This window comes from Shewanella sp. ZOR0012 (assembly GCF_000798835.1).
GTDB classification, from domain to species: domain Bacteria; phylum Pseudomonadota; class Gammaproteobacteria; order Enterobacterales; family Shewanellaceae; genus Shewanella; species Shewanella xiamenensis.
Genome location: NZ_JTLE01000094.1, coordinates 2,427,321 through 2,484,991, shown reverse-complemented (window position 1 = coordinate 2,484,991; position 57,671 = coordinate 2,427,321). Strand labels below are relative to the sequence as shown.

Annotated in this window: 52 protein-coding genes and 1 pseudogene (1 of these 53 only partly in view); 16 read left to right on the top strand and 37 right to left on the bottom strand. The window is 42.1% G+C overall.

Going from position 1 to position 57,671, the window contains the following annotated elements; genetic code table 11:
• The 11 genes from L976_RS12545 to L976_RS12495 all read left to right on the top strand — a co-directional run.
• Window positions 1–2,050, top strand: the 3' portion of a protein-coding gene (locus tag L976_RS12545; RefSeq protein WP_047537179.1) for an amidohydrolase family protein. 1,025 nt of this gene lie to the left of the window's left edge; only the last 2,050 of its 3,075 coding nucleotides appear in the window; the start codon falls outside the window, past its left edge; it ends in the stop codon at window positions 2,048–2,050.
• A complete protein-coding gene (locus L976_RS12540; RefSeq protein ID WP_047537176.1) occupies window positions 2,050–3,339 on the top strand; it encodes an amidohydrolase in 1,290 nt (429 codons plus the stop codon). Before L976_RS12545 ends, L976_RS12540 begins: the two co-directional genes overlap by 1 nt.
• 77 nt (window positions 3,340–3,416) lie before the next feature.
• Complete coding sequence (gene rcsF / locus L976_RS12535; RefSeq protein ID WP_037420516.1) at window positions 3,417–3,797, top strand: Rcs stress response system protein RcsF; 381 nt, start codon at window positions 3,417–3,419, stop codon at window positions 3,795–3,797.
• Window positions 3,798–3,892: 95 nt separating this feature from the next.
• Window positions 3,893–4,627: a tRNA (N6-threonylcarbamoyladenosine(37)-N6)-methyltransferase TrmO gene (gene tsaA, locus L976_RS12530; protein WP_047537173.1), complete on the top strand. Its 735-nt coding sequence runs from the start codon at window positions 3,893–3,895 to the stop codon at window positions 4,625–4,627.
• Window positions 4,628–5,257 (top strand): acyltransferase, encoded by a 630-nt coding sequence (locus L976_RS12525; RefSeq protein WP_011716467.1) that lies wholly within the window; start codon window positions 4,628–4,630, stop codon window positions 5,255–5,257.
• Between the two features lie 198 nt (window positions 5,258–5,455).
• Window positions 5,456–7,168 (top strand): proline--tRNA ligase, encoded by a 1,713-nt coding sequence (locus L976_RS12520; protein ID WP_047537170.1) that lies wholly within the window; start codon window positions 5,456–5,458, stop codon window positions 7,166–7,168.
• Window positions 7,169–7,442: 274 nt separating this feature from the next.
• Window positions 7,443–8,567, top strand: coding sequence for a patatin-like phospholipase family protein (locus L976_RS12515; RefSeq protein WP_047537167.1), 1,125 nt, complete (start codon window positions 7,443–7,445; stop codon window positions 8,565–8,567).
• Between the two features lie 268 nt (window positions 8,568–8,835).
• Window positions 8,836–9,090 (top strand): hypothetical protein, encoded by a 255-nt coding sequence (locus L976_RS12510; RefSeq protein WP_047537164.1) that lies wholly within the window; start codon window positions 8,836–8,838, stop codon window positions 9,088–9,090.
• A 151-nt stretch (window positions 9,091–9,241) separates the two neighbouring features.
• Window positions 9,242–9,952 carry a YjbF family lipoprotein gene (locus L976_RS12505; RefSeq protein WP_047537161.1) on the top strand — a complete coding sequence of 237 codons (711 nt, stop codon included), beginning with the start codon at window positions 9,242–9,244 and terminating at the stop codon, window positions 9,950–9,952.
• Between the two features lie 10 nt (window positions 9,953–9,962).
• Complete coding sequence (locus tag L976_RS12500; RefSeq protein WP_047537158.1) at window positions 9,963–10,748, top strand: capsule biosynthesis GfcC family protein; 786 nt, start codon at window positions 9,963–9,965, stop codon at window positions 10,746–10,748.
• Complete coding sequence (locus tag L976_RS12495; RefSeq protein WP_047537155.1) at window positions 10,748–13,126, top strand: YjbH domain-containing protein; 2,379 nt, start codon at window positions 10,748–10,750, stop codon at window positions 13,124–13,126. Before L976_RS12500 ends, L976_RS12495 begins: the two co-directional genes overlap by 1 nt.
• Window positions 13,127–13,145: 19 nt before the next feature.
• On the opposite strand, the gene rfbC is transcribed toward L976_RS12495, so the two are convergent.
• From rfbC to L976_RS12485, 3 genes and pseudogenes are all read right to left on the bottom strand, one after another.
• Window positions 13,146–13,688 carry a dTDP-4-dehydrorhamnose 3,5-epimerase gene (gene rfbC / locus L976_RS12490; RefSeq protein WP_047537152.1) on the bottom strand — a complete coding sequence of 181 codons (543 nt, stop codon included), beginning with the start codon at window positions 13,686–13,688 and terminating at the stop codon, window positions 13,146–13,148.
• Window positions 13,675–13,857, bottom strand: a pseudogene (locus tag L976_RS23650) (glucose-1-phosphate thymidylyltransferase RfbA); the annotation flags it as partial. The pseudogene L976_RS23650 and the gene rfbC, both read right to left, overlap by 14 nt.
• 173 nt (window positions 13,858–14,030) lie before the next feature.
• Window positions 14,031–15,392, bottom strand: coding sequence for a sensor histidine kinase (locus L976_RS12485; RefSeq protein WP_047537149.1), 1,362 nt, complete (start codon window positions 15,390–15,392; stop codon window positions 14,031–14,033).
• Between the two features lie 389 nt (window positions 15,393–15,781).
• Between L976_RS12485 and L976_RS12480 the strand changes: the two genes are divergently transcribed.
• Both L976_RS12480 and L976_RS12475 read left to right on the top strand, forming a co-directional pair.
• Window positions 15,782–16,228, top strand: coding sequence for a copper resistance protein NlpE (locus L976_RS12480; protein WP_047540474.1), 447 nt, complete (start codon window positions 15,782–15,784; stop codon window positions 16,226–16,228).
• A gap of 134 nt (window positions 16,229–16,362) precedes the next feature.
• Window positions 16,363–17,130: a HutD/Ves family protein gene (locus L976_RS12475; protein WP_047537146.1), complete on the top strand. Its 768-nt coding sequence runs from the start codon at window positions 16,363–16,365 to the stop codon at window positions 17,128–17,130.
• A 77-nt stretch (window positions 17,131–17,207) separates the two neighbouring features.
• Here L976_RS12475 and glmM read toward each other — a convergent pair whose 3' ends face one another.
• The 25 genes from glmM to rfaH all read right to left on the bottom strand — a co-directional run bounded on the left by glmM (window position 17,208) and on the right by rfaH (window position 45,277).
• Window positions 17,208–18,560, bottom strand: a complete 1,353-nt coding sequence (gene glmM / locus L976_RS12470) for a phosphoglucosamine mutase (RefSeq protein ID WP_047537143.1) — start codon at window positions 18,558–18,560, stop codon at window positions 17,208–17,210.
• A gap of 105 nt (window positions 18,561–18,665) precedes the next feature.
• Entirely contained in the window at window positions 18,666–20,606 is a 1,941-nt protein-coding gene (locus tag L976_RS12465; protein WP_047537140.1) for a polysaccharide biosynthesis protein, read from the bottom strand.
• An 86-nt stretch (window positions 20,607–20,692) separates the two neighbouring features.
• Window positions 20,693–21,871: a DegT/DnrJ/EryC1/StrS family aminotransferase gene (locus tag L976_RS12460; protein WP_047540471.1), complete on the bottom strand. Its 1,179-nt coding sequence runs from the start codon at window positions 21,869–21,871 to the stop codon at window positions 20,693–20,695.
• Between the two features lie 5 nt (window positions 21,872–21,876).
• On the bottom strand, window positions 21,877–22,521 hold the full coding sequence (locus L976_RS12455) for an acetyltransferase (protein ID WP_047537137.1): 645 nt from the start codon (window positions 22,519–22,521) through the stop codon (window positions 21,877–21,879).
• Window positions 22,514–23,140 (bottom strand): sugar transferase, encoded by a 627-nt coding sequence (locus L976_RS12450; protein ID WP_047537134.1) that lies wholly within the window; start codon window positions 23,138–23,140, stop codon window positions 22,514–22,516. The genes L976_RS12455 and L976_RS12450 overlap by 8 nt, the downstream gene beginning before the upstream one ends.
• Window positions 23,137–24,345: a glycosyltransferase family 4 protein gene (locus L976_RS12445; RefSeq protein WP_047537131.1), complete on the bottom strand. Its 1,209-nt coding sequence runs from the start codon at window positions 24,343–24,345 to the stop codon at window positions 23,137–23,139. Before L976_RS12445 ends, L976_RS12450 begins: the two co-directional genes overlap by 4 nt.
• A gap of 68 nt (window positions 24,346–24,413) precedes the next feature.
• Complete coding sequence (gene wecB / locus L976_RS12440) at window positions 24,414–25,544, bottom strand: non-hydrolyzing UDP-N-acetylglucosamine 2-epimerase (RefSeq protein ID WP_047537129.1); 1,131 nt, start codon at window positions 25,542–25,544, stop codon at window positions 24,414–24,416.
• A gap of 37 nt (window positions 25,545–25,581) precedes the next feature.
• Complete coding sequence (gene wbjC, locus L976_RS12435) at window positions 25,582–26,685, bottom strand: UDP-2-acetamido-2,6-beta-L-arabino-hexul-4-ose reductase (protein WP_047537128.1); 1,104 nt, start codon at window positions 26,683–26,685, stop codon at window positions 25,582–25,584.
• Window positions 26,686–27,729 (bottom strand): polysaccharide biosynthesis protein, encoded by a 1,044-nt coding sequence (locus tag L976_RS12430; RefSeq protein WP_047537126.1) that lies wholly within the window; start codon window positions 27,727–27,729, stop codon window positions 26,686–26,688.
• A complete protein-coding gene (locus L976_RS12425) occupies window positions 27,722–29,029 on the bottom strand; it encodes a hypothetical protein (RefSeq protein ID WP_047537125.1) in 1,308 nt (435 codons plus the stop codon). Before L976_RS12425 ends, L976_RS12430 begins: the two co-directional genes overlap by 8 nt.
• Window positions 29,030–29,038: 9 nt before the next feature.
• Window positions 29,039–30,328 (bottom strand): hypothetical protein, encoded by a 1,290-nt coding sequence (locus L976_RS12420; protein ID WP_047537123.1) that lies wholly within the window; start codon window positions 30,326–30,328, stop codon window positions 29,039–29,041.
• A 4-nt stretch (window positions 30,329–30,332) separates the two neighbouring features.
• Window positions 30,333–31,229 (bottom strand): glycosyltransferase, encoded by an 897-nt coding sequence (locus L976_RS12415; RefSeq protein WP_081990917.1) that lies wholly within the window; start codon window positions 31,227–31,229, stop codon window positions 30,333–30,335.
• 149 nt (window positions 31,230–31,378) lie between these two features.
• Window positions 31,379–32,116 carry an acyltransferase gene (locus tag L976_RS12410; RefSeq protein WP_047537118.1) on the bottom strand — a complete coding sequence of 246 codons (738 nt, stop codon included), beginning with the start codon at window positions 32,114–32,116 and terminating at the stop codon, window positions 31,379–31,381.
• Complete coding sequence (locus L976_RS12405; RefSeq protein WP_047537115.1) at window positions 32,113–33,363, bottom strand: O-antigen translocase; 1,251 nt, start codon at window positions 33,361–33,363, stop codon at window positions 32,113–32,115. Before L976_RS12405 ends, L976_RS12410 begins: the two co-directional genes overlap by 4 nt.
• A complete protein-coding gene (locus L976_RS12400) occupies window positions 33,360–34,466 on the bottom strand; it encodes a DegT/DnrJ/EryC1/StrS family aminotransferase (RefSeq protein ID WP_047540468.1) in 1,107 nt (368 codons plus the stop codon). Before L976_RS12400 ends, L976_RS12405 begins: the two co-directional genes overlap by 4 nt.
• 4 nt (window positions 34,467–34,470) lie before the next feature.
• Window positions 34,471–35,226 (bottom strand): acyltransferase, encoded by a 756-nt coding sequence (locus L976_RS12395; RefSeq protein ID WP_231570497.1) that lies wholly within the window; start codon window positions 35,224–35,226, stop codon window positions 34,471–34,473.
• Entirely contained in the window at window positions 35,226–35,945 is a 720-nt protein-coding gene (locus tag L976_RS12390) for an SDR family NAD(P)-dependent oxidoreductase (RefSeq protein WP_047537112.1), read from the bottom strand. Before L976_RS12390 ends, L976_RS12395 begins: the two co-directional genes overlap by 1 nt.
• A complete protein-coding gene (locus L976_RS12385; protein WP_047537109.1) occupies window positions 35,942–37,306 on the bottom strand; it encodes an AMP-binding enzyme in 1,365 nt (454 codons plus the stop codon). Before L976_RS12385 ends, L976_RS12390 begins: the two co-directional genes overlap by 4 nt.
• On the bottom strand, window positions 37,287–37,535 hold the full coding sequence (locus L976_RS12380; RefSeq protein WP_047537106.1) for a hypothetical protein: 249 nt from the start codon (window positions 37,533–37,535) through the stop codon (window positions 37,287–37,289). Before L976_RS12380 ends, L976_RS12385 begins: the two co-directional genes overlap by 20 nt.
• On the bottom strand, window positions 37,529–37,933 hold the full coding sequence (locus L976_RS12375; RefSeq protein ID WP_047540463.1) for a sugar 3,4-ketoisomerase: 405 nt from the start codon (window positions 37,931–37,933) through the stop codon (window positions 37,529–37,531). The genes L976_RS12380 and L976_RS12375 overlap by 7 nt, the downstream gene beginning before the upstream one ends.
• A gap of 11 nt (window positions 37,934–37,944) precedes the next feature.
• A complete protein-coding gene (rfbA, locus tag L976_RS12370) occupies window positions 37,945–38,808 on the bottom strand; it encodes a glucose-1-phosphate thymidylyltransferase RfbA (protein WP_047537103.1) in 864 nt (287 codons plus the stop codon).
• A gap of 77 nt (window positions 38,809–38,885) precedes the next feature.
• Entirely contained in the window at window positions 38,886–39,956 is a 1,071-nt protein-coding gene (gene rfbB / locus L976_RS12365) for a dTDP-glucose 4,6-dehydratase (protein WP_047537100.1), read from the bottom strand.
• Window positions 39,957–40,032: 76 nt separating this feature from the next.
• Window positions 40,033–41,022: a Wzz/FepE/Etk N-terminal domain-containing protein gene (locus tag L976_RS12360; RefSeq protein ID WP_047537097.1), complete on the bottom strand. Its 990-nt coding sequence runs from the start codon at window positions 41,020–41,022 to the stop codon at window positions 40,033–40,035.
• A gap of 95 nt (window positions 41,023–41,117) precedes the next feature.
• On the bottom strand, window positions 41,118–43,883 hold the full coding sequence (locus L976_RS12355; RefSeq protein WP_047537094.1) for an SLBB domain-containing protein: 2,766 nt from the start codon (window positions 43,881–43,883) through the stop codon (window positions 41,118–41,120).
• 893 nt (window positions 43,884–44,776) lie between these two features.
• A complete protein-coding gene (gene rfaH, locus L976_RS12350) occupies window positions 44,777–45,277 on the bottom strand; it encodes a transcription/translation regulatory transformer protein RfaH (protein ID WP_037420418.1) in 501 nt (166 codons plus the stop codon).
• A 475-nt stretch (window positions 45,278–45,752) separates the two neighbouring features.
• On the opposite strand from rfaH, the gene L976_RS12345 reads away from it, so the two are divergent.
• A complete protein-coding gene (locus L976_RS12345; protein ID WP_037420415.1) occupies window positions 45,753–47,222 on the top strand; it encodes a peptide MFS transporter in 1,470 nt (489 codons plus the stop codon).
• A gap of 319 nt (window positions 47,223–47,541) precedes the next feature.
• On the opposite strand, the gene L976_RS12340 is transcribed toward L976_RS12345, so the two are convergent.
• Window positions 47,542–48,645 (bottom strand): response regulator, encoded by a 1,104-nt coding sequence (locus tag L976_RS12340; protein ID WP_047537089.1) that lies wholly within the window; start codon window positions 48,643–48,645, stop codon window positions 47,542–47,544.
• A 120-nt stretch (window positions 48,646–48,765) separates the two neighbouring features.
• Window positions 48,766–49,551, bottom strand: coding sequence for an MlaA family lipoprotein (locus L976_RS12335; protein WP_037424736.1), 786 nt, complete (start codon window positions 49,549–49,551; stop codon window positions 48,766–48,768).
• Window positions 49,552–49,771: 220 nt separating this feature from the next.
• Here L976_RS12335 and L976_RS12330 point away from each other — a divergent pair, with 220 nt between their 5' ends.
• Both L976_RS12330 and L976_RS12325 read left to right on the top strand, forming a co-directional pair.
• Entirely contained in the window at window positions 49,772–51,772 is a 2,001-nt protein-coding gene (locus L976_RS12330) for a flagellar hook-length control protein FliK (RefSeq protein WP_047537084.1), read from the top strand.
• A gap of 15 nt (window positions 51,773–51,787) precedes the next feature.
• Complete coding sequence (locus tag L976_RS12325; protein WP_037420403.1) at window positions 51,788–52,096, top strand: EscU/YscU/HrcU family type III secretion system export apparatus switch protein; 309 nt, start codon at window positions 51,788–51,790, stop codon at window positions 52,094–52,096.
• Window positions 52,097–52,191: 95 nt separating this feature from the next.
• Here the strand turns inward: L976_RS12325 and L976_RS12320 are convergent, their stop codons facing one another.
• The 7 genes from L976_RS12320 to L976_RS12290 form a co-directional block, all read right to left on the bottom strand.
• Window positions 52,192–52,590 carry a DUF2802 domain-containing protein gene (locus L976_RS12320; protein WP_037420401.1) on the bottom strand — a complete coding sequence of 133 codons (399 nt, stop codon included), beginning with the start codon at window positions 52,588–52,590 and terminating at the stop codon, window positions 52,192–52,194.
• 147 nt (window positions 52,591–52,737) lie between these two features.
• Window positions 52,738–53,232: a chemotaxis protein CheW gene (locus tag L976_RS12315; protein WP_011073088.1), complete on the bottom strand. Its 495-nt coding sequence runs from the start codon at window positions 53,230–53,232 to the stop codon at window positions 52,738–52,740.
• Between the two features lie 7 nt (window positions 53,233–53,239).
• Window positions 53,240–54,220, bottom strand: a complete 981-nt coding sequence (locus tag L976_RS12310; protein WP_047537081.1) for a chemotaxis protein CheW — start codon at window positions 54,218–54,220, stop codon at window positions 53,240–53,242.
• Window positions 54,204–54,995, bottom strand: coding sequence for a ParA family protein (locus L976_RS12305; RefSeq protein ID WP_037420395.1), 792 nt, complete (start codon window positions 54,993–54,995; stop codon window positions 54,204–54,206). Before L976_RS12305 ends, L976_RS12310 begins: the two co-directional genes overlap by 17 nt.
• A gap of 64 nt (window positions 54,996–55,059) precedes the next feature.
• Window positions 55,060–55,578: a hypothetical protein gene (locus L976_RS12300; protein ID WP_047540461.1), complete on the bottom strand. Its 519-nt coding sequence runs from the start codon at window positions 55,576–55,578 to the stop codon at window positions 55,060–55,062.
• Window positions 55,579–55,591: 13 nt separating this feature from the next.
• Entirely contained in the window at window positions 55,592–56,716 is a 1,125-nt protein-coding gene (locus L976_RS12295; protein ID WP_047537078.1) for a protein-glutamate methylesterase/protein-glutamine glutaminase, read from the bottom strand.
• A 20-nt stretch (window positions 56,717–56,736) separates the two neighbouring features.
• A partial coding sequence (locus tag L976_RS12290) for a chemotaxis protein CheA (RefSeq protein ID WP_047540458.1) occupies window positions 56,737–57,671 on the bottom strand: 935 nt, incomplete at its 5' end.

Genomic DNA, 57,671 nt, shown 5'->3' with positions numbered 1-57,671 from the left:
AAATGCAGGTATCCCCTTTGCGTTTACCCAATTTGGCATTAAGACCGAGGCGTTTTGGCCACGCCTTCGTCAAGCGATTGCGCAAGGACTCAGCGAAGATAAAGCCCTCGCGGCCCTCACCACTCAAGCTGCTGAAATGGCAGGAACCGCTGACTTGACCGGAAAACTTGCCCCGGGCTATATGGCGGACTTTGTCATTACTAAGGGCAATATTTTTAAAGACGGACAGATTTACAGTGTCTGGCTACAGGGACAAGAACAAGCCATCCGCTCACTTTCACAAGCCAAGATGTTGGGTGACTATCAGCTGACGTTGAATAATTTAACTTTAGATTTGAGCCTTGAAGAAGCAGACAAAGCAGGCAAAACCACTTTGCAAGGAAATCTGAGCAGTGGCGAGAAGAGTATTCCACTCACCAAGCTCAAGCTTGAAAACGATGGCCGCGTCAGCTTTAACGTCAATTTAACTGATGCGGGCATTCATGGGATCAGCCGTTTTACCCTCTGGTTTGCCAAAGACGGCATTCAAGGCCGGATGGTCGACGCCCAAAGTCGTAGCATCAATGTTGCTGGTATTACCCTTACGCCTCCGCCAAAGACGGAGCAAGTAAGCACGCCTAAAGCCGATGCATCGCAAACTTTAGTGAGTCAACTTACCTACCCTAACGTCGCCTATGGTTTAAGTGAGGCGCCCAAAGCAGAGAAACTCCATATTAAAAATGCCACCCTGTGGACCTCAGATAAACAAGGTATCTTGGAACATGCGGATCTGCTAATGGCCAATGGCAAGATTGAAAAAATCGGCCAGCAACTCAACACGCCTTCTGGATATCAAGTCCTCGATGCAACGGGCAAGCACTTAACAGCGGGTATTGTCGATGAGCATTCCCATATTGCCATCAACGGCGGCACCAACGAAGGCACAGACGCAGTCACCTCTGAAGTGCGGATTGGCGATGTGATTAATCCTGAAGACGTCTCCATCTATCGCGCACTCGCGGGCGGCGTGACCAGCGCACAATTACTCCATGGCAGCGCTAATCCTATTGGTGGCCAATCCCAGTTAATAAAAATGAAGTGGGGAGAAAGCGCAGAACAGCTAAAGTTTGCCAATGCACCTGCCAGTATCAAATTCGCCCTTGGCGAAAACGTTAAACAGAGTAACTGGGGCGAAAAGTTTGTGCAGCGCTTCCCGCAGACGCGCATGGGGGTAAAAGCCTTATTTGAAGAAACCTTCGATGCAGCACTCGCCTATGAGAATGCGCTGAAGGATTATGATGATTTACGCAGCAGTGAGAAGAAGAAAACCCTCGCACCGCGCCCAAGTTATCGCTTGCAGGCGGTGGCCGAAGTGCTTAAGCAACAGCGCGATGTGCATATTCACTCTTATGTACAGTCGGAAATCTTAATGTTCCTGCGCTTAGCCGAAGCCTACCACTTTAAAGTGCAAACCTTTACCCATGTGCTTGAAGGTTACAAGGTTGCCAGTGAACTGGCTGCCCATGGTGCGGGCGCCTCGACCTTTGCTGATTGGTGGGCCTATAAATTCGAAGTCTATGATGCGATCCCGCAAAACGCGTGCCTAATGCAAAAACAAGGTGTGCTGACGAGTATCAATTCCGATGACTACGAAATGCAGCGCAGACTCAACCAAGAAGCAGCTAAGTCAATGATGTATTGCGGTATGTCAAAGGAAGATGCCTGGAATATGGTGACCATCAACCCAGCGAAACAGCTCAGAGTCGATGAGTATGTTGGCTCACTCACCCCAGGCAAAATGGCCGATATTGTGCTTTGGAACGCCGAGCCGCTGTCGATTTATGCCAAAGTGACCCAGGCTTGGGTTGAAGGCAAACGCTACTTCGATCGCGACCAAGACCAGCTTGCCCAGCAGCAAGTGGTGGCTGAGCGTGCCGCTCTTATCCAAAAAATTCTCAGTAGTGATGATAACGCTAAGGCGGGTGAAAAAGTTACACCGCTTAACGAGCCACAATGGCACTGCGATACCCATTATCAGGCTTGGGGCCAACATCATCAGGGAGCAAAATAATGAAGCACTTACCCACGACCTTGCTGCTGTCGACACTGGCCATCACCTTGTCCGTGCAGGCACATGATCTCATCCCTACGCCTAAACAAACTCACGGTGTGTTGATTAAAAACGCCACTGTGCATACGGTCAGCCAAGGGGTTTTAACCAATACCGATGTCTTGATTGAAAACGGCAAAATCAGTGCGCTAGGACCACAGTTACACGTCAACGGGGCTGATGGTAAAGCACAGGTTATCGATGCCACGGGTAAACACTTATATCCAGGCCTTATTGCACTGGATACCAGTCTTGGCTTAGTGGAAATCGAGATGGTTCGCCCGACCGTAGATAACGCTGAAGTCGGTGACTTTAACCCGCAAATTAGTGCAGCAACGGCTTACAACCCGGATTCGGAGCTGCTGCCAACCATTCGCTATAATGGCATCACTCACGCACAAATCGTCCCTAGTGGTGACGGACTCGCGGGCCAATCGGTGGTCGTCGATCTCGATGCGTGGACCATTGAAGATGCATTGCACCCCAGTGAAGGCCAATTTCATGTTTACTGGCCACAGATAAAACGCATGCCAGAGGATGAAAAAGGAAAAGCCAAAGCGATTGAAAAAAATCAGCAGGCAATCAATCAACTCATCACTGCCTTTGAAGATGGTTACCGCTACTTTTTGAGCCAAAATACACCGGATGCCGACCACAAGCCTAATCTGCGTTGGCAGGCCATGTTGCCACTGTACCAAGGTAAAGCGACGCTATTTGCCCACGCAGACAGTGTTAACCAAATCGAGCAAGTAATTGCACTGACTAAAAAATATCAATTTAAATTGGTCATTGTCGGCGGTTATGACGCGTGGCGATTAGCTTCAAGTTTAAGGGAAGTGAATGCCAGTGTGATTTATCCGCACACTTTAAGCCTGCCTAAACGTAAAGATGAACCCGTGGATTTGCCGTTTAAAATCCCTTCGTTGCTAGCAAATGCCGGCATTCCCTATGCGCTTGGCTTTTCATCGGATTGGAACAGTCGTAACCTACCCTATGCCGCAGGTTACAGCGCAGCTTATGGCGTTACGGCAGAGCAAGCGTTGAAATCTGTCACGTTAGATGCTGCAAAGCTGTTAGGGATTAACGATTTAGGCGCTATCGAAGTAGGCTATCAGGGCAGCGTTGTGCTGAGTGACGGAGATATCCTCGACCCCATGAGCAACAAAATTGATGCGATCTGGATTGAAGGAAGACAAATAGATCTGAATAATCGCCACCAGCAGCTTTATCAAAAGTATCTTAAGCGATAGAATTTACTGAGATAAATCGCACAGCACCGCGCAGTCCATGGGACTGCGCTTCTTTACCCTTAATCTCAGGTCAAACCATGAAAATCATCCTCTCAAGTGCATTAGTGCTCCTGCTTAGCGCCTGTGCCAGCGACTACAGTTTTAATAGCAATTTAGACGGTGAGGCGATTAGTGACTACTTCAAGGCAGGCGATGTTACGCTATTTGAAGGTGATAGTTTGCCTAAAGGCCACTACGAGTTGAAAGGCTTAGTGCAAGGAGAATCTTGCCAAGCGGATGTAAATGGCGTGCCAGCATCCTTAAGCGAAGCCAGAACCGAAGCCCGCCGCGCTGCGGCTGATAAAGGTGCTAACGGTATCATCATCAAACAATGTGTGATGATGGAAGAAGCTGCGCAAGGCTGTATCAGCCGGGCGTTATGTGTCGGTCAAGCGATTAAAATGGCCACCGCCGACTAGTTCATCGCGTGTATACTGCACGCCATTCTTGTTGTACTTTACAACCTAAGCCATCAGAGTTTGGGTTGTTGCTCCTTCCTTTAGGTGTTTTTTGCATGACATTTACCAACCAAATTACCGCTGTGGCCACCTGCCGTACCCCCTATAAACAAAAATTTGGCATTCCAAGGCAACCTGGTTTGGTGGAGGCACGCGGTTATGTTGAGCTGGAAGGCCATATCAATCATCTCGACGCCGTGCGCGGTATCGAGCAATATTCGCACCTTTGGCTGCTGTTTTGTTTCCATGAAAATCTCGCCCAAGGCTGGAAAACCACAGTTCGCCCACCGCGTTTAGGTGGTAATGAAAAACTCGGTGTATTCGCAACCCGCTCGACGTTTCGCCCAAACGGCATTGGCCAATCCGTGGTAAAACTCCACCGAGTGGTGCAACGTAAAGGCAAAGTATGCCTGGAGATTTCAGGTATGGATCTTGTCGATGGCACGCCCATTATCGATATTAAGCCCTATATTCCCTTCTCAGATTCGATTGAAGGTGCCGTCGGCGGTATCGCTCAAGAAGCGCCTAAGCTGATTAGCGTGGTGTTTTCCGAGCTCGCGGCAACGCAGATTAACACCTACAGCAAACAGGACGCTTATACTGATTTGGCCGAACTTATCCGCGGCGTACTCGGACAAGACCCTCGCCCTGCCTATAAAAAAGCCAAGGATGATCCCAAGCTATATCAAGTGGCTTTGTATGATTTGGATATCTTTTGGCGGATGGCGGTTGATGAGGATGATCGGGAATATATTCAAGTGCTCGAACTCAAACCGGGGAAATGTGGCTAAATGCAGACGCTAAACACAACCGCATTGCCTGATTATCAGAGCCAACACAAAAAGCGTCTGTCTTGGATGCCCTGGCTGTATTTTTCACTCAAAGAAAAACACTTAGTCTGGGCTAAACCTTGGCAGGATGAAATTCAAACCAACCTTTGCGCCCTCGAAACCGTCACCATTGGTGATAACTGTTTTATCGCTCCCGAGGCACAGTTATTTGCCGAGCCCAATCGCGATATCAAGATAGGTAATCACTGCATGATTGCCGCCGAATGTTTTTTACATGGCCCTATCACCCTTGGTAATGAAGTTGCCATCAATCATGGCTGCTCCTTCGATGGCGGTCGAGTGGGGATTCAAATTGGCTCCCAAACTCGCATTGCTAACCATGTGACTATCTACGCCTTTAATCATGGCATGGCGCCCGATACGCCCATTTATCAACAAGCCTCCCACTCTAAAGGAGTCGTGATAGGTAAAGATGTCTGGATTGGCGCACAGGCCGGGATAGTTGATGGTGTCACCATTGGCGACCATGCGGTGATTGGCATGGGCTGTATTGTCACCAAAGATGTCCCCGCATGGGCTATCGTCGCCGGTAATCCTGCACGGGTGATTGGCGATCGGCGAAATAAGTAAGCGGCGACGAGAATCTAGATACGAGCAATGACGAAGTCGCCCCCTAACGGCGTAGTGCTTATCTTTGCTTTATCCGTTATCCAGCATCAAAAATGCTATTTGTCTCCCAGCTAGTTGAATTTAACCTAAATCCATAGGTGACATCATCAAAGCAGGTGATAAAATGGCGCCCATTCAACTCAAATTTGGACATCGGTAATGCGCGTTAGCAAATACCTACTTTCTACTCAAAAAGAAACACCTGCGAATGCAGAAGTCATCAGCCATCAATTAATGCTACGTGCGGGTATGATCCGCCGTAACGCTTCAGGCCTATACAGCTATCTGCCCACGGGCCTGCGTGTATTACGTAAAGTCGAAGCGATTGTTCGTGAAGAAATGAACAAAGCGGGCGCGATTGAAATCCTAATGCCTATGGTGCAACCGGCTGATTTATGGGTAGAAACGGGTCGCTGGGACAAGTTTGGTCCTGAACTACTGCGTTTTAAAGACCGTCATAGCCGTGACTTCGTTCTGGGACCAACCCACGAAGAAGTGATCACCGACTTAATCCGCAAAGAAGTCAGCTCTTACAAACAATTACCGCTGAATCTTTATCAAATTCAAACTAAATTCCGCGACGAAGTTCGCCCACGTTTTGGCGTGATGCGTTCTCGCGAGTTCCTGATGAAAGATGCGTATTCTTTCCATCTTGATGTGGATACCATGAATGAAACCTATGAGGCGATGTATCAAGCCTATAGCAACATTCTGTCGCGTATGGACTTAGCCTTCCGTCCGGTTTTAGCGGACACGGGTTCTATCGGTGGCAGCATGTCACACGAGTTCCATGTATTAGCGCAAAGCGGTGAAGACTTAATCGCCTACTCTACGGGTAGCGATTATGCCGCTAACATCGAGAAAGCCGAATCACCAATGCCAACCGAAACGCGCGGCGCGGCGACTGAAGCATTACGTTTAGTCGATACCCCAAATGCGAAAACCATTGCCGAGTTAGTTGAGCAATTCGGTTTAGATATCACTAAAACAGTGAAAACCTTGATTGTTAAGGGTGCGACTGAAGCGGCGCCACTGGTTGCGCTGATTGTACGTGGTGACCACGAGCTAAATGAAATCAAAGCAGATAAATTAGATTTAGTGGCATCACCATTAGAATTTGCCCCAGAAGCCCTGATCCGTGACGCCATTGGCGCAGGTCCAGGCTCATTAGGCCCTGTCGGCCTGAATATGCCGATCATCATCGACCATAGCGTAAGCGTGATGAGCGATTTTGCTGCCGGCGCAAACGTGGATGATAAACACTACTTTGGTATCAACTGGGAGCGCGATCTGCCACTGGCACAAGCAGCCGACATCCGTAACGTGGTTGAAGGTGAACCAACACCTGATGGTTTAGGTACTTACGCTATGGCTCGTGGTATCGAAGTAGGTCATATCTTCCAACTCGGTACTAACTACTCTAAATCCATGAACGCGACTGTTCTTGATGAGAACGGTAAGTCACAAGTGCTGCTGATGGGTTGTTACGGTGTTGGCGTAAGCCGAATCGTTGCTGCTGCGATTGAGCAAAACTTTGATGACCGTGGCATTGTATGGCCAGAAGCGATTGCACCATTTAGTGTGGGCATTCTGCCAATGAATATGCACAAGTCGCACCGCGTCACCGATATCGCCGAGCAGTTATACAAAGACTTAAGTGCTGCGGGTATCGATGTCCTGTTGGATGACCGTAAAGAGCGTCCAGGCGTGATGTTCGCCGATATGGAGCTGATTGGTATTCCTCACACTGTGGTGATTGGTGATCGCAATATCGATGCAGGCGTATTCGAATACAAAAACCGCCGCACTGGTGAAAAGCAAGATGTGCCATTTGACCAAATCGTCGATTTCTTAAAGAATCTGCAAGCTTAAGCCCTGTCTTTTGCGCTGAATGCGCATTCAGCCAGTTTGAGCTAATGGCAAGCCATTAACCTCTAAAAACATAAACGCACTTAAGTCCGACTTAAGTGCGTTTTTATATCTATCTTCTCAAGTAATCATTTAAGTTTGACACTTCAGCCTATCACCAGCGGTTCGCTTTTCTACCAGCACTAAATAAACTTCATCCAACTAACTGCTCCGACTTGCTTTTTTAGAGTAGTGATTGCTTTAATAAACTCATAATAACAATTCAAGAGTCTGAAGATTGCCAACATCAACAGCATTAGTTCTCGGTGGCGGTGGCGCTCGTGCCGCCTATCAAGTGGGAGTGTTAAAAGCACTGGTCCAGCTTTATCCTCGCAACCATGGCATTCCCTTCAAAATCATATGTGGCACTTCCGCTGGAGCCATTAATGGTACTTCAATCGCCACCCATGCCTCATGTTTTCATTTAGGTGTCAAAAAACTCGAATGGGTATGGCGTCATTTTGAAACTAGAAAAGTGTACCGAGCCACTCTTCCTGGCGTGTTAAAGCACCTCTCAAAAATGGCCCTAAAAGGCTTACAGGACGATAAGGTCAATACAGATGCTGGCAGCCTGCTCGATAATGAACCTTTACGGCACTTATTGAATGAACTTATCGATTTTAAAAGAATTGATCGCAATATCCGCAACGGCGCTTTAACCGCTCTGAGTATCGATACCTCCTGCTATAACAACTCGCGTTCGGTGACGTTTTTTCAAGCGGCACGGGATATTGAAAACTGGACCCGCGCCAGACGCAGCGGTGAGCGGCGGATGTTAAATACCGAGCACTTGTTAGCAAGCTCAGCCATTCCCATGGTGTTCCCGTCAATTAAACTTAATCAAGCTTATTATGGTGACGGCTCAGTCCACCAGCTCGCGCCGCTTTCAAGTCCAATCCATTTGGGGGCTAATAAGCTATTGGTGATAAACCTAGACAGTCCCCATAAGCATTTTCCGATGGAGCTAGAATATCATCCGAAGACAGCGACCATCGCGGGTCATCTGCTGGATACTATCTTTTCTGATACCTTAAATAGCGATTTAGAGCGCCTAGAGCGCATAAATCATACGCTTTCCCTTATTCCAGAAGAAAGCCGTGCGCAACTAGCATTACACCCCATAAAAACCTTAGTGATAAAACCCAGCGAAGATTTAAGTAAAATCGCCGCCCGCTTCTATGACGATATGCCCTGGGCAATTAAAACCTTACTGGGATTTTTTGGTATCGATAGGCAGTCTGACTCAAGTATTGTGTCTTATCTCTTGTTTGAAAAATCCTATACCAGCGCATTGATCGATTTAGGTTATCAAGACGGTATGGCGCACCTTGACGAATTGAAAGCATTTTTCAATTTAGCCTAATGCGATGACTCACAATAAAAAGGCTGAGTAAAATCGAATTGAAGCCCGCATCTTGACGTGTTATAAATTAAACGATGACATAATTCCTTAACCACAATGTGCGAAACTCATTCAAAATTAAGGATTATTCAGTAGCAGCTAAGCTGTAAATCAGTCTAAAGTCTGAGTGACGGAATAGATTTAACATTGATCATTTAAGTTGAATCACCTATCATGCTGTACTAGATTAGCTAAAAATTAGGTTAATTTTTTCTAAAAGGGAATCACGATGAAAAAAACTTCATTAGCACTTATTGCTGCTATTTCAATGTTAGGTTCAGTTGCTGCTAACGCTAACACAACTGGTGTAGCAACTGGTGGTACTGGTGTTGGTGGCGCTACTGGTGCTATCGTTGCTGGTGGTATTGCAGCTGGTGCAGTTGTAACTGGTGTTTTAGTTGCAGCTAACAGTTCTGATGGTAGCCCAGCAGCAACTGGTACTGGTACTGGTACTGGTACTGGCACAACTACTGGCACTAACTAATCTTTTAGTCAGTGTATTTAAACAACCGCCTTATTGGCGGTTGTTTTTTTTAGGCTTTTTGTAAACAAAATGTGTACTTAATCTAGCTTGAAATCACGCCATCATATATTTACATTGGTTAACAACTTACTATTGAGAATAAGCAACTCGGATGCGTATATATAAAAAAATCTTTTCCTTTATTGCTGTTTCGACAGTATGTCTAGGCTTATCGGGCTGTAGCCAACGAATTAGCGCACTAAACGATACCGCAAAGCTCGCCTTTTTTGGGAGTGACGATGTGGTTCTCTCCCCTGAGCAAGTATCGGCTAATCCTTATGCCAGCATCTATGTAAAAATGGAAGATACGGCCCAGGCATTTGTGGTTTTAGCCTTTGCAGAGCCTAAAATCAGCCTATCTTCAGTAAAAAACTCACCCGCAGCACTCGAACTTAAGTGGTTATCAGCAGATAAGGGCATGTTAGTGACAGTTAACGGCCGCCTAGTCAAAACCCATAATTTGCTCACTGGTAATTTAAGTGCTGTTGAAAGTGATGAGCCAGATCCACTGTTATTAGGATTACACTTAAGCTCCACCCCCAAAACTTGGGCTCGAACCCTCGATTGGCAACCTGGTTATCATTATGGCTACCGAGCAACATCAGAATTTGAATTGATTGGTGACGAAAATATTCTAATCAATGGCGCTCCTACACAAGCTTTGCATTTTAGTGAACACGTCTCTGTGGATGCACTCAATATCCAATATCAAAATGAGTTTTGGCTAGATCCACAAACAGGCAACGTTATTAAAAGCCATCAGAAAATTGCGCCCAATCTGCCGTTTATTGATATCACCTTACTGAAGCCTTTTGCTGCTTAGTGGAGCCATAATGAGATCCTATATTACCCCGTTGGCGCTACTAGTAAGTTCAGTGTTTTTGCAATCCGTAGAAGCCAATACCCAACTTTCTGTCAGTACCTCAGCGTCTCACACGCCGCAGCTACACATTACCTATCCCGCAGCTATTCGAGTAGGACAAGCGGTACAAGATGGGTTAACACAACTTCCCCTTTATAATCAAACGATAAAAAATGAGCCAGTCTCAATTTATTGGCTAGGTGCGGCACTTTTAGATATAAAAAATACTGCAGCATTAGAGGCCACTCGTCAGCAAGTATTGCAACAATTAGCCAACATGGGAGAGCAGGTCGATAATAGTCAATATATTGCTAAACTGGCCAAATTTGCCCAGTTTTTACGCAACATCAAACTAGGCCAGCGAGTTAATCAGCCGTTAGATCTCGACGTAGTCCGGATTACCGACGCTTATAATCCGGTTATCGATGGTGATTTTTTACTGGTGCTACCACCACGACCAACTACGGTCACTGTCGTTGGCGCGGTCGCACAAACGGGTGAACAAGCATGGCAATCGCGGGCCAGCAGTAAAGATTACCTAAAGCATGCGGGTTTACTCGATAATGCTGAAGATAGCTTTGTGTGGATTATTCAACCCGATGGCAATGCGATAAAACAGCCTATCGCCTATTGGAATCATCAGGCTCAGGATATCGCCCCTGGAGCAATACTCTTTGTGGAGTTCACGGCGCTGTTTGATGACCATGCCGAATTAAATAACAATATTATTGAATTACTCAAAAATCGGGCTCTGTAATGAAAAAGTCAACTCCCACTTTGCATACGTTCGGGCGTTTATCTGCGCTGTCATTAGCACTGCTACCGTTATTACATGTTAGCGCCGATGAATTTTCTTATCCAACACTCTTACCTTCACAGTCAGATTTTGGTGGCGTTGGTCTAATGCAAATGCCGACTGGCCGCATGGCACCAGAAGGTGAGTTTAACTTTGCCACAAGTTATAACGACGAATACCAACACTTCACCGCCTCAGTACAATTATTCCCTTGGTTTGAAACAACAATCCGCTATACCCAAGTACAGGATTTACTTTATAGCGATGATCCGAGCTTTAGCGGAAGCACTAAATACACAGATAAAGGAATTGATTTTAAAGTACGTCTACTTGAAGAAAGTAACTGGCTGCCAGAAACCTCGATTGGGGTGCGGGACTTTGGCGGCACAGGCTTATTTGATGGTGAGTTTATTGCCGCAACAAAACGAGTCGGCCCATTGGATTTTACCCTCGGCATTGGCTGGGGCTATATTGGCAATAGCGGTAATCTCACCTCAGATAAAAAAGATCTTAATTACAACTGTGATAGAGATACCTCTTTTGGAGGCTCGGGAGGAACTGTTGATTATCAACGTTGGTTTAAAGGCTGTGCCGCGCTTTTTGGTGGTGTTGAATACCAAACGCCTTGGGAGCCACTACGTTTAAAAGTCGAATATGATGGCAATGACTATCAATCAGACTTCCCTGTGGTTCAAGGTAATATTGCTATGCCTCAGGACAGCAAATTTAACTATGGACTACTCTATCGGTTTGGCAACTGGGGTGATCTGCATTTAAGTTATGAGCGCGGTAATACTTGGACGCTTGGTTTTAGTCTACAAACTAATTTTAATACCTTATCGCAGATTAAAACCGATCCTGCTGCCGCTAAATATAAGCCGCTTCCGGCTGCGCCATTAACTCTTTCACAGACAGAGTCCTCCGCGCCAGTAAACACACCAACAGTCGAACAAGTGACTGTTGGTGTTGATACTTCCGCAACAAATAAATCAGAAGAGCAAAATACCGAAGTAGCAAATCTAGAGCCTGTAAACGCTTCCAGTCAGACGGTTGCGAATACCCTAGTAGATTGGAATAAGGTGGCTCAAGACTTACAAACCATCGCAGGGTACGCAAACGCCAAAATTTATCTGGATAAAGACAGCATTACTGTCGTCGGTGAACAAACCAAATTCCGTGATAGAAATGAAGCACATCAAAGAGCGGCAACCATACTCGCTAATAGCACTGATGCAACTCGTATCAAAGAGTATAGGTTGATTGAAACCCGTTATAGCCAACCGATAACCGAAACCCGGATCGATGCGCAAAAATTTGCCCAAGTGGTAAGTTATGGCTATTTGAATGCTAAAATCACTGATGCCAGTGTTGTGAGTGTTCCCAGCTTACCACAGGGAGAACAAGTCAATAACGCTGATAAAGATTGGTTAGATAAGCTTAGCTTCGATGTTTCGCCCACCATGGCTCAATCCTTCGGAGGCTCTGAAGGTTTTTATATGTTCAATATTGGGGTCACAGGCAGTGCAAATTATCGCTTTACCGATAATTTTGATTTTTCAGGTTCCCTTTATCTGAATATTTACGATAACTACGATAAATTTTTATATGAAGTACCACCAGATACTAACGATCTAAAACGTGTTCGCACACTTATCCGTCAATATGTTCATGATAACCCACTAAGGGTGAATAGCCTACAACTGACCTGGATGGATAATTTAACGGATAATATCTCCTACCAAGCCTATGGCGGCTATTTAGAAATGATGTATGGCGGTGTAGGGACAGAGTTCCTCTACCGACCACTGAATAGCCAATGGGCTTTTGGTGTTGATGTGAATTATGTTAAGCAGCGCGATCCCGATAGCATGTTTGGCTTCTTTGAAGATGAGCATCAATATGACCCAATTACAGGTCGTTCATACCGAGCACAAACTGGGACAGCCACAGGTAATGCAACCGTCTATTATCAACCCGACTGGTTCCCCAATACTTTATTGAGGATCAGTGCTGGTCAATATCTGACTGAAGATAAAGGGGTAACGATTGATTTCTCCAAACAATTTGATAGCGGTGTGATTGTTGGCGCCTTTGCGACTAAGACAAACCTTTCTTCTGAGGAATATGGTGAAGGCAGCTTTACCAAAGGCTTCTACATCTCGATCCCATTTGATTTAATGACGATTAAATCAACTCATAGCCGGGCGACAATCAGTTGGATGCCGCTCACCCGCGATGGTGGTCAAATGGTCGGCCGTAAGTATTACCTCTTTGATAATACTGATGCTCGCTCACCTTGGTTCACTCGCCCCAGCACTGAAAATAAGCCTGTAAAATAACCGAAACCGCCGTTAGCGTCTAAACGCTAACGGCGGCATTGGCATCTCTTGCGGAAAGAATGGGTGTGTTGTTTAACAGTGGCCACTCAATCGTAAACTCGGCACTATTCCAAGCAAGTACATATTCATCATCCGGCGCATAATAATCGCTACAACGATACAACACATCTGCATACTCACTTAACACATAAAACCCGTGGGCAAACCCTGGGGGGATCCACATTTGCAAATGGTTATCGGCAGAAAGAATCCTGCCAACCCATTTGCCATAGGTCGCGGATTGTGGCCGAATATCGACGGCAACATCAAAAATACTGCCAGCACACACTCGGACTAATTTGCCCTGCGGATATTGTTGCTGGTAATGCAATCCACGCAATACATGCTGCTGCGAGCGACTATAGTTATCTTGCACTAACGCTGGCGCTTCAAATCCGCGACTCAGCAAGCACTCAGTAAAATACGCTTGCCGAAAGGTTTCCATAAAAAAGCCACGCTCATCGCCAAATACCATAGGTTCAAAGACTAGTACTTCAGCCAGCTCGGTTTCAACGCACTTCATTAAACACCTGTTTATTTAATAAACCTAAAAGATACTCACCATAGCCACTTTTAAGTAAAGGTTGAGCTAAGGCAGCTAGCTGCGAGGCATTAATCCAGCCACAATGGAATGCCGCTTCCTCCGGGCAATTCACTTTCAAGCCCTGTCGTTTCTCAATAGCGGCAATAAATGACCTTACCGACCATTAAATCCAACATTCAAAATACCTTTTCTCATTGATACATCAAGGATTAGTGAATTGAATCGAGGCGCAGATAGTAGCATACAAATACAAATTAAACGCAGGGCGAAACGGCTCACTAGAAAATGCAGAACGTTGCTATGCGGGTTCTAGATTCCGCTTCATTTCTCAGGAAGTTGTATGTCGACTTTTACGCCTTGGTTCGGCGAAGAGGTCAGCGTAATGCTGCCATGGAGCTTTTGGGTAACCAAATTGTAGATAATTGACATTCCTAAGCCTGTGCCGCCATCTTTACGAGCGGTGGTAAAAAAAGGCTCAAAGGCTTTCATCTTGACCTCATCAGTCATACCGACACCATTATCTTGATAACTCATGCAAACATTCGCGCCTTGCTGTTCAACTCGGATAGTAATTTGCTTATCACCAGCAAAATTGTCAGGAAACCCATGCCGAAAGCTATTAGCAACTAGATTGGTAAAAATTTGCGCGATTGCCCCAGGGTAAGACTCGATGAAAATTTGGTCATCAAGGTCAACGGTTAAGGTAATATTCTTCTTACGCATTAATGGCCTTAATGAGCTAAAAATCTGGAAAAGATAAGTCTTTAAATTAAATCGCTCACGTTCAAGTACCGACTGATCCGCAGCGGTCCGCTTAAAGTTGTGGACTAACTCCGCTGCTCGCGCCAAATTTCGCTCTATCAGTCCCAAACCATCTTGCATCGTATTGATAAAGTTTAAAAACTTATCTTCGTCGAGTTCATTTTGCTCAAATGTACTTTTTAACAATGCGACCTCATCTAAACAATGAGTTACTGAGGTCACAGCAATCCCCAAAGGCGTATTGACCTCATGGGCAACCCCTGCCACTAAACTCCCTAAGGCCGCCATTTTTTCATTTTCAATTAAGTGATGTTGTGTCGAACGTAAATCCGCCAATGCGGTTTCCAATTCTTGAGTTCTTAATTCAACTTGCGCTTCCAAATCCGCATTAATGGCTTTTAATTGCTGCTGATAATCTAAAATTTCCCTTGCACTCATTGCCCGACCAAATAAATCGGCCAAGGCGGAAGCAAAGGCTTTTTCATCGCGGGTCCATTCTCTTGGCTCACCTTGATGTTCAGAACAAATAATGCCCACCATCTTACCGCGATGACGGATAGGGCTATCTAATATGGAGGTAATACCATTAGGCACTAAGTAAACCTTTACAAACTCATGGGTTGCTCTATCGGTTTGAGCCTGATTAGCCACTATCGCTCTTTCATTATCTAACAAACTGAAATAATAAGGATAATCAGCACGCGTTAAGACAAAAGCTTCTTGTCTTTGCATATTATCGAGCAGGTAAAAGCAGTGCATACTTTGATGATCTTCAGTCCATAACCAAATACTGGCACGGCTGATGTTTAAGCCTTGGCACACTGAAGCAACAATGAGTTGCGATGCCTCAGCTAAATCGCCACCATCAATAATTGAAGAGCGACTCACGTCAAATAAAATCCTATCTAACATCCGCGTCATAATGATGGAGTTCTCCGCGTGGCTTCACCAGACATTGAAATCTGACAATAGCTTCAGTGGCCACTGCTTATGCAAGAGTCTTAAGTACTAACCTTAAAGTGACAGTCTTTAGTATAGATTCTATCTGCAAACTCACTAGGTCATTACTCTACAGAATAGCATTTCGGCTCTTCTAGCTCTCCCAGTTCAACTGCGATCGCGGCATATTATCGGATTTAACACTATAGCAATGAAGCCGTAAGCGCCGCTGAAATTAAGCTCCCAAATGCCATATCGAGCATAGCCTTAAGGCCTTTAATATGACCCCTTAGCATAGTAAATAAGTTTGGTGCCATTGTAGATGGCGGTTATCATCCCTAATATCAATAAATCAGAGGCTTGAGATGAATATGCAACGTCCACTCTTTACTATCGCCTTAGTCGCAATCATGGCAACTGCTTGCAGCGATCCGCAACATGCAACAGATCAAAACTCCACAGCCAATACAGAAACTCAAAAGACCATCCCCGTTGGCGATACCAGCCAAAATGCACTCGATTGGCCAGGCATGTATGAAGGTGTTTTACCCTGTGCGAGTTGCGAAGGTATTCAAACCACGCTAACGCTACTGGCAGATAACAGCTTTGAATTAAAAAGTATTTATTTGGGCAAAGATGAGAGCATCTTCAAGGTGGCAGGAAAATTTGACTGGGATGGCAAGGGCTCAAAAATTACTTTATCCGATGGCAGTAAATACCTCGTGGGTGAAAACCAGCTATTTATGCTAGATAACGAAGGCAACAGGATCAGCGGCGAACTGGCTGAGCACTATATATTGAAAAAGAAAGGGATGTAGACAAGAGCTTTGCAGCGTGACGGTGAGAAGTTGAGTGCTCCACCCAGCTAGAACGCAGCGATTCTAGAGCAAGCTTGTCAGCGTCCTAGATTCTCACATCGTTGGTTACTCAAAATTAAAAGAGTTACTAAGACATGAACCCAGATATCCAAATTATCCGCTATCAAGACTGTGAATCGAGTTTATGGAAAAACGGCGGCGGTAGTACTAAACAACTGTTAATATCGCCAAAGGATGCTGACCTAACTAACTTTGATTATAGGATCAGCATTGCCACCATTTCGAGCAACGGTCCCTTCTCACCATTTCCTGGCATCGATAGACAGTTGTGTATCTTGGAAGGCGAAGGCGTAAAGCTGATGATGTCTAACAATGCGGCTAAATCAAGCGAGTTAGTACTCCGCCCAAACCAACCTGCATTTTGTTTTAGCGGCGAAACTAAGATTGAAAGCCAACTCTTAGATAAACAAATTATCGACTTTAATGTGATGATCAAACGCGGCAAGTATCGCGCGCATATTGAGCGGCTGGAGTTGAATGGCTCGTTAAACCTTACGTCCTATGAAACCAGCCATGCCGATAATGTTTATCAAACACAAAATCTATACAGCGATGAGTTGCAACAATGGCTACTTTGCCTTGAACCAATGTGCTTAGTTTATCAAGATCAAATGATCCAACTTAAGCGTTACGACATGGTGCAATACCCACAAGTCCAAAATTCAACAGCACAATCGCCAGAAATACGGCTCTTAGAAGTAATAACTCCCGAAGCAAACCGTTCAAACAAGGGACAATCAACAATTAAGCAAACCAAAGCAGACAACCAGCATCCACTAAACCATAAACAAAGCCAGGTGCTGCGCATCGTTATAGAATGCATAAAAAGATCTAGGTTCTAGAGCCACGAGGTGGCGTTCTAGAAGCCGTAGGCCGTCCTATCAGTTGCGAAGCAACGCCCTAGATTCTATCTCCTCGCTTATGCCGCTTTGACTGCCTGAGCGATATATTCAGCTTGTTGTTGGGTCAAGGCAATGTCCGTTGACTCAACCATCACTCGAATTAAGGGTTCGGTACCCGATTTACGCAATAATACTCGCCCCTTATCCCCTAAAACTTCCTCAGAGGTTAGCACTGCCTGTTTAACACTGTCTTTAGCCAAAATACTGTCAGGGCAGCCAGAATTTAATCGCACATTGATAAGCACTTGTGGCAACTTAGTCATGCCAACTTTTAGATCGGCTAAACGTTTACCCGACTCTAGAATGGCTTTGAGAACCTGCAAAGATGCCACAATGCCATCGCCAGTTGAAGCATGCTGTAAACTCAAAATATGCCCAGAGCCTTCGCCGCCCAGTTGCCAACCCGTTTGTTTGAGCTGTTCAACCACATAACGGTCGCCAACCTTAGCCCGCATAAAAGGAATATCCATTTGTTTGAGTGCCAGTTCTAATCCGAGATTTGACATGAGCGTACCAACCACCCCGCCCTGCATTTCACCTTTTTGATATGCTGCTTGAGCCAATATAAACAAAATCTCATCGCCATCAACTACATGGCCATTATGGTCAACAAACATGACTCGGTCAGCATCACCATCAAGCGCAATACCTAAATCCGCTTCGAGGATCATCACCGCAGATTGCAAGCTATCTAAATGTGTTGCGCCACAATGATCGTTAATGTTCACGCCGTTGGGTTTGTCATTAATGCTAATCACCTCGGCCCCTAACTCGCGATACACATTGGGTGCAATATGGTAGGCCGCGCCATGGGCGCTATCGACGACAATCTTTAGTCCCGCCAAGCTTAAATGATTCGGGAAGGTGCCTTTACAAAACTCAATATAACGACCAGCAGCATCATCAATGCGGCGCACTTTGCCCAGTTTTTCAGAAGCGACACATTGCAACGCATTATACTCAAGCGCTTGTTCTAATAGCGCTTCAATTTCAAGCTCTTGTGCATCATTCAGCTTGCTGCCTGTGTTTGAAAAAAACTTAATACCGTTATCATAAAAAGGATTATGGGAAGCACTGATAACCACGCCAGCATCGGCCCTAAAAGTTGAAGCTAAATACGCTACCGCGGGCGTTGGCATGGGGCCAATTAATGCCACATTGACACCAGCGGCTGAAAAACCAGCTTCCATACCCGATTCCAACATATAACCACTAATGCGGGTATCTTTACCAATCAACACTTCTTTCGTGCCAGTTGATGCCAGCACAGTACCTGCCGCCCAGCCTAGCTTCATCGCAAAATCAGGCGTAATTGGGAATGTTCCTACTTTGCCACGCACACCATCAGTACCAAAATACTTCCTAGACATACAAAATCCTTAAAAACGCTAAAACACAAAAAAGCCAAATCCATGGGGATTTGGCTTTTAAAAAAGATTTAACTTTGCAACATCTAAACGACATAAGACATTGAATCAAGAAACTAACGTTACCACTTTCGGTTTTGTATCAGCTGGTTTAAATAATTTCCTTTGCTGCCAAACTAGATCACAAATACCATCAGTTGGGGCAAAACCAGTGGGTGCCGCAAGTAAAATCTCACGAATCGCCTCATGGTTGAACTCATGGCATGCTTTGTCTAAACGATTAAGAATTAACTCTAATTCGGACCATGGCAGATAAATTTCATTCGCTGTCATAATCCGCTCATGGTCTGTACCAGTTACATCATCGCCAATCAGTAACTCTTCATACAGTTTTTCACCGGGGCGCAGGCCGGTAAATTCAATCGCAATATCACCATTGGGATTCGCTTCATCCTTAACGTCATAACCGCTTAAGCGGATCATTTTTGTCGCAAGATCAACGATTTTTACTGATTTCCCCATATCAAGCACAAATACATCGCCGCCTTTGCCCATGGCACCCGCCTGAATAACTAGCTGAGAGGCTTCGGGAATAGTCATAAAGAAACGAGTAATTTCAGGGTGAGTAACAGTAACTGGGCCACCATTAGCAATCTGCTTACGGAACAATGGCACAACAGAACCTGAAGACCCCAGAACATTACCAAATCGCACCATACAAAAACGCGTTTGATGATTCTCTTTTGCCAATGCTTGCAATGCCAGTTCAGCCATACGTTTAGTTGTACCCATCACATTTGTAGGGCGCACAGCTTTATCGGTAGAGACCAACACAAAGGTTTCTACTTTTGCCGCAATAGCCGCTCTTGCGGTATATAAAGTACCAAATACGTTATTGCGCACACCTTCAACCACATTATGCTCAACTAAAGGCACATGCTTATAAGCTGCAGCATGGTAAACCGTTTGCACTTTAAACGCCTGCATTACCGCTTGCACACGGTTTTCACGCTGAACAGAACCCATGATAGGGACAATTTCAACATCAATACCAAGCTCATTAGCAGTCGCAGAAAGTTCACGGTCAATCGAATAAAGTGCGAACTCCGATAACTCGAATAAAACTAATTGCTTAGGCTGCTGTTTTAAAATCTGGCGGCATAACTCTGAGCCGATAGAACCACCAGCACCTGTAACCATAACAACTTTGTTTTTAATATTTGCCGTCAATAAATGCTGTCTTGGCGCAACAGAATCACGCCCCAATAGATCTTCGATTTCAACTTCTTTCACATCACTAAATAACTTATCACCACTCACTAAATCCGCCATGGCAGGCAAGGTCATCACCTTAACAGTGAGCGGCTCAAGCTGATTAATAATTTCCTGACGACGTGAACGCGATGCACTCGGCATTGCCAGCAACACACGAGTTGTAGGTCGCTGTTTTATAAGCTTACTGAGTTGATTAGAAGAATAAACATGCAAACCTTGAATCGATGTGTTGTGCAAACTTTCGTCATCATCGACAAAAGCAACAGGATGGTATTCATGACTTTGTGCAAGTGCAATCGCCGTTTGCCGTCCGCTTACGCCCGCACCGTAGATAATAACCGGCTCTCCACGGCGGTTAATACCTGCTCCGACTAATGAACGCATAAGCGCACGCGCGCCGCCCACAAACACGAGAGCAAAAGCAGCATAGATAAATGGCACAGTGCGAGGTAAGTCCACCCCGCCATAATAGGCTAGTAAAACAAGAGCTATGGTAGAAATACCGACACCAGCTACGATTGCAGTAAACGCTTGCGAGCCGATATAACGCAGCACTGCGCGATAAAGCCCTAGCCTCACAAACCCAGCAATACTGATAGGGATAGTTAACGCAATCAATCCCCAATACTGAGATTTAAACAATACATCAACAGAGTCCAAGCGAACGAGTAACGCAAACCAAAAGGCAAAAAGCAAAAACACTGAGTCAATCGCCACGCTGACTAAACGTTTATGTGGCCGCTTTAATGAGAATAAAAACTGCAAAAAATCCATCTTTTGCTCCATTTTGTAGAAAAACTTCATATTAACAACCAAAAATCCGTTAAGCCAAACTGAGTTTGACTTAACGGCGATTAGACTTAGCGAAAAGACGCTTTCGCAAGTACCGAGGATAACACATTGCAAGCTTTAGACATCTCATCCAATGTTAACGTAGGATGAACTAACATCATTATGCTGGTTTCACCAAGCAACCTAGCATTCGCTAAACGTTCTTGAGGACGCCATGAAGTATTATCAAAGGCTTTCTCAAGATAAACTTCGGAACAGCTACCATGGTAACAAGGCACACCTAAGGCAACAATTTCATCAACAATTCTATCTCGGCTCCAATCAGGAGCTAAATTTTCTTGATTTACAAAAAAGTAATGCTTGTACTCTGCATGAACAATATCACTAGGGACATCAACAACTCGAAGCACTGAATACAAACGAGCAACGGCATCAAGTTTAGCAGCATTTGCAATACGTGCAGCAGTCCAATCTGCCATACGCCTGAGCTGAATTCTGCCGATTACAGCTTGCATTTCAAGCATACGCCAATTTGTTCCAAAAGAATCATGTACCCAGCGGAATCCTGGTGGATGTTGCTTATGATAAACAGAGTCGAAGCTTTTACCGTGGTCTTTATACGACCACATAACTTGCCACAGGGCTTTATCATTGGTGGTCACCATGCCACCTTCACCGCCGGTGGTCATGATCTTATCTTGACAGAAACTCCAAGCCCCAATATGACCTATGGAACCTACACTTCGGCCCTTGTACTTCGCCCCATGTGCTTGGGCACAATCTTCAATTACAGCGAAGCCATGCTTCTTAGCAAGCGCCATAATCGGGTCCATATCTGCTGGCATACCAGCCAAATGAACCACAATCACTGCCTTGGTATTTGGCGTCAAAACAGCTTCTATCGTCTCAGCAGTGATATTTTGACTATTAATATCAACATCAGCAAATACAGGATTTGCACCAGCGGTAACGACTGTTGAAGCTGAAGCCAAGAAGGTACGTGGCGTAACAATCACATCATCACCAATACCTACACCGAGAGCTTTAAGAGCGACATCAAGTGCTAACGTACCATTACTTAAAGCAATGGCATATTCAGTACCAGCCCACTCAGCAAACTCTTTTTCAAATTCGCGACATTCATTGCCAGTCCAATAGTTAACTTTATTCGACAACAACACGCGACTAACTGCATCAGCCTCTTCTTGAGTAAAGCTTGGCCAAGGGGAAAATGGGGTATTTAACACAATCATCATTCCTTACGACAAATTGGTTTGGCGGGTACACCCACCACAGTCTGATTATCTAAAACGTTATTTATTACTGTTGCCCCCGCACCAACAACAGCATTTATACCAATGTTGATAAGTTGCTTGATATTTACGCCAACTCCAAGCCAACTCGTCTCTCCCACAGAAACACCTCCGGCAAGATTTGCCCCAGGGCTAATGTGAACACCATCGGCAATCACACAATCATGATCCACTGTTGCGGCAGTGTTGATGATACAGGCTTTGCCAATACAGCTAAATGGATTAATCACCGCTCCAGCCATTACCACCGTGCCACACTCAAGATGAGCGTGACGACTGATGATCGCGCTTGGGTGAATCAAAGGCAAACAGTGCGCACCTTGGGCAAATAGTTGATTGTATTTTTCTAACCGAATGGCGTTATGGCCTATTGCAACGACCACATTTGCATAGTGAGCCACTTGCTTAAGCAAAGCATCGCTGTCACCTAACACCGGCCAGTGTTCGACTTGTGCAAGCTCAGGCCAGCGATCATCATAAAAGTGGATCTCTGAAAAACCATTTAGCTCAGCGATTTCAGCAATCACCTTACCATGACCGCTGGCACCGAGAATCGCGCATGGCCCAAGCGAGCGTTTACTCATGGATATAGCCTTCATTCACCTTGTCTTGCTGCTCATTCCCAGTAAACGGTGCAATAGTTACATGACCATCAGCAGAAATACCCTCTTTAACAAATACCTTTTTTACCGTTGACAGTAATATTTTAATATCAAGCCCAAAAGAGCGATTATCCACATACCACACATCGAGTTTGAATTTATCTTCCCAACTAATCGCATTGCGACCATTTATCTGTGCCCAACCAGTGACACCGGGGCGCACCTCATGGCGTCGAGCTTGCTCTGGGCTATAAAGTGGTAAATATTGCATTAATAGTGGTCGCGGACCAACTAAGCTCATCTCGCCTTTTAATACATTCCAAAGTTCTGGTAACTCATCCAAACTACTGCTGCGCAATTTATTACCAAACGGCGTCATTCGCTCAGCATCTGGCAAACTGTTGCCCTGCACATCAGTTGCATCTTTCATAGTGCGAAACTTTACCATTTCAAATGGCTTACCATGCAAGCCAGGGCGAGTCTGGCGAAACAGCACTGGCGAGCCAAGGTTTTTACGTATTTTCCATGCCACTATGGCGATGATGGGGGACAACAATAATAGCGCACAAAAGGAGACTACTATATCGAATAAACGTTTCACTTTACCTCCTCAAAGACGGCGACGAATTTTTTAACCCCATGCGCTAACGATAAGTGTTTATGATAAAAATCATGTGCATTATTTGCCATTTGCTGACGTTCATCAGCATTCAATGTAACCATTTGCTCAACCGCATTAGCTAATGATTCAGCTGAATTGGCTTTACAGCTTACCCCTGCTTGGGCAGCTTTTATCAATTGCGCTGCATCGCCATCAACTCCCATAACAATTGGCTTGCCGACAGCTAAATAGGCTTGAGTACGGGATGGAATAGTAATTGAAAAAAGTTCATCATCAGTCAAATGAACTAAAAGTGCATCAGCGGCTTTTAGTAAAGTACCAACCTCTTGCATGGGGACTCTTGGTAAAAAATAGATGTTATCCAGTTGCAGTTCAGCAACTTGTTGTTGTGCTGCTGCTTTTGCCACTCCATCACCAATCAACACCAAATTAGCGCTAACATTGCGCTGACTAAGTAAATGAGCAGCCTCGACGATGGCAGGTAACCCTTGCGCAAAACCCAAGTTGCCAGCGAATACAATATTTAATTTATCATTGGTTGGGAGTGATAACTGCGTTGAACGAGAATTCATCAATGCACTTTCATCACACCAATTATAAATTAACTCTATTTTTGAATCTGCAATACCCTTAGCTACCAATCGCGCTTTAAAACCTGGTGATAACACAACGATCTTCGCCGCACGGTGATAAACAAACTGACAAACCTTCTCGACAATAGACAGCGCTTTGGGGTTTGTCAGCATTCCAGTTGCCGCTAAAGTATCCGGCCACAAATCTTGAATATCAGTAATAAAGGGCACTCGTCTAAACATGCCAATAAAAAGAGCGCTGAGCGAGGTAGTCAGTGGTGGATGATAACTATAAATCACATCAGGTTTAATGACTTTAAACAAGCCACACAGAAGAGAGCTTGCAGCAAAAGAAACATAATTCAAAATTCGTTTAAATGCTGAGCCATCATGGCTTGGATACAACGGCACACGATGTACTACAACGCCATCAATTAGCTCTTTTTGATAGGCTTTGATCTTATAACCATCATATACTTTACCACCAGGATAATTAGGAAAACCTGTAATAACCTCAACTTGATGACCATACTCAACGAGTTTTTTTGCAAAAAGTAAGCCTTTGAAAGTTGGCTCAGGGTCAAACCATTGTGTAACAATTAATATTTTCAAAATGCTATTATCTTATTAATATTGCAAATAAAATATGTAGGAGAAAACTCTCCTACATTCTTCAATCATTAATACTGCTTCCACACCGTTCGCATTACATAATCACGATAACTATGAATAATTCGCACAACTTTATCAGCGACATTGGGCATGCTGTAATCAGAGACCAGACGTAAATCACGCAAATCACCAGAGTGCTGTGTTTCTAAAACAGCTAATCCTTGCATGACACGTTCAACCGCAAGGCCAACCATCATTACTGAAGCCTCTTCCATTCCCTCTGGACGCTCATGAGCTTCACGCAGATTAAGCGCTGGGAAGTTCATGATGGACGATTCCTCATTAATCGTACCACTGTCAGAAAGCACGGCTTTAGCATTTTTTTGCAAATGATTGTAATCATGAAAACCGAGTGGTTTTAATAATTGAATGTTCGGATGAAACTGAATTCCCTGAGCCTCAATACGGTTACGTGTACGTGGATGGGTTGACACAATAACAGGTAGATTATAGTGCGCAGCAACGGTATTTAAAGTCTCAGCTAACTTGGCTAATTGTTTAGGCGAATCGACGTTTTCTTCACGGTGAGCACTTACCACAAAGAATTTGCCTTGCTCTAAACTCAAGCGTTCCAGTACATCTGAGCTATCTATTTGAGGCATGTAGTGGTTGAGCACTTCAAACATGGGGCTACCGGTTTTAATCACACGATCTGCAGGTATACCCTCTGCCAATAAGTAATCACGGGCAATGGTACTGTAAGTAAGATTGATATCGGCAGTATGATCGACAATACGGCGATTCGTCTCTTCAGGAACGCGCTGATCAAAGCAACGGTTCCCCGCTTCCATATGGAAAATCGGCACTTTACGGCGTTTCGCAGGTATAGCTGAAAGGCAAGAGTTGGTATCACCCAGTACCAACATGGCTTCGGGCTGAACTTCTTCTAATACTTGGTCAACTTTAATGATCACTTGGCCAATAGTTTCTGCAGCATTTTTACCCGCAGCATTCAAAAAATAATCAGGTTTACGCACACCCAAATCATTAAAAAATACTTCATTGAGCTCAAAATCGTAGTTTTGACCTGTGTGAACCAAAATATGTTCACAGTGTTCATCTAATTTAGCCAATACGCGGGATAAACGAATAATCTCTGGGCGCGTGCCCACGACTGACATAACTTTTAATTTTTTCATTCTACTTTCTGCCAATATTCATATAAAAACTGCAGGACTAAAGTGGGCGTGCAAATGTATCTGGTGCTTCACGATCAAAAATCTCATTTGCCCAAAGCATAACAATCATTTCTTCATCACCAATATTGGTGATGTCATGTGACCAACCAGGTACAGTCTCAACTATTCGAGGAGAGCTACTATCAGTTTGCAGCTCGTAACGTTCACCACTACAAATATGTTCAAACTTAAATAGCGCTTTACCTTTTAACACCAAAAACTTCTCATTCTTAGAGTGGTGATAATGGCCGCCGCGGGTAATTCCTGGATGAGCTGTAAAGAAGGAAAACTGACCAGCTACTTTAGTTTTTAGCATTTCACTAAAAACACCGCGCTCATCACCATAACTCGGAATAGCATAACTAAATTGTTCAGGCGACATATAGCTTAGGTAAGTAGAGTAAAGTGCTCGAGTCAACCCCGTTCCGACATTTTCAGTTACGAGATTGTCTCGGCTTGCTTTAAAAGCACGCAATAAGTCAGCAACTTCACCAACTGTGGTTGGATATTCCGGTGATACGCTCTTATGTCCGCTCTTTGAGCTACCTTCTAGTAATGAAATTAAGTTAGCACAAACATCATCAATATAAACTAAAGTCACAGGTGCTAATGGATCGTTAATAGTGATATCTAAACCATTCAGCGTGTTATAGCAAAAAGTTGCCACAAACGAGTTATAGTTAGGCTTGCACCACTTACCGAACACATTAGGAAACCGATAAATATAGTAAGCAGCGCCAGTAGTAATGCTATATTGCTCGGCCGCTTGTTCCGCTAGCAGTTTACTTTTACCATAAGGATTATCTAGTGTTGCCTGACTTGAGGAACTTAACATTAAAGGGGCATTTTTCCCACTCAGAGTAAGTTGTTCAACAATAAAACGCGTGAGTTCCGCATTACCCTGTTGAAACTCTTCATCATCTTTTGGACGATTGATACCAGCTAAATGATAGACAAAATCAGCGTCATAGAGATATTTAGCGAGTAGTTCTTCGGATGTTTCACGGTCAACTTCGACGATATCTTCATAGCCATTTTCGTGCAGCATTACACAAAGATTTTTACCAATAAAACCTTGTGCACCAGTAACGACGATTTTCATTTAAACCCCCTCAGGAACAACCAAACTACCCGCTTCAATATCACGGATAAAATCGAGTTTATGCAGCAATTTCACCATTCCTTCAACATCCAATCGCTCAGTATTGTGAGAATTGTAATCCTCAATCACTGACAAGTCTTTCTCTCCTTCCTCATTATACTTTGAGTAGTTCAGATCACGGTTGTCTGAGGGGATACGGTAATAGCCACCCTGATCTTCAGCAACGAACATCTCTTCACGGCTGCACAATGCTTCATAAAGCTTCTCACCATGACGAGTCCCAATAATATTTACTTGGTGCCCTGATTTACCAGTAATTTGCAGCAACGCCTTAACTAATACGTCGATTGTGGCTGCAGGCGCTTTTTGCACAAAAATATCGCCATTAGAACCGTGTTCAAAGGCATGTAAAACCAAATCAACGGCATCATTTAAGGTCATCATAAAACGAGTCATATTAGGATCAGTTACAGTAAGTGGCTGATCATTAATAATTTGTCGTAAGAATAATGGTATAACAGAACCACGCGAAGCCATTACATTACCGTAACGCGTAGCTGAAATAACAGTTTTATTAGGATCGACGTTACGAGACTTAGCTACAATAACTTTTTCCATCATCGCTTTGGAAATGCCCATAGCATTAATTGGATAAACTGCTTTATCGGTGCTTAAGCACACAATGCGCTTAACTTGGTTTTGAATCGCTGCTTCAAGCACATTTTCAGTACCTAACACATTAGTCTTTACAGCTTCCATTGGGTGAAATTCACATGAAGGCACCTGCTTAAGCGCAGCAGCATGATAGATATAGTCCACACCACGGGTGGCATTTAAAATGGATTGATAATCGCGCACATCACCAATATAAAACTTCAACTTTGAGCTATTATATTTTTTGCGCATGTCGTCTTGTTTTTTCTCATCACGAGAAAAAATTCTTATTTCAGAAATATCAGTATCTAAGAAACGATTTAAGACTGCATTACCAAAAGAACCGGTACCACCAGTAATCAATAAAACTTTATTTTTATAATCATTCATAACTTAACCTCTGCATCATAATTTCTTTTGAAAAATTTTCTATATAATATTTAAAAGCTGAATCAGTTATACTGTAAACCAGTTCTTCATTAAAATGATCACCTATGTCATTATCATTTAAATAAATACCTAATTCATTACTTATTAGCAAATCCATTGAGCCATTCTGAGGGTGACCAAATGCAATTATTGGTTTTTTAGACGAGAGGTATTCAGGGATTTTAGTAGAGCAAGACAACCAAGTTGACTTTATATCCTCTTTACTAAACCCTTCCATAAACAGTAAATAATCTGAATCTTCAACTTTCTTAAGATAAGACTCACCAATACACGGTTGAGCGAAGTGAACCAAAGGAGGGAAATCACCCGAGCAGATATTAACCTTATCAGATGTATAGACATTAATAACAACGTCAACACCTGTACGCCTAACGTATTTAACAACTAAATCAGAAAACTTTATGAGCGATTCATTTCTACCACTGTGAAGAGAACCAAAGTAACTTATGCATATTTTTTTCGATTTGACTATACAATCCTCTGTAACTTCAGAGTCATTTTTTAATAAAGAGTTTGAATTTATCAAAACCTGTGATTTAACGCCAAACACATTCGAGTAAACATCAGACATTTTCTGACTTATGACGAAAACCCGAGGATTTAGCTTAAACAATTTCTTTATATTTCCATTAAGCAAGGTAGCATAACCACCTCTCGTGCGAATGATAGAATCTGTAGGATTGAAATCAAGAAGATAATCATCAGTAAAGTAAATAGTTAACTTAACGTTGGTCGCTCTAACCAAAAAAATAACGAAATATTGAAAAAATAAAAAATCAGGATATACAAAAAAAACCTTTTGTATATTTCTCTCTCTAACAAAAGAAGCAACTCGATAAAACGATACGACTAAAGACGGTAAATATATAATATCGCGACAAATAAGATTGAAAAAATTTCGTTTTTTAAAATTTGAGAACAAATTAACTATTGGCTTTAAAATATTCCTAAACCCTCCCTTACCCTGGACATCTAATGCAGTTCTTTTATTATAACTTTCGTTTACACTGCAACTTGAAAGAGAGTCCTTAAAATTAATATCATCAGAATCAGAACCAAAACTTAGTCCCGCAGGTGTAATAGTAAGAGCATGTGAACCTATATCAATATCAAACACATCATTGTGAAGACTAAGTTGATATAGATTGGCGAGCTCAGTTTTTTCGAAAAAAGAAGCTAATGTCTTACCGTTATTTCTAACTGTAGAAAACTTGTTATTACTGATAACCAATAAGCTCAAAGTGACCACCTATCTAACATTATTTTTAACTCGTAAGAGCAAATGAAAAATTAACTTTGACAAAACAAATAAAATTGAACCCGCTAAAATCAATTTTGTTGCTGAAGAAGCACCAACAAAATTACCGACTGGGAAGGCTATGAATTGTAAAAAAAGCATGTAATTAATAACAAAAACCGAAAAATAACCAACTATATGTCTAGCGCTATAAGTTAATGTCGCTAACAGAACAAAAAAGTAAACAAACAAGATTGTTGTCAAAAAACCATAATCAATAGACCATGTTTCTAGAGAGGGAGACCACATAGCCTGACAATCAAAATGAGATTCACACAAGAACCTAGATGTGACTTGAGAATCCAAAACTGCCATCGATGTAAAAAGAAAAACTAAATAATCAGCAGACTCATAAACTACGTAATTAATAAATTGAGAGAGATAATAAAAACCAAAAACAAAATAGCCACTTATTTTAAAAAGTATAAGTGCGATACCATCTGGTAACATGTTATTTTCCTGATAACAAAAAATTGCTGAGTGACAGCCAGGAACATAGCTCCCTGAATACCGCATGGATATATTAAAAGAATAAACCAAAAGACAAAGAATAGAAAAAACAATTAATTTTAAAAATTTTTTAGAAAAAGCAAATTTTTTTATAGTCATATTAGAACTATACAATATCAGAAAAAGATTTAATGCTATCAACTCGAAAAACTCAAATGAAGTTCCCCTAGCCATTGAAAAGTAAATAAATGAAACTAAAGACAAAAACAAAGAGAGCTTAAATCTTTTACGAGTAAAAAAACTGCCTTTCATATATAAGATATAAAAATTTACTATTACAAGTAGTTTGACGAAGGTATTAGAAAGAATGGCTGGTAATTTAGAAATAGAAAATGCGCCTAAATTATTTTCTTGAAAATATGACTGATAATCATTATAAGATGACTTAGATTCCAAAAAAACTTTTAGAAATAATTCAACAGGATTAAGTCCCGTATAAAAATTGGTTGCATATAAGGATGCTGGAATGCTTAAAAAGCAAAATATCATTAATAAGTTCAATCTGGAATCTGGTAAAACAACATGATTACGATCATTAACAATTTCTTTATTACTCCCCGTTTTTTTTATGATTAGTTGAACAGATGCAACACCTAAAAAAATAGGAATAAAAATAAAACATGAAAAAATATAACCTGGTAAGAGGTCCATATATTGATTTTTTAACGGAGCAGCAAAAAGTAATGCTCCATAAAAAATGTAGAATAAAATAGTAGCTCGTAAAACTATCATTATCTTATCTTCTGAAGGCCATCTTTCTCAAGATATTTGATGTAATAAAAGCTAACTTTGCAAACGCATTTATTGATAGAAAATGATTCAATATTTTCAGCCTAAAATATCTATAACGTAATACCGCTAATATCTTCTCTTTATCTTCATTAAGACTCATGAACTCATTAGTATCTTTAATCGCATTTCTTATTAGATATAACTCTTGAGATTTAAAGAAAACCTTTTTTTCTAAAGATATATTTTGTGATGCATTATTAGAATGAACACGATAATACACTAAAGGCTCAGCTATAAATTCGAAACTACCAATCAACAAAGCTCTGTATGCCAAGACACCATCTTCTTGATATGTACCGGGTATAAACCCTGAAAACTTGTCCAACAAATCTCTCTTAAAGCATAAAGAAGCACCGATTGACCAAATTGGTCTTCCTGCTATGACGTCTGACAAATTACGACTATAAATTGGTTTCTCTTGAAAATAATCATGTTTTAAAGAACCTGACTCATCTATTATTTTAAGATTTGAAAACACTGCTGCAAGATCCGGATTATCTATAAATGAAGTCATAGATGATGACAATCTATTATCGGCAGAAATATCATCTCCGGCAGCTAAGCAGATATATTGTCCACGACACAATGCTACACCCGTTTCGAAATTTTTAGAAATCCCTAAATTTTCTTTATTTAAATTTAATGTAATAGTACAACCAATGTTATGGGTTGCTATAAAATCCTTAATAATCGAGACCGAACTATCGATTGAACAATCGTCAGAAATGATTACTTCGAAATTTTTATATTTTTGTGTAACAATAGATTGCAAAGCATCGCGAATATACTGTTCTTGATTATAAACTAACATCAAGATACTAACTAGTGGTGAGTCATTCATATTGAGATATTTTGAAGTAAATTCTAGTGATTAGAAAATATTATTAAAGAAATTTCAAGTTTAAAAACTCAACAACATCGAATTTGAGTCATAAAATGAAGTACAACAATTGAGTTTTAATTTTAGGAAAACGAAAAAATTCATAATTACTAACGAGACCAATCTATATTAGTTCTTTTAATTTTAGCAGGACAACCAACTAGTAGTGAGCGGCACCCAAATGTCCCTTTAACGTATGATTTAGAACCAATGATACAGCCATCGCCGATAACAGTCCCAGGTCCAATAGTACAACTATCACTTACCCATACATTATTACCAATAATAATTGAATCTTTAATTATTCTCCCATTTACATAATGATTTGAAGAATCACTTAAGTAGCATCCCCATGAAATTATAGTCCCTCCGCCTATTTCAATATTTTTACTACACATAATTAACGAATCACATGTTACACCAGATGACTCGCCATTTAGACATCCTTTTAGCATCAATTGCGCATCGTCAGATACGATAATTTTACAACCGTCGCCTATTTGAAACGTATTCGAGATCTCTAGTTTAGCATTGTTTCCTATTTGAATTACAGTTCTATTAACCCCATGGATAAAAGACTCAAAAACTAATGCAATTTTTGAGTTGCTTTGGATGATTGCCGAACCACTTTTATTTACGATAACTCTAAAAGTTTCGTTTGAGAAAAAAACTCTAGGAAAAAATGAAAACCCAAAAATCTTCCAAGACAAATAAAGAGAATAAAAATAACAACAAATAAAATCAAAACCTAAAAAGTATGGCCTAAACCATATTCGCTTAATGAAACAATATAGTATTAAATTGGATTCTTTTATTTTGCTAACTTTATTTTTCAAATTACCAATCATTTAACAATACGCCTTAATTTAAATAATACAAAAATTAGACACAATAAGTAATTCAAGGCATATGCGATTGTGGCGCCTTGAAGGCCATAAAATTTCACAAAAAAGAAAACTAGGCAAACAAACATCAGCGAGAATGAAAACTCAATAAAAACAAACAATTTAACGACACCTCTAGATAATAGAGGATATGCATAGACCCAACTAGAAATTTTTAAAATATCACCCAACAATTGAATTGCAAATAAATTTCTTGCTTCATAAAAAGAATTAGTAAATAAAATCAAAACAATTGTGTCACGCAAAAGAAAAATAATTGATGCTATAGCAATCACAATTGGAATAACTGTTATAGCCGTTTTATTTAATTCTAATAAAATAAGTTTACTACATTCGATTTTCGACAATCTCGGAAGAAAATATGTACCTAAAGCAATTGTTATTATACCCAGATATACTTCAGAAATTTTCCACACAGCTTGCCATTGTCCAGCACCATCCCAACCCACTTGATCAATTAAAATATTACGTACCAAAATTAATGAAACGGGCACCGTCAATGCACTGGCGCTGGCCATAAGCATATAACCGCCGATTTGTTTACGCGCTTTTGGGTCTACCGCGCCCCACCAATAACGCAGCTTAAACCAAGGCTGGCGAATGTTGGCAAATAGCATCACCAAGCCAATTAAGGCAGCTTGCACTGAGGCCGCTAATAATGCACCTTGAATATTATAGAGGCCAATCATTACCAGCATCATGCCACTTGAGATCAACACAGTTAGCATGCCCAACCCCACATAACGGCGATACAACTCCTGACCATTAATAACCGAATTAAACAACGTGCCTATAGCTGCTAATGGCAACAGACAGACCGTCGCTACTACAATCCAGGCAAGTTCTTTATCTTGGAATAGGCCAGCAGCTATGGGTTTGGCTAATAACACCCCCAATGGAATTGCTATGACCGAGATAATCAATATCCACTGCAAAGACGCGCGCCACCAGGGTGCGCAAGCATCAAAACCATGTGCTTTATTTTCTGCGGTATAACGTACTACACCGCTTCCTGCTGGCGCATTTATTATTCCGTTTAAGCTGCCTACAAGGCTTTGCACTTGCCCCAACATAGCCAAACCAGTTGGACCAGTATAAATAGCCACCACTTTAGCAATTACAAACCCCATCGCCATTTTTAACAAGGTTAGTAACCCTGTCATAGCGGTGACTTTGAGTAAACGCTTCATCGAACAAACTCATTCATAGCTGAAATAACTTTAACTATGTTTTCATCGTTCATGGTTGGATCTAACGGGATAGAGAGCACTTGCTGATGAATTAATTCAGTTAGTGGTAGTTGTAAATCAGCATAATGACGACCATAAGCCTGCTGTTTATGTGGCGGAATGGGGTAATGAATTAAAGTTTGAATTCCCATATCAGACAAATGCTGCTGCAAGTCTTCGCGGTTATCACAGCGCACCACAAACAAATGCCAAACGTGAGCAAGTTCTTCATTCACTTGTGGAAGAGTAATGAGTGAGTTGCTGATATTGGTGCGATAAGTCTGAGCAATATGCTGACGGCGGGCTGTTTCGGCCTCTAAATGGCGTAACTTGACGCGCAACATAGCAGCTTGGATTTCATCTAAACGACTATTTACCCCCTGATATAGGTTTTCATACTTCTTATGGGATCCATAATTTCGAAGCGCCTTAATGGTTTGTGCTAATTGATCATCGTTTGTAGTTATAGCTCCAGCATCACCAAGGGCTCCTAAGTTTTTTCCAGGATAAAAGCTAAAACCAGCTGCATCGCCCCAATTACCAGCTCGTTTACCATTTATTTCAGCACCATGAGCTTGAGCACAATCCTCTAAAACTAATAAACCAAACTCTTTTGCAATAGCCATAATTTCAGGCATTGGTGAAAGTTGACCATATAAATGTACTGGCAAAATTAACTTTGTTTTGTCTGTGATAGCGTCGCGAACAATTTGTGGGTCAAGATTATAGGTAGTAGGGTTTGGTTCAACTAATACTGGTACTAAATCATTCTCTGTAATCGCTAACACAGATGCTATATAAGTATTGGCCTGAACAATCACTTCGTCACCGGCTTGTAGTTTACCCAACTCCTTCCATGCTCGGATGACTAAGATTAAAGCATCCAACCCATTCGCAACACCAAGAGAATGCTTTGTTCCACAATAAGATGCAAATTCAGCTTCAAATTGAGCAAGTTCATTACCCATAATATACCAACCTGAATCGATCACTCTGCTACAAGCTTCTTTTAATTCAGATTGATATTGTTGATTAATTTTTTGTAAATCTAAAAAAGGAACTATCATGTTATTTCTCTTTAACGTCATTCAACCAAGTTTCAACGACCTCCTCTGGATAACCTCTATGAAATCGATTACGCCATGGATATGCCTTTAACTTAGGATTATTGTGCATTCGTAAAATTTTAGAATCACAGATTATTTTTATTGGATTTCCGCTCGCTAATTTGCCCTCAGGAATATTTTCTTTAACAACAGAACCTGCGGCTACTACACAATCTTTACCAATACTAACTCCAGGAAGCACGAGAACTTTTGCAGCTAAGACTGCAAAATCATCAATAGTTACACCAATAAGATCGGTACTTGGAGGTGTAGGATCATTAGTCAGTAGCACTTCAGGAAAGAGCCAAACATAGTTACCAATTCTTGACATTTTACCAATATGCACATCAGCATGGCATTTAGTATAATTTCCAATTACACAATCACCTTGTACATCGGAACGATTCCCCAACTGGCATCCATCACCTATTATACTATTTTCTCTAACACTAACATAATGACCAGTATTAAGAGAGTTCCCTATTTTAGAGCCAGAATAGAAGACATTATGACTTCTAATATTGCAATTTTTACCAAACTTTAATTCTTTCTCTGCTGCTAATGGAGAAGGAAGACCTAATTCACAATAGGCACCAATGCGACAGCCTGAACTTAAATACACATTTTCATGTATCACCGTAAAAGGTCCAATCTCAACGTTATCTTCTAAAGTTGCTAAAGGTGAAATAATCGCTGAAGGGTGAATCAATACCGACATTAAGCAGTACTCCCCGCATCAACTGTAATAGTTGTCCCTGTTATAGAGCTTGCACCATCAGAGAGTAAAAAAACAGCGGCAGCTGCGGCATCGTCAACATTTGCTAGACGCCCAAGTGGACTTCTTCTTTTAATTGACTGCAATTTCTCACCTTGAAGACCTGCTGTCATTGCAGTCTCCATATAACCAGGAGCTAGAGTATTTACGGTGATATTCGCTTTTCCAACTTCCCTTGAGAGGGATTTTGTAAAGCCGGATAAGGCTGACTTAGATGCCCCATAAACACTTAATCCGTTAAAACCAGTGCTTCCAATAATCGAACCAACATTTACAATTCGACCACACTGATTTAATAACATGGCACGACTTACATATTTTGTTAGCAAAATAGGTGACATAATATTAGTAATAATTAGTTGACTAATATCTTTTTCATGCATTGTCGCTAAAACACCATCATGACCAATAGCTGCATTGTTTATTAAGCCGTAAGGTCGCCCATGATCTTTTAATATTTTTTTGACTAAATTTGAGATACCTTCAGTCTCAGAAAAATCGTACTCATAAAAAAAAGCATGCTCAGGATAAGCAACTCTCAATTGATGAAAATCGCCTTCTGTGCGGCTAATTCCAACTACTTTGTAATTACTTTCAAGAAGCTTTTTTGAAATCGCTAGTCCTAATCCCTTACTTGAACCTGTTACTATAACTACTCTCATGAAGCTTTACCTCTCATGATTTTTCCAACAGAATTTTTCTCAATTTGATCAACAAATTTAATCAAAGCTGGAACCTTAAATGGTTCTAATTGTGAATAGCAAAAAGACTGTATGTCTTTCTTAAGTTGACTATGGTCGTTAAAAGATTCCTTAAGAACTATATTGCACGCAACTAACATACCCATCATTGAATTTTTTTTACCAAATGCATGACATTCAGATACTGCATCGTGTTTTAAAATGATCCTTTCAATTTCTTCTGGTAAAACCTTATTACCTCCAACATTGATCGTACCACTTTCGCGTCCCATGAATATAACTCTATCATCAACAATCGAAACTAAATCTCCAGTATTTATGTATCCGTCATCATCGATTTGCAAAACACCGCTTATAGTCGTATTAGATGAATTCTTAGATTTGATCCATAGCACACCATCTTTCAACTTTATATTTGGTTGAAAATGAGATTCACATGATGGCTTATCCAAGAATGAAATAGGAAATCCTTCTCTCAGGTCATTAACACTAAACCCAACACCAGCCTCTGTTGAAGCATAAATATGGGTTATTTTAGCCTCGTGATAGGTAGTTTTTAATGTATTTAAAATTGTTTGATCAGCAATTTCACCACCTAACGTAATCCTTTTTAAATTAATAGAATGACTTCTAGGATCCATAAGTAGCTTTCGATAAAAAGAGGGTGTAGCAGACAAACAATTTACATTTGTAGAAATTAGTAAATCTATAATCTCAGGTATGCTATAATTAGATTCTAGAATGGTTAATTTAGAACCAGAACGTATTGATTGAAAATACACTTGTAAACCAGCAAACCGATTAATATCATAAACGAGTGCCCAGTTATATTCGCCACCTTTTTCCACATCAGTTTTAGCAGTTCCAGTAAGACGCTCAAGTTCATAAGAAACTAACTTTGGCATACCTGTAGTGCCTGATGTTGCAAGTATCCATCTACGTTCAAAACTATCTGATAGATGTTCTGATATTATTTTAACTTCAACATTTGACTCACTAAAGTTAAAATAATAATTTACACTTACCTTCAAAAAAAATTCTTGTTCTGTAACTGTATCCAATCCATCAGGTAGAATTAATAAATTATTTGCTAGATAAGATATAGAGGGTAAAAACTTAGCAGCAAGCTCACGAGAACCAAATTTAACAGCAATATTACTATTCTTATAAGCTGAGTATTTATCTAAGAAGTTATTAGAAATAGCTAGCATTTCAGAATAGGTAACACTTTCCCGATTATTAACAATACACGTTCTATGAGCCGGTACTCGCTTTAGAAAATCTAAAAGTGTCTCTTGATTTTTACTTTGAGTATTTTTCATAAATAGCTACGAATTCGCCAAAAGTTTGAGGATACACAGCATCTTCCATCAACTGAAATGGATCGTAATCTAGTTCCTCTTCCAACAGAGCGACCAAAATTGCAAAACCTAGTGAATCAAGTTCTGTCTCTAGTAAAATGGTGTCATCACTTAAATTATCATATGACTTATTTGCATTTGTTTGAGCCAAAGCTTCATTAAATTTATCTAAAATAATTTTTTTTAACATTTTTTAATTTCCTGTAAGAAATTTTGATAATCACGAATGTAATCATCTTCATCATATATATCGCTTGCTAAAACCATCAATACACAGTCATCCGAAAAATCATGCATTTCTCGCCATGTGCATGAGTCAATTAATAGGCCATGTGTAGGTATGTCTAAAAGAATCTCTTCACGTTTTAAGCCGTCATCCAATACGAACTTACAGCTACCCTTTAAAGCTATTGCAACCTGTTTAAGTTTTTTATGGGCATGCAAGCCTCTAACCACATTCTGTTTAGTGGCATAAATACAATAAACACGTTTTATTTCAAAAGGGATATTTTTATTACCTTCAAATGAAACTAAATTCCCTCTTTCATCACCAAGATTTTTAAACTCAATTAATTTAATTAAGCTCACCATTAACTCCTTCATTCGAGTAATGAACTTAGATATTGTCCATAACTATTCTTGGACATTTCATTTGCAACCTTGAGTATTTGTTCATTACTTAGCCAATGATTGCGCCATGCAATTTCCTCTAAGCAAGCTATCTTATAGCCCTGTCTTTTTTCGATTGTTTCTACAAATGATGCTGCTTCTAACAGACTCTCATAGGTGCCAGTATCTAACCAAGCAAAACCACGACCTAGCAGCTCAACATTTAACTCACCCATTTCAAGATAGGCTTGATTAATACTGGTAATTTCTAACTCACCGCGTTCTGAGGGTTTGACATTTTTAGCGATATTAACAACTCGGTTATCGTAAAAATACAGTCCTGTAACCGCAAAATTAGATTTAGGTTTTAGGGGTTTTTCTTCAATCGAAATAGCTTTTAGATCTTGATCAAATTCCACCACACCAAAACGCTCAGGATCTTTAACTTGATAACCAAATACAGATGCACCAGTTTGTCTAGCGGCGGCTTTTTTAAGTATTGGTGAAAAACCTTGGCCCCAGAAGATATTGTCTCCAAGTGCTAAACACACATTATCATTGCCAATAAACTCTTCACCAATAATAAAGGCTTGCGCTAGGCCATCAGGTGTTGCTTGAACTGCATATTGCAAACTGATACCAAATTCACTACCGTCACCAAGTAGGCGCTGAAATGAAGATTGGTCCTCTGGTGTAGTAATAATTAGAATATCTCGGATACCTGACAGCATAAGTACAGAAATAGGATAGTAAATCATTGGCTTATCGTAGACAGGCAATAATTGCTTAGATACGCCTTTAGTAATGGGATATAAACGAGTGCCAGAGCCACCAGCGAGAATAATTCCTTTCATTAAAAAATAAGCTCCAAGATAAATAGGCCCTAGATTTAAAGAAAAATAAGGGTATTAAAACAAAATTGTTTAAAGGATTAAATGCCTAAACGCTCACGCTGATAAGTACCATCTTGAACATGCTTACACCATTCTTGGTTAGCTAAATACCACTCGACGGTTTTGCGTAGACCCGTTTCAAAAGTCTCTTGTGGCTGCCAATCAAGCTCTGCATTCATTTTGCTTGCATCAATAGCATAACGGCGATCATGGCCTGGTCTATCAGCGACATAGGTAATTTGCTCAGAATAAGGTGTGTTTTGGGGCACTAATGAATCTAAGATGCTGCAAATAGTTTGTACTACTTCTAAGTTCCGCTTTTCGTTATGACCACCAATATTGTAGGTTTCTCCAATTTTGCCCTCAGTAACTACTTTATAGAGTGCGCGAGCATGGTCTTCGACATATAGCCAATCACGGATCTGATCGCCCTTACCATAAATAGGTAATGGCTTACCTTCGAGTGCATTTAAGATGACCAATGGAATCAACTTTTCAGGGAAGTGATAAGGACCATAGTTATTGGAGCAATTGGTTACAATCGTAGGTAAACCATAGGTACGTAACCATGCTCGTACAAGGTGATCGCTCGAAGCTTTAGAGGCTGAATAAGGGCTGCTAGGCGCATAAGGTGTGCTTTCGGTGAATAAAGGCAGTTCAGAGTCTGCCGCCACTTCATCTGGATGCAGTAAATCGCCATATACTTCATCGGTGGAGATATGATGGAAACGGAATACAGCTTTACGCTCAGCATCAAGCGAGTTCCAATATTGGCGGGCGGCTTCAAGTAAAGTGTAAGTCCCGACTATATTGGTTTGGATAAAATCAGCCGGGCCAGTAATTGAACGATCAACATGGGACTCTGCCGCCAAATGCATAACGGCATCGGGTTGATACTTAGCAAATACTCTATCTAATTCAACTCGGTCACAAATGTCTACTTTTTCAAATGCGTAGCGAACATTATTCGCAACCCTGCTAAGTGATTCTAGGTTGCCTGCATAGGTCAGTTTATCAAGGTTAATTACGCTATCGTGAGTGTTGCTGATGATATGACGAACGACTGCTGAGCCAATAAAACCGGCGCCGCCAGTTACAAGGATTTTCACAACAAAAGACCTCGAAAAAATTAAAATAATTCGCTTATTTAAGTAAGAAGGATAATAGTGCGCTCCCGCACAATTTCTAAATTCTGGATTCTAGGTTATCTTCTTTTCTTACAAAATGTCTTACCAATACGAGCATCATACCCAACATGCCACCAAGTATGGTGCCTAATACACAAATTAATGCACGTTTTGGCTTAGCCTTTTCTTCAGGCGCTAATGCGGGGTCAATGGTTTTGAAAACGTATTCATCACGCACTTCGGCAAACATAATGGTTTTTGCTTGTTCTTCAATCAACTTATAAAGAACGGTTTTGATATCTGCGACATTGGTTAAAGCGATTTGTTTATTTAAAAACTCAGTACTGCGGTGCGCTTCAGCAACATCACGCTCCTTCATTACTTTATTAATATCTTGAATTAACCAAGTGACCCATTGCTCCGCAACTGTTGGGGATAAATGCTCAACCGATAAAGTCACCATTCCTGTATCTTTGGCTTTATTGACAACAATCATTTTGCTAAAGGCTTTATAGGCTTCTTGCATTGATGGCTCAGGTTTAAATGGCGCTTTCACTTCGCGCACCCAAGTATTGGTTTGCTCGTTATATAGCTCAGGGTCGTAGATAATTTTATCCGCATCTCTATCCCATTTTTCTGCCGCCATTAAATCGGCAAGGATATTATGCTTTTGAATAAACTCGCTGGTAAATTGGCGAGACTTTAATACCTCAATTGCCAATTCGGTTTTATCTGTACCGCCTTTGCTACCCAGATTCACGCCAGCAAGGCTAGCTAGACCACCAAACTGAGAAGCTAACGCACTTAAACCACCACCTTGTTCTTCAGATGCGGGGGCCAGTAAGGCTTCAGATTTATAGATATTCGGTTGCTTTATGGCAAAGACCACTGCACCAACGGCAAATAAAGCAGTAATAGCCAAAATAATCCATTTGCCACGCCAAATGACAGCAAAAAGCTCACGGAGATCAATTTCGTCATCTTGCACTTGAGGAAATCTGGCATCGGATTGATGTATATTTGGATTTTGAGTAATTTGTGTGTTCATTGGTTCTTCAGATTCTAGGGTATATGCCCTAAGTACTGAACCTAGGGCGAGCTATAAGCAAATTAGAGGCAGAATGCCTTTCTAGCTTATTATTTCTACAGCCCAGAGATGGCTGAGATAGCAACTGCAGTGTTATAGATAATGCCAGTTACTTGTGACCAAAGCGTCAGGTTATCTTTATATTCAGTGTCTAGTGGAACAATCACAGTATCACCAGGTTGCAATTGATCACCGCCACTGAACCAGCTTGAACGTGATGGAATTAATACTGAACCATTAGCTTGAATAACATAGGTTCTTCCCTCATCAGCACGTTCTCTCGCACCACCAGACATAGCTAGGTACTGGTCGATTGTTAAACCTTCTTTAAATCTATGAGTGGCAGGATGTTGGACTTCACCCATCACAGCAATTGTTTGTTTAGTTGAAGGGACATATAAAATGTCGGCATCTTCCAACTGTAAATCCGCCTGTGTAATACCGAGCGAAATTGCAGGTAAATCCACAACTAAACGACCAACCGCTTTAATATTTTCAAGGTCGGTTAGCATTAACTGTGCATCAGCATAATTAACTACCGTGCCATCCTTTGAAATGCCGCGGGTAGCTATATCACGACGCAGTTGGTCCGCCAGCTTTTTGATTTCAATCTGCTCTTGTTGGCGCACAGACTCACGTACAAAGACTGCGGAAGGTAATGCCGCATATTCGGTAAAGCCACCCACACGGGTGATTAAGTCACTTAAGGTTTCACCACGGCGAATATTGTAACGGCCAGGGAATTTAACCTCGCCTCTGACCTCAACCACTTTGGTCTCTTGCCAATCTGGCGTTGTCATCACAGTAAGAATATCTCTGCCAGATAACAATAAATTGGCACTTGAGTTATTTTGCAGTGCTAAAGCAAGGTCAATATTTTTATGCTCAGTTTTAGAACCTGAATTATCAACTACCGTTGATGTTAATTCGGCTCTGGTTGTGTAAGCACCTTCTTTCAAGCCACCAGCAGCAACAACTAAATCATTGACTCTTGCGCCTGCGGTTAATGGGTACAGACCGGGTAAACGTACCTGACCATCAATCCCGACAACCTGAATCCCAGATCCTGCTCGGCCCTGGTTATTAAGCTTAACCATGACCGGATAGAGTAATTCTTGGCGAGCCATTTGATTACTGAGTTTGAGTAACTCTGTATCATCAAATAAGTTTGCCAACATTTTGTTGACGACACCTTTGACCACAGCCACATCTTCTGACTCAGTTTTATCAGTAACAACCACTCCAGCCAACTGCGAACGCTGAGTTAATCTACTTTTATCAAGCTGAACAAACCCTGCTTTGAATAAATCAGAACTAATCAGAGAATTCGTGTTTAAAGAGGTTACCTTCTCTACGCGCTGTTTAACTAATTTATTCAGCTCGAAACGATTTTGTACATCGTCAGAAAAATTAAAAATAATGATTTTATCACGGGGATTTAAAGCGATATCTTGGTCACTATTTTTGTCATTAATAGCTTTACCCGGTGAAAACTGACGAACTTCAATATCACCATATTGGTTCACTTCACGAACCACTAAGGCATAATCTAAATCAGCAGAAATGGCTAAATCCCCCCAAATTGAGGGAAAAACATCACTGATTTTTTGTCCGGAAAACCATTGATATTTACCAGGACGTACGACAGCACCGACTACGGTCACGGCGCTTTCAAACTGTTCAGAAGCGTTTTTAACACGAATAACATCACCCGCTTTGGCTAACGTCATTTTGCCCTGTTCGCTAGTAAGGTCGACATTGATAACTGTTTTTAGCGATTTACTGTTGTAACGCTCAACTGAACTGCTTTTTGGATAGGCGCCAGGATTTAAACCCGCTGCCATGGCGATAACATCCGCCATGGTTTCGTTATTTTTTAACTCATAAATAGCTGGACGTCTTACTTCACCTGAGACGCTAACAAGGCCACCAATTGAAGGAATAAAGACGACATCTCCAGAACGTAAACGCAGGTCGCCCGATGCATCCCCTTTTAACAGCAGATCATATAAGTCTAATGTACCGACAAGTTTGCCATTACGTTTAAGTTGTACATTCCGTAATGAGCCAATTTCGTTAACACCTCCAGCAACAAATAACGCTTGGGTGATAGTCGATAAACTAGAAACCGTATATGAACCAGGTTTGTAAGCATCACCCGCTACAAAAATACGAATAGAGCGCAATTCCCCCATGGTGATATTGGACTCAATACCAATCATTTGTTGTTGAATACGCTGTCCCAGCGTTTCTCTTAACTCAGTGAACGTTAACCCATTTACAGGAATGGGCCCTAATTCGGGGAATTGAATGACTCCTTCGCGATTAATTACTAAGTCGTATTCTTTATTCTCTTTCCCATAAAGCTGTACTTTGATGTTATCGCCTGGACCGACAAGATATTCCCCAGGGACTGGCACATCAGATACTGGCGCAAAGGTGCTAGGCTCACCTGCAAACATTTCATAGCCAAAGCGACGTAGATTAAGGTTGGAAGAATCCGCAGAAAAATCTAATTCCGCTTTTTCTTTCTTATCACTTGCCGTATTGATGCGCTCAGATTGCATGTCACGCTCAGAAACAACCTGCGGATTTGCTATCTGCGGCTGAGCTTGACTACCGGAAATCATACTGGGATCAATTCCGTACTGTCTCGCTAAGCGCTGTTGTTCTGCTTTGGGTAATTGTTTGAATTGTTCAATCATCTGCGGAGAGGGCGTAACGGCTTGCGCCTGAGCGCCCATCAATATTGCAGCACTCATGCTTGCGAATATCGCGACTCGAGGGGCCGCCTTGATGTATTTTTTAAGTTGTTGTAACACCAGATATCTCCGATTGGGTTTAAAGATGAAAAACAATAATAAAGCAGAGCGTCGCTACGCTCCTTCTAGATTCTAGCGCCACCGTAGTGGCGTCCTAGAGCAGCGCTTTTTTGCTTCGTCCTCGCAGTTGCGAAGCAACGTCCTTCTTTTTTTCAGACACGCTACCGATTATTCCGTATGTCCATATACTCCACCCTGCGGGCTTGCTAAAGCAATTTTGAAGTGTTCCTGACACTTCTATCGCGTGGCGGCCAGAGGCCTTATTCAGTGCATCGAGCACTTCATCCTTCGGTTCAGCTAACGCTGTTAATAATTGTTCCAGACAATTATTTGCGGCGTCCGCTTAACGAATGAAACTATTCATTTCATTCGATGCCTTTCAGGCACGCTACCGCCCATAGATTGCGGCCTCTATATTGCCCTTCGCGCTGCGAATATTCTAATTTTTCAAAATCTTAGCATTTGTTGCTTGCTGTTTTAATTGTTGGCTTTCTGAATTCCAAACTTATCAGTTAACCATCTTTAGTTTGGCTAACATCTTCAAAAGACCTAAGCCCTGCTGGCAATTTAAGCCCGCGAGCCTCATATGCCACAGCGTAAAAAACAAGTAAAACTTTTGTTGCACACAACTTAGATCAGCCGCAAAAATTGTACAGCCAAACCACTACGTCGTTTGCTCAAAAAACATGCACACAAATTATGTTTAACTTTTAATGGTGCAGATTTAGTTTTCTGATACCACCTCAATGCACAAACAAATATAACACACTGAAAATTATATATTTTTAATTTCAAGCTCTATATTACTTGAAATGAAATAAGTCAACCTATGGCAAATGTCTTACACAACTCTAAGCTAAAGTCTTAATCAACATAGTAAAATAGTTCACAACTCACACTCGTTCTACGGACTGTTCTGGCACAGTTAACATATTGATCTGTCCCATAATATTAAATAAAACGTGGCAACGTTTGTTTGGGCATTTCTCTTGAAAAATAGCTTCTAAGTCTGCAAACGGGCCGTCTTTAAAACGAATTTTCTCCCCTGTCTTTAGCTCTAACGGAGTGTCTAAAACAGATTGGGAAGGCGTTAATTCTTTCATGCGAATGGCGTGAATGACTCGGTCATCAATGGGTGTCATTCTTTCCTGACAATTGACAATACGACTCACACCGCGAGTAGAGTGGACCTGCTTAACGCTAGTTTGGCTTGGGTCAAAATTGATAAACAAATAATTTGGGAATAAAGGCACACGACAGATCCGCTTCTGACCGCGTTGAGATTTTTCTTCAGAGACCATTGGTAAATATGTCTCTAAATTTTGAAGAGCTAAATTTTGTTGTGCCCTCGCTTCACTACGAGGTTTACAGTACAAAAGGTACCATGCCTTCATCGATTAATCTCACTACCCTATGTTAAGTGACGTCCATTCACGGGTCGCAATCATAACAAAGTTGTCAAGACGGATGGAAGCAGTTTTTTGCCTTAAAACCCTTGCTGTTCGGTATCTAAACAAAGTGCCGATATATTAGGAAAATCAACATAAATCGATATTTGGTGGCGAGTTGCAGATAATCTCACCAGTTAGCAAGTCAAAATTGACTTTAGTGACTTTTAAAGGGTATATAAGGTGGGAATTTTAGCGAAAATATCCTAATTAACGCTTAAAATATTACTTTTATTATAAGAACGTAACAATAACTCATACTTAAATCTCAGCAATTCAACAATTTACTCATGCTTTTAAGCTAGAGCTAAATATCGAATTGACTCAAGATAAATGAGAAGAGCAACAATCATTTTTCTGTGGTGACATCATCCTGTTTCAGGGGCGCCACAGGCAATCACGAGCTTAAGGTGGAAACTTCATGAGCGTAGCAAAACCACAAGGGACAATGCTTGGCCATCCCAAAGGTCTGTTCCTACTGTTTACAACAGAACTCTGGGAACGTTTTAGTTATTATGCAATGCGTGCCATTTTGGTACTGTACTTAGTTGATAAAGTGCAAAGCGAAGGTGGACACGGTTTAGGTTGGAGCCAAGCCGATGCCATTTCGTTATATGGCACCTTCACTGGGCTTGTTTATTTGACCCCACTTCTAGGTGGTTGGTTAGCAGATACCTTTCTAGGCCAACGCCGCGCCATTATGATTGGCGGTACTTTAATGGCGGCTGGTCAATTTATTTTAGGTACGCCCCATGCGTGGGTACCAGGGATGGAAACCGAAGTATTCTACGTCGGCTTAGGCACGTTAATCTTAGGTAACGGCCTGTTTAAACCAAATATTTCTACTATGGTGGGCGATCTGTACCAAGAAGGAGATCACCGCCGTGACGGTGCTTTCACCATTTTCTATATGGGGATCAACGTTGGTGCTTTCCTCTCAGGTATTATCGTAGGCTCAGTAGTTGCCGCTTATGATGGTAATTTCCAAGCTGGTTTTATCTGCGCAGGTATCGGTATGATCCTGTCGTTAATTATCCAGCTTGTGTTTGCACAAAAGTTACTTGGTGATATCGGTAGAACTCCTGCTGCTAAGCTTGAAAAGCAAAAGGCAGCAGAAAAAGGAGAAGTCCGTAAAGAACCACTGACGAAGGTTGAACGTGACCGTATTAAAGTCATCATGGTGATGGGTTTATTTACCATTATTTTCTGGGCTGGCTTCGAGCAAGCTGGCGGCCTGATGAACTTGTTCACTAACGACTTTACCGACCGCATGATCGGCACATGGGAAGTACCAACCACTTGGTTCCAATCCTTAAACGCAATGTTTATCGTTATTTTTGCTCCTGTTGTTGCTTCGATTTGGGTACGTTTAGGTAAGAACGAACCGAACTCCCCGATTAAGTTTGCTTTAGGCTTAGTGCTGTTAGCCGTTGGCTTCTTATTTATGATCGGTGCCGTTGTCGAAATGGGCGGTGATGCTACAGCTAAATCAAGCATGTGGTGGTTGGTTGGCGCTTATTTCTTCCATACCATGGGTGAACTTTGCTTGTCGCCTATTGGTTTATCTATGGTCACTAAGTTAGCTCCACTTCGCATCGCTTCGTTAATGATGGGTTCTTGGTTCCTCTTTGTGGCTGCTGCTAACAAAATTGGTGGTGTGGTGGGTTCCTTTATTGGCCATGGCGGCGAAAAAGAAGAACAACTTGCCAATGCAATGGCTATCTTCTCGGGTATTGCGATTACCGCAGCACTTTCTGGTGTGATCTTATACTTTATGGCTGACAAATTAGTCGATTGGATGCACGGTGCGGAAAGCAAGCATCACAATGAAGCCGAAGCATTAGAAGATGAAATTGCAGTAACCGCTGAACACGAAGCCATTAAAAGATAACGCAGCTAGAAGCTAGGACGCAGCCAAATGCACTGCTCTAGGGTGCTTCGCTGCGAGAAAAAGTAGACTGGGCTTCGCCCAGATAGAACGCTTCTACCATCCTGAATAATTCAATATTCGATAAAAACGCTGCAGAAATGCAGCGTTTTTTATTGCTTTGCTCCCAAAGCACGTTGAGATTAGAGATGGGATGTTTCGCACTCTGACAAATTAGAACATGGGTACTAGGTGCTAAGTTCTAGGTGCTAGAGTCTAGCTTCTCGAGCCACGCAATGGCGTTCTAGCAGCGCTTTTGGCTGCGTCCTAGCATCTTATCTTCTTATAAACTTAATTGAATAAAACCACCCGCAGGCAAGTTTGAATTGTAGACTAATCCTTTAAATTGATTATCTAATAACTGCTGCTTATGTTCAGGCTCATTGGTTGCGATACAAAGTTGCTCCTGCGGCAGAATCGTTCGAAACTGAACACTCGGTTTACCCCAATCTAATACCCCTAGCGGTAAACTTTCTGAAATAGCCAATGGACTTAAGCCTTTGTCATTACGTAAATAGCACCTCAGTCCCTTGCCTGCTAGGGCAATGGCGGCTCGATAACGAGTTAGTTCGATTGCGACATAAACAATATCTACGGTGATATCCAAACCGGACTTTACCAAACGCTCATTCAAGTAGCTCAGCATATTGAACGGCTCGATAATGGTTTTACTCTGACCACTTCGATAACTTTTCAGCTTTTGGTTGACAAAACTGCGTAGCAAAACACAAGCAAACGCCGCGCGATTGTCTTCGGGATAGAGGTGAGCCATATATATGATCAAATGATCACTGCCCACCATTGTTGAGTCAATAAAGTAGCTACTGATATCACTGCTTTTAAATAAGCTGTAATCAACTTTGGCGGCGGGATAACTGATATTTGAGGCTGGGAAAAGTTGCTGCTGAACTTGTTTGGCCGCTTCAACACTTTGTTCTAATAAGGCTAAATTATCATTCAACTCTTGGTGAGATAAAGCATCAAAGTCTGCCTGAGTAATATCATCGGGGTGATTTCGCTGCAGCCCTTGTTGAATGGCTTGCTCGATAATAAAGAGATCGGCAACAGGTTTAACCAAATAATCACTCGCACCGATGCGCAGCGCCTCGACAACATCCGCCATAACATTGTTACCTGAAATAACAATAGAAGGCACTAATGGCTCTAATCTGCTCATTTCCTTAAGCATATCTAAGCCACCAAGCTTTGGCATACTCAAATCGGCAAGTATGATATCGAAACGTTGTTGCTTGAAATGAATCAGCCCCTGCTCTCCATCGCCAGCCTGCACTACCTGTGCACCTCGACCATTTAGAAAGGTAGCAACGATTTGCCTGAATACTGGGTCATCTTCAACCCACAGAATTGAAACACCATTTAACGCCATAAAGATTCCCGCGTAACGTTTACTGCAACAGCAATCATTCAATGATGACATGGGAAGAATCATTTATACGGCATTGGCTTGGCTGCATATTCATGCCTGCAGCCAAGTTAGCGCATGAGCTTACTCAAGTTCCTGCATGTACTGGTCGAGTAACTCATCATCTTCTTGTTTTTGAGGAACATTGCCATCATAGACCTTATAGTCCATGTGTTGTAAGTACGCATCTTTCACGAAGGCATAGGGATCGAGCGCATTATCAACAAGTCTTTCCTGGTCAATTGCCGAGGCTCTAGCATGTAAGCTTTTAAGGCCCCATTTAACCACGGATTGCCACACTGTGAGTTCAGATAGTGGAAAGTATAGACCATCAACCCAATCTGATGCGAGTTCACGAACAACATATGGACCAGCAAAGGGTGCCATAAAATAGGGACCATTAGGTACACCGTAATAGCCCAACACTTCGTTAAACTCGTCCTGCTTACGTGGCATTCCCATCATATCAGCCACATCAATAACGCCTAGTAACCCTATCGTCGTGTTAACCGTAAAACGACCACCCGCATTCGCCGCCCAACCCCATTTGCCTTGCAATAAGTTGTTTACCACGCTGCTGGGTTCTTCCAAGTTTTGCACAAAGTTATTAATCCCTGTTTTAGCAGGCAACGGGATATAATCGTTATAACCATGTGCAACGGGCCGGTATAGGTACCTATCGAGAAACAGATAGTTAAAGTCCCACATGGCGCGGTTGAACCCTTCAAAGGGATCTCTTGGATCTTCGTAAGTAATTTTTACAGCTGAAGCCCCGTCCTTTGGAGTGTTATCGGGTACGGCTACCTCTGCGCCATAAACCTTGGGCAGTAATGCAAAGCCTAAAAGTACCCCTATCCATTTCAACTTCATATTGCTCTCTTAAATAAATGTACTGCCGAGTTCACGAGTTTTCGTTAAAGTGACCATCAACAAGTGACGATAAAAGATTAGTCATCCGAGTCGTATACTAAGTATGACAGACAAAATGCCACTGACTTTACAAAGCGCATAAGCATACTTGGCAAAACAGTTTGGTCAATTGTTAATTTTTTAAATAACGCACCGCGAGTTATTCCAACAAAGGTTTAGTATGGGGTCGATTCCACTTAGTCAGATTACCAACGCACCATTAATCACTTCAGGGACTCGGAACACTGCCCTGAGCACCAATGCGCGTCCTATTCCCGCTGAAGTCCAACTATCTCCTGAAGGCGATAGTATTATTCTAAACGGTACAGAATATAATTTAAAGCTCGTTAATGCTCAGCAGCGCCAAGCATTAATTATTGCTAGTCAATTTTTAGTCAATCAAGTCGTGAATAGCCCCACTGAATCGAGTGCTATGACACAAACCTCGCAACTGATTGCCTTGGGTTCGACAGTCAACCTTAAGCTCCCAGAAGCGATCACATTACTTGCACAACAAAATGGGATTTCAGAGACAAAATTATACGCTCTCTCTGCCCGCCCACAGGGCTACCCCCTCCCTAATGTCATTGTTACTGCAAAAGAATTCCAATTTACGAATGGAACTGTTGTGCCACAGGATCCAGGAACACGACTTAATGCGGGTGAATATCAAGCAAAAATTACCCTTTTACAAGGGAAACCTATTTTAGTGTTGACCCCAATACTGAGCAAACTCGAAATCCAAATTGGCGCTCCGATAAATGAAACTCAGCTTCCCATTATTGATAAGCAAGCGAGTCATGTTGTGATAAGCAAAATGGAACCCGTTCAGATTATTGCGAGTTTTTTACGGAAACTTGAGGGCTTAGTCCCCCAAACGGATAGCAATGCTGCAAAAGTCAATACGTCTAGCACCCAAGGTGGATCAATTTCCGACATAAAAATATCCCAGACTCAAACGGGTTCTATTGCGGATGAAGTGACATCCGTAAAAAACTCAGCATCCAAGATTGCTATTAGCGTCAATTTACAATCCACTACTGAAGCAAAGCTGACGACAGGACAAACTACCAATCAACAAATTGATCCCAAAACAGCTATTCCTGAACCTAAGGCACTGACTAAAGATGCAAGCGCATCGGATGTAAAAAATACCGTAACGGTGTCAAATACTTTGCAAAGTCAACATGCAAAATCGGACTTTAGCAGCTTACAGACTAAACCACAGGTCCCCGCTAATGAGTTAGCGATGACCAAAAATTTGTCCAGTAATGAAACTCAGCTAAATCTTAAAACCCCATCAGACTCGTTAGGTGCAGACAAACAAAATAAACTCAACGAAGCCAATATCAATGTTAATCAAGTGCTTCAAAAAGCCTTTACCAAGGCCGGTGCTCTCCCCATCGAGCAGATGGTCTCTCGAGCTAGCACAAACTTAGCTGCCGAGCTGTTAAAACATTTGCCTCATCTAGGCCCACATCCTTTAGGCCAATTAAGCGATCCAAACGAACTAAAAGACAGCATCCTTGGTCTCGCAACCTTAAATTTAGCAACGCCGCAGCTCGGTCAAGCCTCAATGCTATTCAATGCGGGAGCCATTAGCTCATTGTTTCAGTTGTTATTGGGGTTTAGGGCAAATAATGCCAATAGTAAAATGAGTGCTAAGTTGGCTGATTACTTAGAGCAACTCCAAACTAAAATCGGATTATCTAACCATCAGCTAGGACAATTTAGCAAAGCTGGCGGCTTAGAAAGCATGGTACAACTAGCTTCAAGCCTACAGCTTTATCAACAAGCAAGTAGTGAAAATAATGGCAATTTAGTGTGGTTTTTTGCCCTTCCCTATGGGATTAATCAACGTCATGAACAATTAGAAGGTAAATTCGAGCGAGAAGCCGATAGCGATGAACAGCAACATCATAAAGGCTGGCATTTACAATTGAAGTTTAATCTCGCCCAGGGTCCATTACTGATATCGGCACGTTTTCACCAACAAGTACTAGATATTCAGTTCAAAGGTGACAGTCAGTCATTACTTCGCCGAGTAGATAACTTTCTGGCTCCACTAGGACAAAAACTATCGCAATTAGGATTTACACCGGGTGAATTATCCACCCAATTAGCACCAGTTCCAGCAACATTGCTGCCTGGTGATCATTTTCTTGTGAAAACAAGAGCATAATTAAAGAGTCTATCTATGGCGGAAGAATATAAAACCCAGCAAGCTGTTGCCTTGAGTTATGACGGAAAACATGCGCCTAAAGTAGTCGCATCGGGTGAAGGGCTAATCGCTGACGAAATTATCGCTCTAGCAAAGGCCTCAGGCGTTTATATTCACCAAGATCCGCACCTGAGTAACTTTCTTCGATTGCTTGAATTAGGCGAAGAAATTCCAAGAGAGCTGTATCTGCTCATCGCCGAATTAATCGCATTTGTGTATATGTTGGACGGAAAATTCCCAGAACAATGGAACAATATGCATAAGAAGATTGTTGATAAGGCTTAAAGCAAAAGTGGCTAGCTCCTAGAGCCACAACGTGGCGTTCTAGAACAGCACTTTGCTGTGGTCGAGAATCACGAAGTGCGTCCTAAATTGCTCATCTATTTACGGTGTAAACGAATTAACAACTCAGCCTCAGCTTTAGGCAATTCACACTCTTTGATTAGCTCATCTACACCAGCTCCGAGGGCCACCATCTTCATCGCACGCGTATAAAGCTTTGCTTGGGGATCCTGTTGAGTAGATTCTTCAATGCGTTCAGATTGTTGATGTAAGCGTTTTTCAAGCTCAATCACACGACGTCCCATACCAATGGTACCGCTTCGAAGCTCCTGCATTTCACGCTTAAAGCCCTCGCGCTGACGATCGCCCTCTTTCACTAATACGGTTAACGCTTCAACTTTACTGCGCAACTTACTTAATTGTTTCTGAAGGTAAAGAACTAAACCTAAACACGCAATCACATAAACTAAGGCTGCGATTAAAAATTCATCGCCCATTCATCATCCCTACGCATCACAATCAGCTGAAATCAGCACCGACTCATAAAGTGGCATTCTAAAAGAGTAAATTAAAGCCAAATGAATCGTTCGCATAACAAAAAGCAAAGCGGCAGATAGACACTATCTGCCGCCTCCGATGAATATTTAGAGTTGATTTAACTCAGCCCACTCTTCATCGGATAATAGTTTGTCTAAATCAACTAAGATCAACAGCTCATTATCACGATTACTGACGCCTTGAATAAACTTCGCACTCTCTTCTGTACCAACGTTAGGCGCGTTATCAATTTCAGAGCGGCGTAAGTAAACGACTTCAGCAACACTATCAACCAAAATACCAATGACTTGCTTTTCTGCTTCAATGATCACGATACGTGTCGAATCATCCACTTCTGCTGATTGCAACCCAAAACGTGAGCGGGTATCAATAACAGTAACCACATTACCGCGTAAATTGATAATCCCTAAAACATAGTGTGGTGCACCAGGTACGGGAGCAATTTCAGTGTAACGCAGCACTTCTTGCACTTGCATGACATTAATACCATAAGTTTCGTTGTCTAACTTAAAGGTAACCCACTGCAATACTGCATCATCTTTACTTGCAGCCACGGCTGCGACATTTCTTGTATCTTTCATGTTTACCTCAACCAATGGAGTCCTGACAGCCTAAACCCGCATCAAGCATTTCAACTAAGGCTTGTACGTGCAAAATGCCACACATTTGTTCTTTAACCACACCAGCTAGCCAAGGACGTTTCCCTGCTTTGCTGCGCCAATTTACTTGCGATTTGGTAATTTTTACTGCATTAAGCAGGGACTCACAAGCTAATCCCCAATTACTGCCCTCTAATAATACAAGATATTGATAATTTACCGATTGCGCCAGTTTATCTGTATATTTTTCTGGCATAACCCACGCACAGGTATCCACTAGATTTAACTGTTCTTCTCGATGAGTTTGTACACCAAGGAACCAAGAAGGACGGCCAATAATATGATTAATCCGTTCTACTTTGACGATACCACCGAGACTGACTAATGGAACCGCTAACGTCAACCCAGCTACCTTAAAGAATAGTACTTGAAACTCATCATCGAGTACTTCTTGCAGATCTTTTGTCACACTTGGAGGCGCAAAGCCGACTTGAGTGTCGGGCACAGTCGATAAGTTATCGACTTGCGTCGGCGCAACATTCGCAGTCTCATCGACATCAGCTACCGTTATTACTACAGGTTGCTTAGGTGCTGGTAAAGGTTGCTCGATAACCTCCGTTGGCTTATCAACAACTGTAGCTTCCGCTTTTAGGACTGGCGCAAGCAGTCGTTCTAGCGACTGTTTATTCACTAACGGCTCAGCACTTTCCTTAGAGGAGACAGTAACAATGCTTTTTGCCCGAATAGGTTGTACTTCAGGCTCTAGAGTAGCTTTAACATCCGCTTTAGACCGCTCATGCTCTGCCAAAATGGCATTATTGAGCTGCTGAGTTTCCATTTTTTTACTGCTATCAAAAGCGGTCGCAATATTTTCTTGAGATTTAATTGGGGAAGCACCAAAGGCACTATCGTCTTCGTGCAATAATAATTCAAAAAAATCAAAAACAGTTTCATCAACCGATTTTGACATGGCCAAACTCCCCAGCTAAAAGAAAATCTAATAATCTTTCATAGGCCTTTACACCACGACAACCGCTTGCATAATGGGAGGCGGGTAAATGCGCTAAACTTGCGTCTCTAAACTTAGTATCTACAGGAATAACATCACGCCATAGACTCTCACCATACTGTTCACTCAACACCTGCAACGCAGCGGGAGATGCCTTAGTACGCTTATCAAACATGGTTGGGACTACGGTATAACTGTAACGAGTCTTCTTTGACCGCCCCATGATTTCCATAGTTTTGACCATGCGCTCAAGCCCTTTAATCGCTAAGAACTCTGTTTGCACAGGAATGACAATATGTTGGCTTGCGGCTAACGCATTCACCATCAGCACACCTAAGACAGGCGGGCAGTCGACGATGGCAACATCATATTCATCAGCAACAAGGGCAAGCAAATTACGTAAGACAAGTCCCATGCCTTCTTGATGGCCTAAAGCTCTATCCAGTGTTGCTAGCGCCATAGTCGACGGTAATAAATCTAAACCATCCACCAAAGTTGGTACGATATGCGATTTAACCAGCTCTTTTGTAAGATGATTGTGCGCAACAAATACATCAAAAAGAGAACCGGGCACCTCTTCTGAGTCAACCCCAAGGTAGTAACCGAGTGAAGCATGAGGATCGGTATCAATCATCAAGACGCGCTTACCCCGTTTAGCGAGTGCTCCCGCTAAACTTGCTACCGAAGTGGTTTTACCGACCCCACCTTTTTGATTCGCTATGGTCCAGACTTTCAAAGCACTGACCTCTTAAATGTTGATTCTGTGCCATTTATAAGTGGAATGATCGCGGCCCACCACGTTACTCTTCTTCCCTTGTCGTGACTCTTATGCCACCGTTAGGCAGACTTATCACCTTAACACCGTCGGCATTTTCCGAAATCACCACAGGAACTTGAGTCGACTCCTGTCGAACCTCTGTTGTCAATGCTGCTTCATTTTGCAAACGCAAAGAGACTGATGATTCAGCAGGTGACTGAGAGGATAACTGTTGTTTATCCATCTCAGGCACTTTTTCAAGTAAAGGCGGAATATTATTACCATCCGCCGCTGGCATTTCAGGCCCAAGAGTCACTGCATTATGTTCACCAGGCGCCACCATTTTTAGCATAGCCTTAGTTTGTTCTGGGTGTGTGGCAAGCCAATCAGCAATGACCTTAGCTTGCTCATCAGGCACCATGAGCACGACTTGGGTCGATGCTAAGCGTTTAACATCAGCAAGCAATTTTATGTTTTTTCGATGATAATCGAAACTTAAGGCACCAAGACAAACGATCGTCATCATCATTAGCACCATAATAAGCACAATATTTGTGCTTATCTGTGACTTGCTGCTAGCCACGTGCAGACTCTTTTAAAATCGACTCAGCCATGTGCTCCAATGAAATGGATTGAGTGGCAATACCCGCACTGGCCACTGCTTGAGGCATACCATAAACGACGCAACTCGCTTCATCCTGCGCCCAAATGGTCGCACCGGCAGCTTTAAGCATGCGTGCTCCTTCTCGGCCGTCAGCTCCCATTCCAGTTAACACTACAGCAAGCACATCTCCACCGTAGGCTTTTGAGGCTGAAGCAAAAGTGATATCGACACAAGGCTTATAATTCATTTCAGCACTACCAGCGAGCACTTTTATTCGGCCTGTGACGCCTGTACGCTCTACCATCATCTGCATTCCACCTGGCGCTAGATACGCACAACCTGGACGCAAAATATCGCCATTTGCCGCTTCTTTTACCTCGATTTTACATAAACCATTTAAACGATTTGCAAATGCTGGGGTAAAAGCGGCTGGCATGTGTTGGATCAGCAAAATAGGGTGCGGATAATTTGCTGGAAACTGAGTCAAAATTTTCTGTAAGGCGACAGGCCCCCCCGTCGACGTACCAATTAACAATAATTTGTATTGCTTACCACTAGCACGAATAGACGATACAGATGACGTGCGCACTGGCGCAGGTGCACTTTGAACAGGAGTGGCCACATTCCCTAATACCGAGCCAGAGCTTGGTCTTGGGGTAATTGGGGCAACGCTAGGACGCGCCACTGGACGGAAAATTCGACGACGACCAAGAGCCTTGACTCTTTGCTGCAATAACAAAATCGCTTCATCTTTATTGGTCGCGATATCTTCAAAACGTTTAGGTAAAAAATCTAACGCACCCGCATCTAGGGCGTCTAAGGTGGCCTTAGCGCCATCATGGGTTAATGATGAAAACATCAGAATCGGGGTTGGACACTTTGCCATGATTTCACGGACGGCGGTGATACCGTCCATGACAGGCATTTCAATGTCCATAGTGATTACTTGGGGATTAAGCTCAGCAGCCATCTTCACCGCTTCAGCCCCGTTAGCAGCCGTCGCGATCACTTCCAGTTCAGGATCTTGATTGACTATTTCACTAACACGTCGTCTAAAAAAGCTTGAGTCATCAACGACTAATACTTTAATGGCCATTCCATTCCTTAACTTGGGAACTAACTTTTATTTTTCGCATAATGCTTTAATAACCCAGGAACATCCAAAATGAGCGCAATACCACCATCGGATGTAATCGTTGCCCCAGCCATACCTGGCGTACCGTGCAACAAGGCTCCCAGTGGCTTAATCACCACCTCTTCTTGGCCAATCAATGCATCCACAACAAAACCGATCTGCATCATACCTAACTGCACTATCACAACATGACCATGTTTCTTGTCACCATGTTTGAAGGTAGTTTTATTTCTATGCAACCAATGCTCTAGATAGAAGAGCGGCACGGCCTTGTTGCGAACGATGACAGTGAGTTGTCCGTCAACAATGTTGGTTTTGGTAAGATCGAGATGAAAAATCTCATTAACACTGGATAAAGGTAATGCAAAAACTTGTTTCGCAACATCAACCATAAGCGTTGGCATAATTGCCAAGGTTAACGGCACTTTAATCTCAAGTATGGTGCCTTTGCCTTTCATCGAGTCAATATGCACAGTACCGTTGAGTTGGGTGATACGGGTTTTAACCACGTCCATCCCCACGCCACGACCAGAGATATCTGAAATCTCGACCTTAGTCGAAAAGCCTGGGGCAAAGATCAAGTTATAAGCTTCATTGTCCGTCATACGCGCAGCGGAATCTTCATCCAGCACGCCACGTTTAATGGCAATTTGTTTTAACTTTTCGGGATCCATACCTGCGCCATCATCTTCGATTTTTAGCAGAATATGGTCACCCTCTTGGCTTGCCGATAGAGTAATCGTCCCCGTTCTGGGTTTACCAGAGGCTTCACGGTCATTTGGCATTTCAATACCATGGTCGACCGAGTTACGAACCAAGTGCACTAAAGGATCCGCAAGCGCCTCAACCAAGTTTTTATCAAGGTCAGTTTCTTCACCGACCAACACTAAATCAATTTCTTTATTGAGCGTACGGG

Bases quoted from the DNA above. Each gene is read 5' to 3' on its own strand.
- wbjC (WP_047537128.1), bottom strand. From the start codon at position 26,685: ATGAAAATCGTCGTTACTGGTGCACAAGGTTTTATTGGTAAAAATCTT.
- L976_RS12465 (WP_047537140.1), bottom strand. From the start codon at position 20,606: ATGGATTTTTTGCAGTTTTTATTCTCATTAAAGCGGCCACATAAACGT.
- L976_RS12325 (WP_037420403.1), top strand. From the start codon at position 51,788: ATGGCGGAAGAATATAAAACCCAGCAAGCTGTTGCCTTGAGTTATGAC.
- L976_RS12520 (WP_047537170.1), top strand. From the start codon at position 5,456: ATGCGCGTTAGCAAATACCTACTTTCTACTCAAAAAGAAACACCTGCG.
- glmM (WP_047537143.1), bottom strand. From the start codon at position 18,560: ATGTCTAGGAAGTATTTTGGTACTGATGGTGTGCGTGGCAAAGTAGGA.
- L976_RS12360 (WP_047537097.1), bottom strand. From the start codon at position 41,022: ATGAACACACAAATTACTCAAAATCCAAATATACATCAATCCGATGCC.
- L976_RS12495 (WP_047537155.1), top strand. From the start codon at position 10,748: ATGAAAAAGTCAACTCCCACTTTGCATACGTTCGGGCGTTTATCTGCG.
- L976_RS12340 (WP_047537089.1), bottom strand. From the start codon at position 48,645: ATGGCGTTAAATGGTGTTTCAATTCTGTGGGTTGAAGATGACCCAGTA.
- L976_RS12405 (WP_047537115.1), bottom strand. From the start codon at position 33,363: ATGAAGCGTTTACTCAAAGTCACCGCTATGACAGGGTTACTAACCTTG.
- rfbA (WP_047537103.1), bottom strand. From the start codon at position 38,808: ATGAAAGGAATTATTCTCGCTGGTGGCTCTGGCACTCGTTTATATCCC.
- L976_RS12455 (WP_047537137.1), bottom strand. From the start codon at position 22,521: ATGAGTAAACGCTCGCTTGGGCCATGCGCGATTCTCGGTGCCAGCGGT.
- L976_RS12525 (WP_011716467.1), top strand. From the start codon at position 4,628: ATGCAGACGCTAAACACAACCGCATTGCCTGATTATCAGAGCCAACAC.
- L976_RS12480 (WP_047540474.1), top strand. From the start codon at position 15,782: ATGCAACGTCCACTCTTTACTATCGCCTTAGTCGCAATCATGGCAACT.
- L976_RS12320 (WP_037420401.1), bottom strand. From the start codon at position 52,590: ATGGGCGATGAATTTTTAATCGCAGCCTTAGTTTATGTGATTGCGTGT.
- L976_RS12335 (WP_037424736.1), bottom strand. From the start codon at position 49,551: ATGAAGTTGAAATGGATAGGGGTACTTTTAGGCTTTGCATTACTGCCC.
- L976_RS12420 (WP_047537123.1), bottom strand. From the start codon at position 30,328: ATGATAGTTTTACGAGCTACTATTTTATTCTACATTTTTTATGGAGCA.
- wecB (WP_047537129.1), bottom strand. From the start codon at position 25,544: ATGAAAAAATTAAAAGTTATGTCAGTCGTGGGCACGCGCCCAGAGATT.
- tsaA (WP_047537173.1), top strand. From the start codon at position 3,893: ATGACATTTACCAACCAAATTACCGCTGTGGCCACCTGCCGTACCCCC.
- rcsF (WP_037420516.1), top strand. From the start codon at position 3,417: ATGAAAATCATCCTCTCAAGTGCATTAGTGCTCCTGCTTAGCGCCTGT.
- L976_RS12430 (WP_047537126.1), bottom strand. From the start codon at position 27,729: ATGAATGATTATAAAAATAAAGTTTTATTGATTACTGGTGGTACCGGT.
- L976_RS12330 (WP_047537084.1), top strand. From the start codon at position 49,772: ATGGGGTCGATTCCACTTAGTCAGATTACCAACGCACCATTAATCACT.
- L976_RS12380 (WP_047537106.1), bottom strand. From the start codon at position 37,535: ATGTTAAAAAAAATTATTTTAGATAAATTTAATGAAGCTTTGGCTCAA.
- L976_RS12505 (WP_047537161.1), top strand. From the start codon at position 9,242: ATGCGTATATATAAAAAAATCTTTTCCTTTATTGCTGTTTCGACAGTA.
- L976_RS12410 (WP_047537118.1), bottom strand. From the start codon at position 32,116: ATGATTGGTAATTTGAAAAATAAAGTTAGCAAAATAAAAGAATCCAAT.
- rfaH (WP_037420418.1), bottom strand. From the start codon at position 45,277: ATGAAGGCATGGTACCTTTTGTACTGTAAACCTCGTAGTGAAGCGAGG.
- L976_RS12385 (WP_047537109.1), bottom strand. From the start codon at position 37,306: ATGAAAAATACTCAAAGTAAAAATCAAGAGACACTTTTAGATTTTCTA.
- L976_RS12500 (WP_047537158.1), top strand. From the start codon at position 9,963: ATGAGATCCTATATTACCCCGTTGGCGCTACTAGTAAGTTCAGTGTTT.
- L976_RS12475 (WP_047537146.1), top strand. From the start codon at position 16,363: ATGAACCCAGATATCCAAATTATCCGCTATCAAGACTGTGAATCGAGT.
- L976_RS12345 (WP_037420415.1), top strand. From the start codon at position 45,753: ATGAGCGTAGCAAAACCACAAGGGACAATGCTTGGCCATCCCAAAGGT.
- L976_RS12315 (WP_011073088.1), bottom strand. From the start codon at position 53,232: ATGAAAGATACAAGAAATGTCGCAGCCGTGGCTGCAAGTAAAGATGAT.
- rfbC (WP_047537152.1), bottom strand. From the start codon at position 13,688: ATGAAGTGCGTTGAAACCGAGCTGGCTGAAGTACTAGTCTTTGAACCT.
- L976_RS12540 (WP_047537176.1), top strand. From the start codon at position 2,050: ATGAAGCACTTACCCACGACCTTGCTGCTGTCGACACTGGCCATCACC.
- L976_RS12510 (WP_047537164.1), top strand. From the start codon at position 8,836: ATGAAAAAAACTTCATTAGCACTTATTGCTGCTATTTCAATGTTAGGT.
- L976_RS12485 (WP_047537149.1), bottom strand. From the start codon at position 15,392: ATGACGCGGATGTTAGATAGGATTTTATTTGACGTGAGTCGCTCTTCA.
- L976_RS12295 (WP_047537078.1), bottom strand. From the start codon at position 56,716: ATGGCCATTAAAGTATTAGTCGTTGATGACTCAAGCTTTTTTAGACGA.
- L976_RS12395 (WP_231570497.1), bottom strand. From the start codon at position 35,226: ATGTCGGTATTGATTCACCCTTCAGCGATTATTTCACCTTTAGCAACT.
- L976_RS12390 (WP_047537112.1), bottom strand. From the start codon at position 35,945: ATGAGAGTAGTTATAGTAACAGGTTCAAGTAAGGGATTAGGACTAGCG.
- L976_RS12310 (WP_047537081.1), bottom strand. From the start codon at position 54,220: ATGTCAAAATCGGTTGATGAAACTGTTTTTGATTTTTTTGAATTATTA.
- L976_RS12415 (WP_081990917.1), bottom strand. From the start codon at position 31,229: ATGAATGACTCACCACTAGTTAGTATCTTGATGTTAGTTTATAATCAA.